Genomic DNA, 57,528 nt, shown 5'->3' with positions numbered 1-57,528 from the left:
GCGCCTGGTCTGCGACGACGACACGCTCTCGTACGACCTGACCTGGACCGCGGAGTTCCCGGCCCTGTCCCGGCGTCCAACGGCATGTCCAGCGAGACCCTGCTCTTCGACATCGAGCATCCCGAACCGCCCGTGCGCGCCCGCGCGTTGCGGCTCGCCGCGGACCCGGCGGCGTACACCGTTGATGCTGCGTGTCGCCCGTCGGCAGGTGCACTTCGGCGAGGTGTGCCTGCCGGCGGATCCGGACACACTGATCCTGCACCACGGCAGCCTGCGGGCCATGGTGCGGCGCAGCTACTGGGAAGCGGCGGGGTGACCGGCTCAGGCGGCCCGGCGCATCGCCGGCACGCGCATCGGGCGTGAACCCGGGCCGCCGACGTGCGAGAAGGGCTGCGTCCGCCAGTTCAGGCCCTGCGGCAGGGTCAGCAGGAGCGCGGTGTCCTGCTCCTGGGGCCGGAAGGACTCGTCCGCGGGGCGGGCGTCGGTGGCCAGGCGGCCCGTACCGGCACACACCGTGAGGCCGAACGGGTTCCACGGCGAGGCGCACAGCGCGTGCTCCGGCAGGACCTCCTCGTCCGCCAGCAGGGCGATGGGCTGCGCGCAGTCCGGGCAGATCACCCGGTACATCTCGAAGGTGTCGTAGGCGTCGAGTTCCTCGACGTCCGCGTCGTCGAAGGCGTCGGGTTCGACACCCTCCGGGGCGGGCTCGACGACCGGCTGCTGCCGCTTGGGCATGCTGCGACCAGGGCGCTTAAGACTCTGCATGGGATTCTCCCCCTAAGGCTGGGCCGTGAAGGCACTGCGGCCTCGACCACAGCAAGCACTTCCCGTCCGCTCTCGGCGGTAATCACGAGAACATCACGGAGCCCGTTCACCGGCTGTGGCGTTCGTCACATGCCGCACGCAGGTGCCCGGTGCGGTGCGTTTGTCCCTCAGTCGGCTCACAGCGGGCTCTCGGGGACATCACGAACCGGGTATGACCTGGGCTGCTCAGGTATCCGAGGAGATCAGGCGCACTGTAGGTTTTGGCGCCATGGAGGAGCTGGACCGTCAGATCGTGCAGCTGCTCGTCAAGGACGGGCGGATGAGCTACACAGACCTGGGCAAGGCCACGGGCCTGTCCACGTCGGCCGTGCATCAGCGGGTGCGCCGGCTGGAACAGCGTGGCGTCATCCGCGGCTATGCCGCGGTCGTCGACCCCGAGGCCGTCGGGCTGCCCATGACCGCGTTCATCTCGGTGAAACCGTTCGACCCCAGCGCCCCCGACGACATCGCGGACCGGCTCGCCGGCGTCCCGGAGATCGAGGCCTGCCACAGCGTCGCGGGCGACGAGAACTACATCCTCAAGGTCCGCGTGGCCACCCCCCACGAGCTGGAGGAACTGCTCGCCCGGCTGCGGTCCCTGGTCGGGGTGTCCACCCGCACGACGGTGGTGCTGTCGACACCGTACGAGGCCCGGCCGCCGAAGATCTGAGGCGGCGGCGGAGCGGGCGGCCCCGCCTGCGACGTGCCGGGTCCCGCGCGAGAGACTGTCGGTCATGAGTGAACGACCCGCCGCCGACCCCAAGACCGTCCTCCTGCGCCGCGGAGAGGTGCACAGCCCGGCCGACCCCTTCGCCACCGCGATGGTCGTGGAGCGCGGCCAGGTCGCCTGGGTCGGCTCGGAGGGCGCCGCCGACGCCTTCGCGGACGGGGTCGACGAAGTGATCGACCTCGACGGCGCCCTGGTCACCCCGGCGTTCACCGACGCGCATGTGCACACCACCGCCACCGGACTGGCGCTGACCGGCCTGGACCTGTCCGACGTGCCCTCGCTGGAGGCGGCCCTCGCCCGGGTGCGGGACTTCGCCGCCGCCCGCCCGGACGACCGCGTGCTGCTCGGCCACGGCTGGGACGCGGCCCGCTGGCCCGGGGGCCGCCCGCCGACGCGCGCGGAGCTCGACGCGGCCACCGGCGGGCGCCCGCTGTACCTCTCGCGCATCGACGTCCACTCTGCGGTCGTCACAAGTGCACTGCTCGACCTGGTCGCGGGGGAGGTGTCCCGCGCCGACGCCCCGCTCACCCGCGACGACCACCACGCCGTCCGCTCAGCCGCGTTCGCCGCCGTCACCCCGGCCCAGCGCGCCGAGGCCCAGCGGGCCGCCCTCGCGCACGCCGCCTCCCTCGGCATCGGGTCCGTGCACGAGTGCGGCGGGCCGCAGATCTCCTCCGAGGACGACTTCTCCGGCCTGCTGCGGCTCTCCGCCGAGCAGCCGGGCCCACGGGTCACCGGCTACTGGGCCGAGCGCGACGCCGAGGGCGTCACCAAGGCGCGTGAGCTGGGCGCGCTCGGCGCCGCGGGCGACCTGTTCGTCGACGGCGCGCTCGGCTCGCACACCGCCTGTCTGCACCAGCCGTACACCGACGCGGAGCACACCGGCACCGCCTACTTCGACGCGGCCGCCGTCGCCGAGCACGTCGCCGCCTGCACCGACGCCGGCCTCCAGGCGGGCTTCCACGCCATCGGGGACGCCGCCGTCACCACCGTGGTCGAGGGCGTCCGGGCCGCAGCCGAGAAGCTCGGCCTCGCCCGCGTCCGTGCCGCCCGGCACCGAGTCGAGCACGCCGAGATGCTCACCCCCGAGACCATCGCGGCCTTCGCCGAACTGGGCCTGACCGCGTCCGTCCAGCCCGCCTTCGACGCGCTGTGGGGCGGCGAGGACGGCATGTACGCCCGGCGCCTCGGCGCGCAGCGGGCCCGGACCCTGAACCCGTTCGCCGCCCTGCTTCGCGCGGGCGTTCCCCTCGCGTTCGGTTCTGACAGCCCGGTCACCCCCCTCGACCCCTGGGGCACCGTCCGCGCGGCCGCCTTCCACCGCACGCCCGAACACCGGATCTCCGTGCGCGCCGCGTTCACCGCGCACACCCGCGGCGGCTGGCGGGCGGTCGGCCGGGACGACGCCGGCGTGCTGGTGCCCGGGGCGCCCGCCGACTACGCCGTCTGGCGGACTGACGCGCTCGTCGTCCAGGCCCCCGACGACCGGGTGGCGCGCTGGTCGACCGACCCCCGCTCCGGCACCCCGGGGCTGCCCGACCTGACCCCGGGCCACGACCTGCCCGTCTGTCTCCGGACCGTCGTGGGCGGACGGACGGTGTTCGTACGGCCGGGCGAGTGATCTACCGGGGTGGCGAGCCGGCGATCGGCCGCCGCGGTCCCGTCGCGCGACCTGCGCATCCTCGCCTCTGACCAGGCGGTTGATCCTGATCCCGCAGGTCAGGCGACTGTTGACAGTCAGCGGCGGCGGGCCGGTAGGTTCGGCCGAGTCCACCACCGGACGCCCGACCGGGAAGCATTTCGCGCACGCGTCGCAGCGCCGCTGGGTCAGGGACGGTGTGCCGCACCGGGGCACCGTCGCTGGGAGCCAGGCTCAGCGCCCGCGCCGACGCGGGAACGCTTCCGACCGGGTCGGGAAGGTGTGACCCGGGTGGGGCCCGGACGCTCAGTAGACAACGGCTTTCGGTCGATCCGCAGCCAGCGGGTCCCAGGTCGGCCCGAAGGGCGCCGGGCCCCCATCCGCAGCCGCACGCGGAACGAAAAAAACATTCTTACCCCGTTCTTGGGGAATCGACACCGCCTTACGCACGAGCCGTCGCTTCGGCGCAAGCCGCGGCCACTATGGTGGACCCTGCGTACGACATGTGAAGGGGCAGCAGTGAACGACGGCGACGGGACCCTCGCGGCACAGGACCGGGGGAGGCAGTTCGGCCCGCTCGGCACGGCCTTGGTGATCATCCCGACCTACAACGAGGCGGAGAACGTCAAGTCCATCGTCGGCCGGGTGCGCAAGGCCGTCCCCGAGGCGCACGTGCTGGTGGCGGACGACAACAGTCCCGACGGCACGGGCAAGCTCGCCGACGAACTCGCCGTCGAGGACGACCACGTCCAGGTGCTGCACCGCAAGGGCAAGGAAGGCCTCGGCGCCGCCTACCTCGCCGGCTTTCGCTGGGGCCTGGACAACGGCTACGGCGTGCTGATCGAGATGGACGCCGACGGCTCCCACCAGCCCGAGGAACTGCCCCGCCTGCTGACCGCCCTCAAGGGTGCCGACCTCGTGCTCGGCTCCCGCTGGGTGCCCGGCGGCCGGGTGGTGAACTGGCCGAAGTCCCGTGAGTTCCTCTCGCGCGGCGGCTCCACCTACTCGCGGCTCATGCTCGACGTGCCGATCCGCGACGTGACCGGCGGCTTCCGCGCCTTCCGCCGCGAGACCCTGGAGGGCCTCGGTCTCGACGAGGTGGCCTCACAGGGCTACTGCTTCCAGGTCGACCTGGCCCGGCGCGCGGTCAAGGCCGGCTACCACGTGGTCGAGGTGCCCATCACGTTCGTGGAGCGGGAGCTCGGTGACTCCAAGATGAGCCGCGACATCGTGGTGGAGGCGCTGTGGCGGGTCACGGCGTGGGGCGTGGGGGACAGGCTGGGCAAGATCACGGGCAAGGGCGGGCAGGCTCGTTGACCGTGCGGTTCACCAGGGCTGATCAACCCCTTATCCCGCGCTGAGCCGGGTCCGGGCACACTGGTGGCATGACGACTGGCGTTCCGACCTCTCAGCAGCCCACCATGCGGCCCCGGCGTTCCCGGCTGCGCACCTTCCTGCCGCTGGGGATCGCCGTCTGGCTGGTGCTGGAGATCTGGCTGCTGACGGTGGTCGCGGGCGCGGCCAGCGGCTTCACGGTGTTCCTGTTGCTGGTGGCGGGCTTCGTCGCCGGTTCCGTGGTCATCAAGCGGGCCGGCCGCCGCGCCTTCCAGAACCTCAACGAGGCGTTGCAGCGGGGCGGCTCGCCCTCGAAGGGCTCCGGCAACGGCCTGATGATGCTCGGCGGCCTGCTGCTGATCATCCCTGGCCTGATCTCGGACGCGGTGGGCCTGCTGCTGCTGATCCCGCCGGTCCAGAAGGCCCTGAGCGGCTACGCCGAGCGCACCTTCGACCGCAAACTCCGCGCGGCCGTGCCCGGCAGCCTGGGCGACGCCTTCCAGCAGGCGCGGATCCACCGGCCCGACGGGAAGGTGGTGCAGGGCGAGGTGATCAGGGACGAGCCCGCGGAGACCTCCCGTGAGCAGCGACCTCCGCTGACTCGCTGAACGTGACTCGCTGAACGCCCGCGGGCGCGGCACGAAAACCGCGGGCGCCGTACGCACACTTCACGTACGGCGCCCGCGGTTGGTTCACGTGCGCTGAAATTCCGCGCGTCTCTGATCGGGACTACGCCGACTTGCGGCTGTCCCGGGGGTGAACCGCGATGTTCATCGCCCCGGAGCGCAGTACCGCCAGACGCTCCTCGAGGACCTCTTCGAGCTCCTCGCGGGTGCGTCGCTCCATCAGCATGTCCCAGTGCGTACGCGCGGGCTTGGCCTTCTTCTCCTCAGGGCCGTCGCCGTCCACCAGGAGCGCAGGGGCTCCGCAGACCTTGCACTCCCACTCCGGCGGGATCTCCGCCTCCACCGAGAAGGGCATCTCGAAGCGATGCCCCTTCTCGCATGCGTACTCCACGGCCTGGCGGGGCGCCAGGTCGATGCCGCGGTCCGTCTCGTAGCTGGTCACCACGAGGCGCGTACCGCGAAGAGCTCGCTCACTCATGAATCGTGCCTCCCGGGCTTGTCGCCCACAGGACAGGTGTCGCTGTCGTCGTCATCCGGTCAACGTCCGGTCGGCGGTAAAGATTCCCGTTCCGTGTCCCGTTCCGGGTCATGCATCGCCGTCGTAGCCGCCCCTTGTTGTACCCACCAGCGCCCGGTTTGTCACATCTGCAAGCAGATGTCACCTAGCGTTTCGGCTTCTTTGACGCGCAGTAACGGTACGCCTGGCAGGCCAAACGCGTACACTACCGCCCTTTCGTGTTGAGTGCTAAATCTTCTCCGGAACCGGATTGCCCGCCTCGTGGATCGCCCGCCGTACCGGGACCCGTGCGAGCAGCGCGAACCCGATGACGAAGAAGGCCACGAGCGAGATGATCGCCGAGCGGTAGCTGCCGGTCAGCTGGTAGGTGACACCGAACAGCAGCGGTCCGAGCCAGCTCATCCCGCGGTCGCTCATCTCGTACGCCGAGAAGTACTCGGCCTCCTTGCCGGGTGGGACCAGATGCGAGAACAGCGACCGGGAGAGCGCCTGGCTGCCGCCGAGGACCAGTCCGATGCCCGCGGCGAGCACGAAGAACCACATCGGCGCCCCGGCGGGCAGGAAGTACCCGGCACCCAGCGTGAGCGTCCAGGCGACGAGTGATCCGAGGATCGTCCGCTTCGCCCCGTACGTCCGGGCCAGCCGCCCCATCGCCAGGGCGCCGGCGACGGCCAGCACCTGCACCAGGAGCACGGCCCCGATGAGCGTCGACTGTCCGAGGCCCAGCTCCTCGGAGCCGTAGACCGAGGCCTGGGAGATCACCGTCTGGATGCCGTCGTTGTAGACGAGGTAGGCCAGCAGGAAGGCGAGCGTCAGCGGGTGGCGGCGCATGTCCCGGACGGTGGCCGCCAGCTGCCGCAGTCCGGGGGCGGTGGCCTCCCGTACCGCCCCGGCGCCGCGGTCGCGCAGCCGCCGCAGCGGTACGAGCGTGAAGGCGCCCCACCACAGACCGGCCGACGCCAGACAGACACGGACCGCCGCCGTCTCCGAGAGCCCGAAGGAGTCGTGCGCGGAGTACAGCACCAGGTCGCCGATCAGCACCAGGGAGCCCGCCGCGTACCCGAAGGCCCAGCCCCGGGAGGAGACCGCGTCGCGTTCCTCGGGCGGCGCGATCTGCGGCAGGTAGGAGTTGTAGAGCATCATCGCCACGGACTGCGCCGCGTTCGCGACGATCAGCAGGACGCCGCCCAGGAGATAGCGGTCGCCGTCGAGGAAGAACATCCCGGTCGTCGCCGTCGCGCCCACATACGCGGCCGCCCCCAGAAGCGGCTTCTTGCGGCCGGTGCGGTCGGCCGCGCTGCCCACCAGGGGCATCACCACGACCGCCAGGATCACCGACAGGGACACCGAGTAGGCGAAGAAGGACCCGGCCCGGACCGGCACGCCCAGCGGGTGGACGAAGCCGTCGGCATCCGCCGCCGACTCGGCGACCGACGTCAGGTAGGGGCCGAGGAAAACGGTCAGCACGCTGGCCGAGTAGACGGAGCACGCCCAGTCGTAGAAGTACCAGCCGCGCTGCTCGCGACGCCGCCCGGCGGCCTCGCCGGCCCCCTGGGCCTGCACGGTGTCGGTGCCCACCCGTGCCCTCGCTTCCCCGCTGAAGTGCCGTGCGAAGGGCCAGGACCCGGAACCGGGGGCCCAGGACCGCTCAGGCCCAGACGCCCCGGTCCTCCATGACCTTGCGCAACGTGTCGATGTGATCGGTCATGATGCCATCGACGCCGAGGTCGAGGAGCCGGTGCATCCGCTCCGGTTCGTTGATCGTCCACACGTGCACCTGGAGCCCGTGCGCGTGGGCGACGCGCACGAAGCGGTGGTCGACCACCAGGACACCCGACTGGGACTCCGGCACCTGCGCGGCGACCGCGGACCGGCGCACCGCCGCGGGCAGCCCCCACGAACGCAGCCGGAGGTTGAGCACCCCGCGCGTACCGAACGACGTGGCCAGGCGCGGCCCGGCCAGCCGCTGGGCGCGCAGCACCCGCGCCTCCGAGAAGGAGCCGACGCAGACGCGGTCCCAGGCGTCTCTCCGCTCGATCAGCGCCAGCAGCGGCCGCAGGGCGGGCTCCGCCTTGCAGTCGACGTTCCAGCGGACGTCCGGGAAGGTCTCCAGCAGTTCCTCGAAGAGCGGCACAGGCTCGCGGCCCGCCACGCGCGCGTGCCGGACGTCCTCCCAGGGCAGGTCGGCGATCCGCCCCGCGCCGTCCGTGACCCGGTCCAGGGTCGCGTCGTGGAAGGCGACCAGCTTCCCGTCCGCCGTGGCGTGCACATCGGTCTCGATGTACCGGTAGCCGAGGTCGACCGCGCGGTGGAACTGCGCCACGGTGTTCTCCAGGCCGTCGGCGGCCCCGCCCCGGTGGGCGAAGGCGATGGGGCCGGGGTGGTCCAGGTACGGGTGGCGGATGAGCGTCGTCACCTGCGCAGTATCACCCTCTCGGGTGACCCGGTGGCAACCACCGTGCTGCCACCGGATGCCGAAGGGACGGCGAAAAGCCGCAGGAACAGCTGGGCCAGCGGACCGATCGACAGCGCGTACAGAACGGTGCCCACCCCGACGGTGCCGCCCAGGGTGAACCCGGTGGCCACGACCGTGAGCTCCACGGCGGTGCGGATCAGCCGGATCGAGCGGCCCGTGCGCCGGTGCAGCCCGGTCATCAGACCGTCGCGCGGGCCGGGGCCGAAGTCCGCGGCGATGTAGAGGCCGGTCGCCGCGCCGTTGAGCACGATGCCGGCCACCAGGAGCGGGATCCGTACGGCCAGGGCGTGCGCGTCGGGCAGCGCGGAGAGCGTGGCGTCCATCGTGGCGCCGATCACCAGGACATTGGAGACGGTGCCGAGGCCGGGGCGCTGGCGCAGCGGGACCCAGAGCAGCAGCACGGCCGCGCCCACGATCGTGAGCACGACGCCCATGCTGAGACCCGTCAGCTCCGCGAGGCCCTGGTGCAGGACGTTCCACGGCTCGAGACCGAGACCGGCCTTCACCAGGAGCGCGGAACTCGCGCCGTACAGCGCGAGCCCCCCGTACAGCTGGATCAACCGCCTCGCCGTCTGGTGCTTCGCGGACAAAGGGTCCCCCCTGGGTGGTGATAGTGGCCTGACGCATGTCACTCTGTGGCTTGGAAAGACAAGCCATCCATGGCCAATCCGGAGAAGGTGGACTGATCGTCATGGCTCAGTGGACCTCAGCGGTGGGTGCCGCGCAGCTCGCCCGACTGCTCAACTCCCAGCAGGAGCGCCCGGCCGGCCCCGGTACGCGCCGTCCGCCCGCCTACCGCGCGCTCGCCGACGGCATCCGGTTGCTGGTCCTGGAGGGCAGGGTGCCGGTCGCCGCCCGCCTGCCCGCCGAGCGCGAACTGGCGCTCGCCCTCTCCGTCAGCCGCACCACGGTCGCCGCCGCCTATGAGGCGCTGCGCAACGAGGGCTTCCTGGACTCCCGGCGCGGCGCGGGCAGCTGGACGGCGGTCCCGGCCGGCAACCCCCTGCCCGCCCGCGGTCTCGAGCCCCTGCCGCCCGAGGCGCTCGGCTCGATCATCGACCTGGGCTGCGCGGCCCTGCCCGCCCCCGAGCCATGGCTCACCCGGGCCGTACAGGGCGCCCTCGAGGAACTGCCGCCGTACGCCCACACGCACGGCGACTATCCGGCGGGCCTGCCCGCGCTGCGCTCGGTGATCGCTGAGCGGTACACCGCGCGCGGGATCCCGACCATGCCCGAGCAGATCATGGTGACGACCGGCGCGATGGGTGCCATCGACGCGATCTGCCACCTCTTCGCGGGCCGCGGCGAGCGCATCGCCGTGGAGTCGCCGTCGTACGCCAACATCCTCCAGCTGATGCGGGAGGCGGGCGCCCGGCTCGTACCGGTCGCGATGGGCGAGGGGCTCAGCGGATGGGACATGGACCGCTGGCGCCAGGTCCTGCGGGACGCCGCGCCCCGGCTCGCGTACGTCGTCGCCGACTTCCACAACCCCACCGGGGCCCTCGCCGGCGAGGACCAGCGGCGCCGGCTGGTGGACGCGGCCCGCTCGGCGGGCACGGTGCTCGTCGCCGACGAGACGATGACCGACCTGTGGCTCGACGAGGACCTCGACAGCTCGGTGATGCCGCGCCCGGTGTGCGGCTTCGACCCGGCCGGCTCCACGGTGATCACGGTTGGCTCGGCGAGCAAGGCCTTCTGGGCCGGGATGCGCATCGGCTGGGTACGGGCTGCACCGGACGTGATCCGCAGCCTGGTCGCCGCGCGCGCCTATGCCGACCTGGGCACGCCCGTCCTGGAACAGCTTGCCGTCAACTGGCTCTTCACCACCGGCGGTTGGGAACAGGCGGTGGATCTCCGCCGCACCCAGGCCCGCGAGAACCGCGACGCCCTCGTCGCCGCGATCCGCCGCGAGCTGCCCACGTGGGAGTTCGCGGTCCCCAAGGGTGGCCTGACCCTGTGGGTGCGCGCGGGAGGCATGTCGGGCTCGCGGCTCGCGGAGGCGGGGGAGCGGGTCGGCGTACGGGTCCCGTCGGGCCCGCGCTTCGGGGTCGACGGCGCCTTCGAGGGCTATGTACGGCTCCCCTTCACGGTCGGCGGAGCGCTGGCGGAGGAGGCGGCGGCCCGACTGGCCGCGGCCGCGCGCCTGGTGGAGACGGGCGTGAGCAACGGAACGGAGTCACCGCGCACGTTCGTGGCCTAGGGGGGCCTAGGGGGTCTCTTTCTCAGGAACTCTCGGCCGCCACGGCCTCCGCGTGCACCGGCTCGGCCTCCACCGGCTCCGGCGCCCGCTCCACCGCCGCCGTGTCCGCCGGGGTGGTCCGCGGCGGCAGCAACGCGAGCACCGTCTGCCGGTCGGTCTCACCGGTGTCGTCGTCGTACGGGTCGGGTGTCGAGGGCACCTGTAGTCGATGCACCGGCCCATGGCCCAACCGTGCGTATCCCCGTCCCGGCGGCACCTCGGCCGGCGGTGTGGTGTGCGGCGGCACGCCGAGCACGTCGGCCAGTTGCTCCGTCGTCGCGGGGCCGAGCACGACACGCGCGCGCGTGTGCTGCCGTACCGCCTCGCTCAACGCGTCGGCGCTGTCGAACTGGTCGGCCACGGCCACGGTCACATTGGCCGCCCGGCCGTGCCGCAGCGGCACCTGGAGCAGCGCCTGCGGATCCTTGCGTCCGTCCGCCGCGGCCACATGAGAGAGGACGCTCGGCCGGTCCAGCAGGATCCACAGCGGCCGCTTGGTGTCGTCCGGCGGCGGATGACCCGTCTGCCGCGCCCGGTTGACGGCGATGAGCCGCCGCTCCGTCTCGTGCGCGGCCCACTCCAGGCTGGCCAGCGCCCCGGCCAGCCCGCACTCCACCGCGAGCACCCCGTCGCGCCCGGTCAGACAGGCGTACTCGCCCGTGCCGCCTCCGTCGACGATGAGCACGTCGCCGTGCTGGAGGGCCTGGAGCGCGACGGACCGGAGCAGGGTCGAGGTGCCGCTGCCCGGTCGGCCCATGGCCAGCAGGTGCGGCTCGGTCGAGCGCAGGCCGGTGCGCCACACGACGGGAGGAACGTCGCGCTGTTCCTCGCCGAAGGAGAGGGGCAGGGTGCGCTGTACCTCGGTGGGGTCGGTGAAACCGAGGACCGTCTCGCCGGGCGCGGTGACGAACCGCTGGGCGGCGATGTCGGTGGGCAGCGGGGCGAGGACGGTGACGGTGAGTTCGTTGCCCTCCTGGTCCCACAGGAAGTGGTACTCGCGGCCCCGCCCGGCCTTCGCGGCGAGCAGCGCCTCGACACGCGCGCGGGCCTCGCTCTCGCCGTCCGGGAAGTACGCCGGGTACCGGATCAGCAGGTGCCCGATGCGTCCCTCGTCGGCGAATTCGTGCACGGCGAAGGCCTTCTCCCAGTCCCCGCCGTGCGCGTACAGCGGAGCCGGGTCATCGGCGGTGGAGAAGTGGGGGACGAGAGCCTCGTACAGCGACTGGAGGCGCTGGGTCTGGGGCTCGTCGGGTCCCGCCGGCCCGGGCGGTGTGCGGTCCCGGCCGTGCCAGGCCGCCGCCGCCATCAGCGTGATGGCGGCCAGCAGCGGCCCGTACGGCACCAGGGCCACGACCATGACCGCCGAGGCCGCCAGGAACAGCAGTGGCCCGCGCCTGTCCTTGGGCGTGTCCGCCCATCTGCGCCGGCCGGCCGAGGCCAGCCGGCGCAACCCACGCGTGACGGTGATCAGCGGGTGGAGGACGTCGGTGGCGCTGTCGGCCGCCGTCCGGGCCAGTTCCCGGCTCCTGGCGAGCTGCGCGCCGCCGGTGCTCAGAATGCGGGGGAGGGGGCGCCGGGCCACTGCTGTCTCCTGAGGGTGCGTGCGTACGGGCGGGACGGTCGGCGTCGGGTCGCTCAGAACTTGATGCCGCCCAGTAGCCCCGCCAGACTTTCGCCGCCGGCCTTGATGCTCGGGGCGATGCCCGTGCTCGCCAGGTAGAAGCCGAACAGTGCCGAGGTGCATGCGTGCGAGCCCTTGAGTCCGTCCTTCCTGAAGAAGAGGAAGACGATGACGCCGAGCAGGAAGACGCCTGAGATGGAGAGGATCATTTGAGGTCTCCTGGTGTCGAGGGGGACAGTCACCCTGAGTTCTTCCAGGATCACAGCATGTATCCATACGATAAAAGGTGCAACTGGGTGAATTGCGGATGATTTCGCCCGAGTGGTCCAGTGGTGCGGGTCGGGTCGGGCGGGAGTCCTGTGCCTGACGGGGTGCCTGGTGTCGCCGGGGTGATCTTTACCTCGGGCAGATCGGGTCATGTTCCCCCGGAACCAGTACGCTGGCGATTCACTCGTACGGCGGCGGGTCGCACCGCTGCCGTAGGCTCCCCGGTCACCGGACGTTCCCGGAGTCCCCGGAGTCCCCGGAGTCCCCGTAGTTCCCGAGTTCCAAGGAGAGGCGGTCAGGCCGATGAGTGAAGCCCCCGACCCCGAGGTCGTGGAGCTGGCGACCAAGATCTTCGATCTGGCCCGCAACGGGCGGACCGAGGCGCTCGTGGCGTACGTCGACGCGGGAGTTCCGGCCGACCTCACCAACGACCGCGGTGACTCGCTGGTCATGCTCGCCGCCTACCACGGCCATGCGGAGGCGGTGCGGGCGCTGCTCGCCCGGGGCGCCACGTCCGACCAGGTGAACGACCGGGGCCAGACCCCGCTCGCGGGAGCCGTCTTCAAGGGTGAGACGGACGTGATCAAAGCACTTCTGGAAGGCGGCGCGGACCCCGGGGCGGGGACCCCGTCGGCCGTCGACACCGCCCGGATGTTCGGTAAGGCAGAACTCCTGGAATTGTTCGGCGCACATTGATCCGAACGTCCTGACCAGGCACGACACGAAAAACGGGGGAGGCGGTAAAGGGCCGCCGGAAATACGGTCGCGGCAGGAGAAACCCGCGGGTCATCATGACGTCGTGATTCACGGACGCGATGGCCGGGCAGGTGTTGCCGCGCCGCGCGGGCCGTGATGCGGTCCGCATGGGCCACAGACGAGAGGCAGAGAGAGATGGTCTACAGCAAGCAAGAGACGGCGGGCGCCCCGACGTTGTGTCACGCGGCCAGGTAATGCGTGTTCCCCGGTTGCGTCGACGCTTGATGTGAGGCTGTTTCCCATGTTCGATCCGGTCATAGCGCCCAGCGGTACGCTGCTCGGCCTGCTCCAGCGGGGCCGTGGCGACGGCACGCTGCACGCGCTCACCGCCCCGCGCGCCGAGGCGCTCGCGGCCCTGGACCACTGCGTGCTGCGCGATCCCCGCCACGACTGGCAGCTGGAGAACCGCTCCCTCTACTACGCCCGCCTGTACCTCGACCTGAACGGTGAACTCGACGCCATCGAGGCGCACCTGTTCGACCCCGAGGACGTCCTGGACACCGAGGAGTCCCGTACCGGACTGGCGCTCGCGGTCCTCGGCCACCTCGCCTCGTACGGCAGGCGGGACGCGCTCGAACTGCTGCGCAGGTACGCCGCTCACGGCTCCAACTGGGCCTGGGCCCTCGACGAGCTCGCGCTGCGCGACGACGACGCGGCCCTGCGCGCCCTCGCCGCGCCCGTCCTGGCGCGTTTCCCCACCGATCCCGACGGCGAGGCCGAGCTGGCCGCCGCCGTGCGCGACGCCTTCGAGCCCCGGCCGTGGCGGTTGTGGGCCGAGGATCCGCGCGAATCGATCGCCACGCGCGTGCGTGCCGCCCAGGAGGCGGGCTGCTTCGACCGCTGGCAGCGGCAGATGCGGCCCGGCGGGCCCCGCCCGGACTGGAGCGTGCGGGCCGTCCTGGAATGGGCCCAGCAGGGCGTCGAGCGCGGTGCGGCCCTGCACGTCCCGGCCGCCCGCTGCCTGGTCGCCGTCGCCGGCCCCGAGGACCGGCCGGAGATCGTGCAGGCCGCCAAGGACGGCACCGAGGGAGCCCGGTGCACCGCCCTGCGCTACCTCGCCGACAGCAACGACCCCGTCGCCCTCGACCTCGTCGAGGCCGCCGTCGCCGACGGCACCACGCCCGTCGTCGAGGCCGCCGTGGACGCCTTCGAACGGATGCGCAGCATCGCCGCCGTCGACCGCGCGCGCGGATGGGCCCACCGGCCCGACGCTCTCGGCGCCGCCGCCGGACGCATGCTCGCCTGCCGCGGCGGCGCCCAGGACAGCGACCTCGTGCTGGGTGCCCTCCGCGAGGCCGTACGGGGCGAGGGCCCCGACGCGCCGACCCTGTGGACCCTCGTCGACGGCACCGGACGCCTCGGCATCGCCTGCGCCGCACCCGTCCTGCGCCACATCTACCGCGAGACCGCCTCCTCCCACCTCCGCGGCCGCGCCGCCCGCGCGCTCGCCGCCACCGATCCCTCCTTCCCCACCGGATTCGCCGTCGAATGCCTCTGGGACTGCGAGGAGACCACCCGCGAACTCGCCGCCCGGCACGCCGAGACCGGCGACGCCCGCGTGGTCGAGCAACTGCGCCGGCTCGCCGCCGACCCGGCCGAGGAGGCCGAGGTCCAGACCGCCGTACGCAGCCGGATCGGACCGGAAGGGCTCACCGCGTGAACACCGGGTGACCCGCGGGTCAGGAGGGCATGGACACGGCCTGACCTGCTCGGGTGTGCAGTGCAACGCTCACAGGACGTTCCTCGTCCGGAAAGATCCACGTTGACGCGGCCACGTCCAGCGCGGCGACAACACCGTTATGCGTGTCGTCATCGTGACCGAATCCTTTCCCCCCGATGTGAACGGCGTGGCCCACTGCGCGCTCCAGACCGCCCGGCACCTCGTAGATCGCGGTCACCTTCCGCTCGTCGTCGCCCCGGCGCCCGCGCCCGGTGTCAAGGCCGACGCCCTCGCGGCGCCGTGCCCCGTCGTCCATGTCCCTTCTCTCCCGCTCCCCGGCTACCCCCAGGTCCGCGTCGCCCTCCCCAGCCGGCGCCTCGCCGCGGCCATCACCGAGCACCGCGCCGACCTGGTCCACCTCGCCAGCCCCTTCGTCCTCGGCGTCCGCGGCATGGCCGCCGCCGCCCGGCTGGGCGTCCCGGCCGTCGCCGTCTACCAGACCGACCTGGCCGGATACGCCCGCACCTACATGGGCGCCGGCGAGGCGGCCGCCTGGCGTCGCATCCGCTCCGTGCACTCCGCCGCCGACCGCACCCTCGCCCCCTCCAGCGCCGCCCTGCACGACCTGGAGGCGCACGGGGTGCCCCGGGTGCGGCTCTGGCCGCGCGGCGTGGACACCGTCCGTTTCCGCCCCGACCGGCGTGACGAGGCGCTGCGCCGTGAACTCGCCCCGAACGGCGAGGTGATCGTCGGCTACGTCGGGCGGCTCGCCCCCGAGAAGCAGGTCGAGCTCCTGGCCGGCGTCTGCGGCCTGGAGGGCGTACGGGTCGTCGTCGTGGGCGACGGGCCCAGCCTGCCGCCCCTGACCGAGGCCCTGCCGGGCGCGGTCTTCCTGGGCCGCCGCACCGGCGACGAACTCGCCCGGATCTTCGCCTCGCTGGATGTGTTCGCGCACACGGGCCCCTTCGAGACCTTCTGCCAGACCGTCCAGGAGGCCATGGCCGGCGGCGTGCCGGTCGTGGCGCCCGCCGTCGGCGGACCGCTCGACCTGGTGGCCCACGGCCGCACCGGGCTGCTGGTGCCGCCGCGCGACGCGGACGCCGTACGGGACGCGGTGGCGGCCCTGGCCGCCGACCCGGTGCTGCGGACCGCCTACGGCGCCGCGGGCCGGGCCATGGTCGAGGGACGGACCTGGGCGGCGGTCGGCGACCAGCTGATCGCGCACTACGAGGACGTGCTCGACGCGCGGAAGACGGTGGTGGCGGCATGACCGACGAAGGCACCCGGCCCCTGCGGATCGTGCGGCTCGCCAACTTCGTCGCCCCCGCCTCGGGTGGTCTGCGCACCGCCCTGCGCGAGCTCGGCAAGGGTTTCCGGGCGGCGGGCCACGAACCCGTCCTCGTCGTCCCCGGCGAGCGCCACACCGACCGCGAGACCGAGCAGGGCCGCGTGATCACCCTGCCCGGCCCGCTGCTGCCCGGCACCGGCGGCTACCGCGTGCTCACCGACAAACGGCGCGTCGCCGCCCTCCTGGAGGACCTCGCCCCGGACCGCCTGGAGGTGTCCGACCGTACGACGCTGCGGTGGACCGGCAGGTGGGCACGGCGGGCCCGGGTCCCCGCCGTGATGGTCTCCCACGAGACCGCCGACGGCGTGCTGCGCACCTGGGGCCTGCCGGAGAAACTCTCCCGGCGAGCCGCCGACGCCCTCAACCTCCGCACGGCGCACGTGTACTCGCGGGTCGTGTGCACCACCGAGTTCGCCGAGCGGGAGTTCGTCCGGATCGGCGCGCGCAACGTCGTACGCGCCCCGCTCGGTGTCGACCTGATGGAACGTCGCCCCTCCCTGCGGGACGAGGGGCTGCGTGCCCGCCACGCGCGCGTGGACGAGGCACTGCTGGTGATGTGCTCCCGGCTGTCCGTGGAGAAGCGGCCCGGAACGGCGCTCGACGCCCTGGACGCGCTGCTACGGCGCGGGCGGCGGGCGGTGCTCGTGGTGGCCGGGGACGGGCCGCTGCGGGGACGGCTGGAGCAGCGGGCGCGGGAGCGCGGGCTGCCGGTGACCTTCCTCGGGCACGTCGCGGACCGGTGTCTGCTGGGGGCGCTCCAGGCCTCCGCGGACGTGTGCCTGGCGCCCGGGCCCGCCGAGACCTTCGGGCTCGCCGCCCTGGAGGCCATGGCGTGCGGTACGCCCGTGGTGGCCAGCGCGTCCTCCGCGCTGCCCGAGGTGATCGGCTCCGCGGGGGCCACGGCGGCCGACCGCGGGGAGGCCTTCGCGGACGCGGTGGAGCTGCTCCTGGCGCGCTCCGAGCCGGAGCGGCGGGAGGCGGCACGCGCGCGTGCGGAGTGCTTCGGTTGGGGCGCGGCGGTGGAGGCGTTCCTGACGGCGCACGACGCCGCGGTGCTGTGCCGTCCCGCACCCTCCCGGCGCGGCGTCGCGGAGGGCGTCGCATGAGACCGGTCCGCTTCGTGGCCCTGGGGGACTCGCTCACCGAGGGCGTGGGCGACCCCGTCGGCGACGGCTGGCGCGGCTGGGCCGCGCTGCTGGCCGACGGGCTGGCCGAGGAGCAGGTGGAGTTCACCAACCTCGCCCTCAGCGGGGCGCAGACGCGTGACGTGCTGGAGCGGCAGACCCCGGCCGGACTGGAGCTGCGCCCGGATCTGGTGTCGGTCGTCATCGGCGTCAACGACACGTTGCGGTGCACCTTCGACATCCAGGCGGTGGCCGCCCGGCTGGACGAGGTATACGCGGCCTTCACCGGACAGGGTGCCGTTCTGCTCACGGCCTGCCTGCCCGACCCCGGCGCGATGCTGGGACTGCCGAGTGTGCTGGCCCGCCCGCTCGCCCGGCGGCAACGCGCGGTCAACGCGGTGGTGCACGCGCTCTCCGATCGGTACGGCGCCGTCCACCTGCACGCCTCGGAAGGCGCCTGGCTCACCGACCGCGCGCTGTGGAGCGCGGACCGGCTGCACCCCGGCGAGCGGGGCCACCGACAGCTCGCCGTGCGCTTCCACGCCCTCCTCACGGAGGCGGGCACGGCGAGCGGGCCCGCGCCCTCGGCGGAGCCGGGGTTCCCCGCGCCCACCCGGTCGGCGAGCCTGTGGTGGCTGGCCACGGCCGGGACGGGCTGGGTTGCCCGCCGGTGCACCGACCTGCTGCCGCAGCTGCTGGGGCTGGCCGCCGACGAGATGCGTCACCGCGCCCGCGGCACCAGCGCCCGCCTCGACCTGCGCACCGCGCACGCCGTGTCCGCCGCGCTCGCCTCGCTGTCGGTCGTGGAGCGCCCGGACGCCGCCTGAGGGCTCAACGGCGGCGGACGGCCACGAAGCGGACCGGCGTACCCGGCAGCGCCTGCCCGGCCGCCGGCAGGTCGGCGGCGCGCACCACCGCGATCACCGGGTAGCCCCCGGTGGTCGGGTGGTCGGCCAGGAAGACCACGGGCCGGCCGTTCGGGGGGACCTGGACCGCGCCCAGGACCATGCCCTCGCTGGGCAGTTCGCCGGGGCGGGCCCGCTCCAGGGCGGGTCCCTCCGTGCGCAGTCCGATGCGGTTGCTCGCCGACGACACGCGGAACGTCCGCGCGGTGAGATCGCGGACGGCCCCGGGCGTGAACCAGTCGTCGCGCGGGCCGAACGTCACCCGCAGCGCGAGCTCGGCGGGCGGGCCGGGCTGCGGGGCGACGTCCACGCGCGCGTGCGGAGCGGAGGGGCTCCCCAGGGGCAGCACCGCCCCGTCCGCGAGCGGCGCCGGTCCGAGACCGGACAGCAGGTCCGTGGAACGGCTGCCGAGGACCGGCTCGACGGTGATGCCGCCACCGACGCCCACGTAGGCGCGTACTCCCCGCTCGGCCGCCCCGACCTCCAGCACCTCACCGGCGGGCACCACGACCGGCGCGCCCCAGGCGACCGGCCGCCCGCCCACCCGCACGGGGCACGGTGCACCCGCGACCGCCACCGTGACCGTCGAACGCGGGCGCAGGGCGCAGCCGGTGAGCGTCGTCTCCAGGACGGCCGCGCCGGGCGCGTTGCCGACCAGCCGGTTGACGAGTGCCGCCGCGGGCGGGTCGAGCGCCCCGGATCGGGGGACGCCGAGGTGGGCGTACCCGGGCCGCCCCCGGTCCTGCACGGTGGTCAGCGCTCCGGCGCGTACCACCACGAGCGCCCGGTCGGTCATGCGTCCCCCACCGGTACGAAGCGGACGCGGGCGCCCGGTGACAGCAGCGCGGCCGGCACGCGCGCGTGGTCCCAAAGGACCGCGTCGGTCGTGCCGATCAGCTGCCAGCCGCCCGGCGACGACCGCGGGTACACGCCGGTGTACGGGCCGGCCAGCCCGACGGCGCCGGCCGGGACGGACGTGCGCGGGGTGGCCCGGCGCGGCACGTCGTAGTGCGGCGCGAGGCCGGTGAGGTAGGCGAAGCCGGGCGCGAACCCGCAGAAGGCGACGGTGAACTCGGTGGCCGCGTGGATACGGGCCACCTCCTGTGCCGGAACGTTCCAGTGGGCGGCGACGTCGGCGAGGTCGGGGCCGTCGTAGCGGACCGGGAGTTCGACGGCCTCACGCGCGGGTGGGGTCGCGGGCGGCACCTCGGCGGCGGTCAGCTCGGCGGCCAGGCGCTCCGGGGCGTCGAGGCCGTCGAGAAGGACCGTGCGGGCGGCGGGCACGATCTCGCGGACGGACAGCAGCCCTTCCGCACGGCGCCGCAGCAGTTCCGCGTGCAGTGCCTGGGCCTCCTCGCCCGAGGCCAGCTCGACCAGCAGCCCGCGGTCGCCGACGGGCAGCGCCCTCATGCGAAGGCCTCCACGGTCACACCCGACGCCACCAGCCGCTCGCGCACCCGACGGGCCAGCTCGACCGCGCCGGGCGTGTCCCCGTGCAGGCACAGAGAGCGGGCGCGTACCTCGATGCGCGCGCCGGAGTGTGCGGTGACCGTGCCGGAGCGCGCGAGCTCCACCGAGCGCTCCACGACCGCCTCCGGATCGCTGATCACCGCCCCGTCCCGGCCGCGCGGCAGGAGCGTGCCCTCCTCGGTGTACGCACGGTCCGCGAAAGCCTCCGTGACGGCCGGCAGCCCCGCCTTGCGGGCCAGGTCCAGCAGGCGCGAGCCGGGCAGGCCGAGGACCGGCAGCGAGCCGTCCGCCAGGAGCACGCCCTCGATCACCGCCCCGGCCTGTTCCTCGTCGTGCACCACCCGGTTGTAGAGGGCACCGTGCGGCTTCACGTACGCCACGCGCGCGCCCGCCGCGCGTGCGAACACCTCCAGGGCGCCGATCTGGTAGGCGACCTCGGCCGCCAGTTCGGCGGGCGGCACGTCCATCGCGCGCCGCCCGAACCCCGCCAGGTCCCGGTAGGAGACCTGCGCGCCGATCGTGACCCCGCGCTCGGCCGCCAGCTCGCACACCCGGCGCATGGTGGCAGCGTCCCCGGCGTGGAAGCCGCAGGCCACGTTGGCGCTGGTGACGACGGACAGCAGGCGTTCGTCGTCGGTGAGCCGCCAGCGGCCGAAGCCCTCGCCGAGGTCGGCGTTCAGATCGATCGAGGTCATGGATCTTCTTCTGTGTCTTTCCATGTGGTTCCGCGGGTTTCCGGGTCTCTTCGTGTCCGGTGCGGTCAGAGGACGCGGTACTGCTCGTCGCGGGCGTCCGTGAGGAACATCTGGCCCGGCGCGTGCGTGATGGCGAACGGCGGGCGCGAGGCCATCACCGCGGCCTGCGGGGTCACCCCACAGGCCCAGAACACCGGGATGTCGTCCGGTTCGGCGGCCACCGGGTCGCCGAAGTCGGGCCGGTCGAGGTCGTCGATGCCGAGCGCCGCCGGATCGCCGCAGTGCACGGGGCTGCCGTGCACCGCCGGGAGCAGACTGCTCTCCCGGATCGCGGCCGTCAGATGCTCCGGCGGCACCGGACGCATGGACACCACCATCGGCCCGCGCAGCCGCCCCGCCGGACGGCACTGACGGCTGGTGACGTACATCGGCACGTTGCGGCCCTGCTCGACGTGGCGGATCGGCACGCCGGCCCCGGTCAGCGCCCACTCGAAGGTGAAGCTGCACCCGAGCAGGAACGAGACCAGGTCGTCCCGCCAGTGGGCGCGCACGTCCGTCGGCTCGTCGGCCAGTTCGCCGTCCACCCACACCCGGTAGCGCGGCAGGTCGGTGCGCAGGTCCGCGCCCTCGGCGAGGACGCTGGTGCACGAACCGGCGTCCGTGACGTCGAGCACCGGACAGGGCTTGGGGTTGCGCTGGCAGAACAACAGCATCTCGTAGGCCCAGTCGGCGGGCACCGAGATCAGGTTGGCCTGCGTGTGACCGGCCGCGACACCGGCCGTGGGGCCCGCCAGGCCTTCCCGGAAGCGTTCCCGCGCGGCTCCCGGGCTCCACGCGTGCGCGTGCTCGTCGACCAGGGTCAGGGGGCGGTCCCCGGTGCGGTTCGCCGTGGTCACCGCAGCTCCGTTCCGCGCGTCTCCGGCAGCCCCAGCAGGGCCAGCGCCGCGATGCCGTACCCGATCGCGCCGAAGACCAGCGCGCCGCCCACGCCCCAGCTGTCGGCCAGGAAGCCCACCAGGGTCGGGAAGACCGCGCCCACCGCACGGCCGGTGTTGTACGTGAAGCCCTGTCCGGTGCCGCGCACCGCCGTCGGGTACAGCTCGCTCAGGTAGGAGCCGAAGCCGCTGAAGATGGCCGACATGCAGAAGCCGAGCGGGAAACCGAGCACCAGCAGCACGGTGTTGGCGCCGCTGGGGATGTTCGCGTATGCCAGGATGCAGACGGCCGACAGCAGGGCGAAGAGCCAGATGTTGCGGCGCCGGCCGAGTCGGTCGGTGAGATAGCCGCCGGTCAGGTAGCCGAGGAAGGCGCCGGAGATCAGGAACGTCAGATAGCCGCCGGTGCCGACGACCGAGAGGCCGCGCTCGCTCTTCAGGTACGTCGGCACCCAGGTCGCCAGCGTGTAGTAGCCGCCCTGCACGCCCGTGGACAGCAGACCCGCGAAGACCGTCGTGCGCAGCAGTCCCGGCGCCTCGGCCGTGCCCGGCCGGAAGATGGCCGCGAACGACCCGCGCTGCGGGCTCTGTTCGCGGGCGGCGCTCGCCTGCGGGGCGTCGTGCACGCTGCGGCGCAGCCACACCACGAGCAGCGCGGGCAGCGCGCCGGTCCAGAACATCACGCGCCAGGCCAGGTCGTCGCCCGCGAAGGAGAACACCAGCGTGTAGACGATCGCCGCCAGCGCCCAGCCGACGGCCCATGAGCTCTGGATCGCGCCCAGCGTGCGTCCCCGGTGCCGGGCGCTGGCGTACTCGGCGACCAGGATCGCGCCGACCGCCCATTCACCGCCGAAGCCGAGGCCCTGGAGGGCCCGGAAGACCAGCAGGGTCTCGTAGGTGGGCGCGAAACCGCAGGCCACGGTGAACACCGCGTAGGTGATTACCGTGATCATCAGGGCCCGGACGCGGCCGACCCGGTCCGCCACCACGCCCGCCACGGCACCGCCGATCGCGGAGACCACCAGCGTGACGGTGGTGAACAGGCCGGTCTGGCCGCTGTCGAGGCCGAAGTACGCCGCCAGCGCCACCATGCTCAGCGGCAGCGTGAAGTAGTCGTAGGAATCCAGGGCATATCCGCCGAAAGCACCGGCGAAGGCGCGGCGGCCGCGCGGTCCGAGAGCGTGCAGCCAGCCCAACGGGCCGTCCGCGGCGCTGCGTTCACCTTGCGCCGACTGGGCGCCAGGAGTCACGGACTGTGGCGGAGGGGTCGTGCTCATGGGCACCTCGCAGAGGGAGGACGGAGGGTGCAGAGAAGCGAGCCGTGCCGAGCACCGTAGAGGATCGTTCAACGATCCTTCAATACCTATGTTGTTTCGTCCTTGTATCTGCGGTTGAATTCCGGGCATGGCAGAGCAGCTGACGGGACTGGCCGACGACCGTGCGCTCCTGGGGCGCACCAGCACCGCCGAGCGGGTCTCGGACATCCTCAGAGGCCGCATCGCCGAGGGCTACTTCCCGCCCGGCACCCGGCTGTCGGAGGACAGCATCGGCGGGGCGCTCGGCGTCTCCCGCAACACCCTGCGCGAGGCGTTCCGCCTGCTCACCCACGAGCGCCTCCTCGTCCACGAGCTCAACCGGGGCGTGTTCGTCAGGGTCCTGACCGTCGAGGACGTCGAGGACATCTACCGCATCCGTGCCCTCGTCGAGTGCGCCGTCGTCCGGGGTCTGGGCGAGCCGCCGTACGCGCTGGACGGACTCGCCGGGGCGATCACGGAGGGGCAGCAGGCGGCCGTCGCGCATGACTGGAAAGGACTGGGGGCGGCCAACTTCCACTTCCACCGGGAACTGGTCGCCCTGGCCGGCAGCGAACGCACCGACGAGTTGATGCGCAGCGTCTTCGCCGAACTGCGCCTCGCCTTCCATGTCGTCGACGACCCGCAGGCGCTGCACGAGCCGTACCTCGCCCGCAACCGCCAGATCCTCCAGGCGTTGCAGGCCGGGGACCGCGAGGAGGCGGAAAAGCTGCTCCACACGTATTTCGCCGACTCGCTGGAGCGGATCGTGGAGGTCTACCGCCGCCGGGTCGGGCAGGACGGGCAAGACGGACGGGACGACGACTGACGCCGCCTCGCGCCTGTGTGACGGCCGTCGCTTCTGCGCCGTTTGGGTCGTTGTCAGACCGAGGACCTAGTCTGTGCACCGTGACTTCGCCTGCATCGACGGACAGCGTTCCGCCCCAGTTCACCGCGGGGCCGCGCCCGGCGCCGGGCCCGGCCGCCGACGAGGGGCTGGCGCGGCGGCTGCGGGCGCTCGCCTGCACCGCGCCGCTGCACGACCTCGACGCGCGCAAGGCCAACCTGGCGGGCGAGTACTCGGTGTACGGCATGGCCGAGGTGGCCCTCGCGGCCATCGATCTCGTCACGCTGAACATGGACTTCGACACGGGCGCCGACCACGAGCAGATCGTGGCCAGGCTCATCCCGCGCATCGCCGCCCAGGCCCCGCAGCGGCCCGTCGCCGAGCACGAGCGCGTGGCCCGCTGGGTTCTGGAGAACCTGATCAACGTCGGCAGCGTCGACCGCGGTTTCCGCGCGGTGTACGGCACGTTCGCGCCGGACGGCACATACGTGCGCCGTGACTACGACTTCAAGCTGATCGAGGAGGTCCCCGGCCCCGGCGGCACGGTCTACCTCCGGACGACCGACGAGGCCGTCAACGTCCTCGTCGGCGCCCTCGACACCGATGTCACCAGCGCCCAGATCGCCGCCGAGGTCAAGCTCGAGGTGCTCATCAACCGCGGCCGCCTCGCCGACGCCCAGCTCGCCGCCGAGCAGGCCCGGTACCGGACCGTGCAGTACTCGGAAACCCTGCGCCGCGCCCTGGACGCGACCCGGCGCAACGTCCGCGCGGTGGACTGGCTCAACGCCGTGCCCGACATGATCACCGAGGCCCTGGACCACGTGGCCGACCGGTACCGCCACGAGAACGCGATCCTCACCAACATCCGCAAGGCGCGCGACGAGACCGAGGACCCCGAGCACAAGCGGCGGGCCGCCGAACTGGTCGACATCGTCAAGGACTGCATCCGGCGGCACACACAGCTCCAGTCGCGCCTGCTGGAGGCCGGCCCCCTCTTCCGCGCCGAGCAGGACCGGCAGGCCTTCGCCACCCCCCTGACCACCTCGGGCACAGACCTGTACGGGCACCTCGTCGCGCCCCTCCTCCCGCTCCCCCTGGAGCAGGCGATCCGGGTCACGGACGCCTTCTTCGCGCGCGGGACGGGCTTGCGCACGCCGGTGTCGGTCCGGGTCGTCGATCTCGTCGACATACTGCTCACGCCGCCGATGGAGCGCGAGCACCTGGGCGCCGAGATGCCCGAGCCGGACCTGATCGCCACACCGGACGACAGCCGGTTCAGCGAGGAGCAGCTGGCCGCGGCGACAGAGCTGCTGGACCTTCCGGCGGACGCGCCCCGACGGCTGTCCGGGCTGCTGGCCGAAGCCCGACGGCGGGACCCCGACCTGCCCTATCTGGTGGCCCTGCTCGCGGTGCATGCGGCCAGCCCGCCGGTGGGGACCGCCTACCGGCAGGGTGAGGAGAAGCTGCTGTTCGCCGTGGACGACGGGACCGAGCTGGACGATCCCGAGTTCGGCGGGGCCGATCTCATCGTCGGCACCGCCCTGCTGGACGCGGCGGGGATGGCCGCGGACCGGACGGAAGCAGCATGAGTGACCGAGTGAGCGACAAGGAGCCGAAGCCGTGACCGAGCACGTCGACTGGAGTGAGCCCGAGCCTGCCGCCGCGCCGGCGGGCTCCGCCGTCACCCCCGCCGACGCCGCCGACGCGGCCCGGCTCGTCGCCTTCGGGTTGCAGCCCAAGCTCCAGCCCGCCCGTGACCAGGAGTACACCGAACTGCTGCGCCGCTACCGCGAGGACCCGCCCTTCGCGCGGCTCGCGGACGCCGTCGCCGCCGGACTCGGGCTCGTGGTGCTGGAGGTGTCCCCGCGCGCGGGGATGGCCGTGACGGCCGCCGAGGACTCGGTGTTCGCCGTCCGCATGGGTGACTACGCGCGTCGCACGTCCGCCGACTCCGGGGACCGGTTCCTGCACGGGCTGGCCCATCTCGCGGTCGCCGCGCTGGCGTTCCCGAGGCCGGAGGACCTGGCCGACGACGGCTACATCGGGCGCGTCAGCGTCAACGGCGTCGACGCCTTCGTCCGGCAGGCCTGCCGACGCCTGGAGGAGCGCGCCGACGAGCTCGGCGAGAACACCGACCCGGCCACCGACGCGCCCGGACTGGAGGCCGCCTGGCGGATCTGGGCCAGACGCAGCGCGACCGGGGCCACCAAGGACGCACGCCGGCCGGCCGCCTCGACCACGGGCATCGTGGCGAAGGCCGTCGGATTCCTCACCGACTCCGGGTTCCTTCAGCGCACGGGCGACGACAACGGCGGTACCTACCGCACGACCGCCCGCTACCAGCTCCAGGTACGCGACCTGGCGGGCGGCGCCGCCATGGCCGAACTCCTCGAACTGGGCGTCGTCCCCGTCACCGACGGAACGGCCAGCCTGCTTCCCGCCGAGGACACCGACGACCTGGACCTGGTGGCCGACGCCGGGCTGCCGTTCCACTCCTGAACCCCGTCCGCAACACGCCCGACCCCTCATCTGCAAGAACCTCATCTGCAAGAAGACTGACGAGAGTCCGCCATGTACGAGCTGTCCCGGGTCCGCCTCTACTCCATCGGGCCCGCCGGTGCGCGCTACGCCGACACCGTGCTTGACCTGCGAGGCGTGGGTGAGCCGGTGCCCGAACCCGCGCCCACCCAGGCGGAGTTCTTCGAGGAGGAGCCGGTCGGCCCGCCTCGACGGCCCGCGCCCGCCGGCGTGCTCTTCCTGGAGAACGGCGGCGGCAAGTCCGTCCTGCTCAAGCTGATCTTCTCCGTGATGCTGCCGGGTCACCGCAACACCCTCGGCGGCGCCAGCTCCGGCGTGCTGCGCAAGTTCCTGCTCGCCGACGACTGCGGGCACGTGGCCCTGGAGTGGCAGCACGTGCTGACCGGCGAGTGCGTCGTGGTCGGCAAGGTCAGCGAGTGGCGCGGCCGTCAAGTGTCCAACGACCCGCGCAAGTTCGCCGAGGCCTGGTACTCCTTCCGACCCGGCCCCGGGCTGAGCCTCGACAACCTGCCCGTCGCCGAGTCCACCGCCGTACGGCCGCCCGTGGAGGGCCAGTCGGGCGCGCAGGGCCGCCGCCGCACCATGAAGGGCTTCCGGGACGCCCTCACCGAGGCGGGCAAGGCGTACCCGCACCTGGAGGTGCACTGGGAGGACATCCACGACCGCTGGATCGAGCACCTCGGCGAGCTCGGTCTCGACCCCGAACTCTTCCGCTACCAGCGGGAGATGAACGCGGACGAGGGCGAGGCGGCCGGCCTCTTCGCGGTGAAGAAGGACTCCGACTTCACCGACCTGCTGCTGCGCGCCGTCACCGACACCCGCGACACCGACGGACTCGCCGACCTGGTCAGCGGCTTCGGCAACAAACTGGGCCGGCGCGCCGAACTGATCGCCGAACGGGACTTCACCGCCGGGTCCGTCGACCTGCTCGGCCGGATCGTCGAGGCCGCCGAGGCGCGCTCACACGCGCGTGACATCCACGCCGGCGCCGAGCGCCGCACCCGCACGCTGGCCCGGCGGCTCTCCGCGCGGGGCGTGCAGGAACGGGTGCGCGCCGCCGATCTCGCCCAACGGGTCACGGCCGCCGCGTACGCCGTCACACACTCCGAGGGCGCCAGGGAGCGCAGCGCGCTGATCGCCGCCGAACTCGCCTACCGCCACGCATCGTTGGCGCTCGCCGCCGCGGAGAAGTGCGCCGCGGCGCAGAAGCGCGAACTCGCCGACGCGCGCACCCTGCACTCCGCCTGGCAGGCCGCCGAGGCCGTGCTGCGCCACCGCGCCGCCGCCGACCGCGTGGCGCGCGTGGCCGCCGCCATCCAGGAAGCCGAACGGGACGCGGCTCCCGCGCTCGCCGCCCGCGCCAAGGCCGCCGTCGACCTCGTACGGGCCCTGCACTCCGCCGCCGGGAACGCCGAGAACCTCGCCAACGAGGAGGAGGAGCGCTCGGCCGCGCTCCAGCAGGTCAACGACTCCGCGTACCGCGACTCGACCTCCGCCGCCACCGAGGCACAGCGCGCCCGAAGCGAGGCCGGACACCTGCGCCAGCGGCTCGGCGAGGTCGAGCAGGAGACCGCCGAGGCGGTCCGCGCGGGCTGGCTCGACGACAGCGCGCCCGACGCCGACCCCGCCCGAGCGGCGCTCGCCGCCAGCGATGCCGAGAAGACCGCCGTCGCTGCCTGGGACGTGGCCCGCGAGGCTTCCCGCAAGGCCGCCGAGCACGCGCGTGAGTCGGCCTCCGCCGAGTCCCGCGCGGAGCTGACGGCGGCCCGCGCGGCGGACGCGGCGACGGCGGCCGAACGGTCGTACGAGGCCGAGCGCCGGCTCGCCGAGTCCCTGGCGGCGGAGCAGCGGCTCGCGGAGCTGCTCAGCCTCACCGGCGAGGACGTACGACCCGGCATTCCCCAGCCCCGGCACGACAGCGACACTCGCCCGGCACCCGCGGCCAGGCCGGGTGACGGTTCCCCCGGCTCCCTGAGCTCCCTCAGTGCTCTCACGCCGGAGGAACTCGACCGCTTCGCGGACGAGTTGCGTGAGCTCCTCGACGACGCAGTCGCCACCGCCGAACGCCACCTCTTCGAGCTGCGCACCGCCGCCGCCGACGACTCCCGGATCCTCGGCGCGCTGGGCGACGGCGGGCTGCTGCCGCCCGGCCCCGACGTCCTGGCCACCGTCGAGTACCTGGGCGAGCACGGCATCCCGGCACTGCCGGGCTGGCGCTACATCGCCCAGGCCGTCGACCCCGCCGACCACGCGCGCGTGCTCGCCGCCCGCCCGGAGCTGGTCGACGGTGTGATCATCACCGACCCGGACACGCACGCCCGGGCCCGCGAGGTACTTGGCGACGCCGCCCTGCTGCCCCGGTCCGCCGTGGCCGTCGGCACCGCCGCCGCGCTGCTCGCCCCGACCCCGGCCGAGGACGCCACCCCGGGGGGCGCCGTCCAGGTCTTCCTCGTACCGCCGAACCCGGCCATGCACGACGAGCACGCCGCGGACGAGGAGCGGCAGGCGCTGCGCGCGCGGGCCACCGAGCGGGACGAGGAGATCCGGGCGCTCGCCGCCCGGCTCGGCAAGGACCGGGAGCTGGCCGCGCGGCTCGCCTCCTGGCGCACCGGCTGCCCGGCCGGGCGCCTCACCGAGCTGGCGCGGACCGCACAGGAGGCGCGCGCGTTCGCCGAGGAGTCCGAGGCCGAGCTCGCCGAGGCCCGCACCGTGCGCGCGGAGGCCGACGAGGCCGCCGCCGAGGCCGCGCAGGTGCGCGACGAGCGGCAGGAGGCCGCGCAGAAGGCCCGGCGCGCCGCCGACGCACTCGCCGGGCTGGCCTTCCGGCTGCGCGAGCGCGCGGGCTGGCAGGTCAAGATGCGGGAACTCGCCGACGAGGCAGCCGAGTCGGAGGCCCGCGCCCAGGCCTGCCTGGAGCGTGCCCGAGCCGCCGACGAGGACCGCCGCGCCGCCCAGCGGGCCGCCGACGACGCCCGCCGCACCGCCCGCGCACTGCGCGCCGAACGCGCCGAGATCGCGGGTGCGCCCGACGACGTACCGGACACCGACGCGGATACGCCCAAGGCGTCGCTGCCCGCGCTGCGCGAGGCCTACCGGGCCGCCTCCCAGGTGTACGAGAAGGTCGGCGTCGGCGCCGACCTGCGCGCCGAGCAGGCCCGCGCGGAGAGCGACGAGAGTGCGGCCCGCGCCGATCTGGACCGCCTCAGCAACAAGGTCCGCACGCGCGCGGAACAGCTGCTCCAGTCGCCCGACGGCGCCGACGGCCCCTCTCGGCAGGCCGCCGCCGCGCGCGCGGAGGAGCTGGTGCAGCTCCTGGAGACCCGTATGTCCAACGCCAGCGAGCAGCTCGGCCGACTGCGCGGCGAGGCCGAGCGGCACGCCCCCGAGGACGGCGAGGCGCACACCGAACTGCCCGAGGAACTCATCCCGCGCGACGCCGAGCACGCCCAGGCGCTGCTGCGCACGGCGACCACCGAACTCGCCTCCCGCACCGAGGCGTTGACCCAAGCCCGCGAGGCGCACGCCGAGCTGCTCGAAGCCCACCGGGCCGCCGAGGACGCCGCGAGCGGCTTCGACGAGATCGCCGCCATGCTCCGCGACCTGCTCCGCGAACACGTGACCGACGAGGAGCAGGACGAGCCGGAGCCCTACCCCGGCGGCCTGGAGGACGCCCGGCAGACAGCCGCCGAGGCCCGCCGCTCGCTGCGCGGCTGCGCCGCCGACCTGTCAGCCGCCGAGGCCGCCGTGCGCGAGGCCAGCGACGTCCTGGTCCGGCACGCCAACTCCACCCGCTACGAGCAGGTCCGCACCCCCGCCCGGCAGCAGATCCGCGAGCTGCCTGCCTCCGCGCTGCCCGAGCACGCCCAGAAGTGGGCGGACGCCTTCGCACCCCGACTGCGCGTCCTCACCGACGAGTTGGAGCAGCTGGAGCGCAACCGCGACTCGATCGTGGACCGGCTCCGCGGACTCGTGGAGTCGGCCCTCGCCACCCTCCGGTCCGCCCAGCGGCTGTCCCGCCTGCCCGAGGGGCTCGGCGAGTGGTCCGGGCAGGAGTTCCTGCGCATCCGCTTCGAGGAACCCGACCAGGCGACGCTCACCGAGCGGCTCGGCGAGGTCATCGACGAGGCGACCCGGGCCGCCGTGAAGAAGAACTCCGACCTGCGCCGCGACGGCATGTCCCTGCTGCTGCGCGGAGTCGCCGCCGCGCTCCAGCCCAAGGGCGTGGCCGTCGAGATCCTCAAGCCCGACGCCGTGCTGCGCGCCGAACGCGTCCCCGTCGGGCAGATGGGCGATGTCTTCTCCGGCGGCCAGCTGCTCACCGCGGCCATCGCCCTGTACTGCACGATGGCCGCGCTGCGGTCGAACGACCGGGGGCGGGACAAGCACCGCCACGCGGGCACGCTGTTCCTGGACAACCCGATCGGCCGCGCCAACGCCACGTACCTGCTGGAACTCCAGCGCGCCGTGTCCGACGCGCTCGGCGTCCAGCTCCTCTACACCACCGGCCTGTTCGACACGACCGCGCTCGCCGAGTTCCCGCTGGTCATCCGGCTCCGCAACGACGCCGACCTCAGGGCGGGTCTGAAGTACATCAACGTGGAGGAACACCTCCGCCCGGGCCTTCCCCAGCAGCCCCGGGCGGGGGAGGCGGTGCACAGCGAGATCACGGCGACGCGGATGTTCAAGCGCCCAGCCTCTGCAACCCCCTGAATGGAAGCGCGTGACTGTGGTCGGCCACGAACGGGCCCAACCCCAAGGCCGACCGTCACATCCGGCAGGATCGTGTCACGGACCCCAACCGCCCGCTACCGCGTCCTCCGCGTCGGTGCGCTTCAGGACCTGTACTTGGCGGAGAGCACCATCCTGCAGATCCGCGCCTGCTCGGGTCCTTCAGGAGTGCGACAACTGCCCTGCTCCACTCCGCCGCCGTATCCGCTCCTGGGTCCGCTCGGCAGCCCGCTCCTCCCGCCGGGCGAGGCGCCGCTCACGCCGCAGCGAGCGGGCCGTGCTGCTCGGCTCCGACACCACGCCGTTGCGCTGGTTCCACACCTGGTGGGTCACCCATACGTCGACCGCGCCCCAGGTGGCCACGACCGTGCTCGCCACGCTGCTGATCACCATGGGGAACGCCAGCCAGGACCCGGCCATCGTGCACAGGAAGGCCACCATGGCCTGAATGAGCGTCACGGCGATAAGAAGCACCGCCCTGACAGCCGCCGTCCGCACCGGGTCGGGCAGCCGTCGCCGCCGCGCCGGTTCCTCGACCCACAACGGCTGGTAGCAGGGCTGCTCCTGCGCCCACGCCGACTCCGCGTCACCTGCGGCCGACTTCCCGTCACGCCCGCGCGGCCGAATGCCGCTGTCCGGCGCCTGAGGGCTGCTCAACTCCTCCGAGCGTACCGCCCCGCCGTCCTCGGGCGCCTTGCTCCGCTCCGCCGTGCCCATCACCGTGTCACTCCCCACCGCCGGCACACCGCTCTCGCTCCGGTGTGCGAAGACACCAACTCCCCAGCGACTGCCCGGCTTGCGCTGTTTTACGCCGCCCAGATGCGGGATGCGACTCCTGTGGTCGATTCCGCACTCATCTCCCGTATGAAGGACGAACGAAGCGTCACGAAGATTCCCAACCGCCGAAAAATTCCGGCCAACCGGTCCGCCGGACTGATCCCGCCCTTCTTCCTTTCATCACGTCAATCACGGTGGCAATCTCCCGCAATGCCCGGACAACTCGCCATGTCTGGACGTGGGTGCGGAAGTTCACCTTCCGGACGCGTCTTCGAGTTAACGGTGTGACGGTAGTAGGCTCGCGCCGTTTGTTGACGCACATGTGTACCCCCGACCGGCGGGGGTCGAGCTGGGGGAGGCCATGCGCTTTCGCGGGAAGTCCATCCGCCGGAAGATCGTGGCGCTGCTTCTCGTGCCGCTGTTGTCCCTGACCGCGATCTGGGGCTTCGCGACCGTGCTCACGGGTCGCGAAGTGGCACAGCTGTTCCACGTCACGGACGTCGTGGAGCACATCGGCTACCCCACCGAGGACACCGTCAGCGTCCTCCAGCAGGAACGCCGCCAGACCCTCGTCTACCTCGCCGACCCCCGTGCCTCCGACGCGCTCACCGCCCTGCGCCGTACCCGGGCCGCAACCGACGAGACCGTCCGCAAGCTCCGTAAGAACGCCAAGGACTCCGACACCGTCGACGGAATGGACGCGGACGACAGCGAGCGTCTCACCGCGGCCCTGGACGGCCTGGGCGGCATCGACTCCCTGCGCCGCAGCGTCGAGGAGGGCATGGTCGACCGCGCCCAGGCCCTCGACCGCTACAACCACCTCGTCGACCCCTGCTACGCCCTGCTGGCCGCCCTCGACGGCGTCGACGACGTCGAGATGGACAAGCAGGCCCGCGCGCTCGTCAACATCACCCGCGCCCGCGAACTGCTCTCCCGCGAGGACGCCCTGATCGGCTCCGCCCTGGTGGTCGGAAAGCTCTCCGCCGACGAGACCCGGGACGTCTCCGACCTCGTCGCCCAGCGAAGCCTCCTGTACGACATCAGCCTGCCGCTGCTGCCGTCGTCGGAACGCGAACGCTACGACCGCTTCTGGAAGAACGCCACCACGGCTTCGCTGCGCACCGCGGAACAGGACGTCATCGCCATCCGCTCCGGCACACCCCACGGCGTCACCGCCAAGACCTGGGACACCGCCGCGGGCGACGTGCTCGACGAACTCCGCACCCTGGACGACCAGGTCGGCGACCGCTATCAGGACCGTGTCCGCCCGGTGGCCGTGGGAGTGATCGTCCAGGCGGGCGTCGCCGGCGTCCTCGGACTCGTCGCCCTGCTGCTCTCCGTGGTCCTGTCCGTACGCGTCGGCCGCAGCCTCATCCGCGATCTGCGGCAACTGCGCCTCGAGGCGCACGAGGCGTCCGGCGTCCGGCTGCCCAGTGTGATGCGCCGGCTGTCCGCGGGCGAGCACGTCGACGTGGAGACCGAGGCCCCGCGCCTGGACTACGACAAGAACGAGATCGGCGAGGTCGGCCAGGCGCTCAACACCCTGCAGCGCGCCGCCGTGGAAGCCGCCGTCAAGCAGGCCGAACTGCGCGCAGGCGTCGCCGAGGTCTTCGTGAACCTCGCCCGCCGCAGCCAGGTGCTGCTGCACAAGCAGCTCACGCTCCTCGACACCATGGAGCGCAGGACCGAGGACACCGACGAACTCGCCGATCTCTTCCGTCTCGACCACCTCACCACCCGCATGCGCCGGCACGCCGAGGGCCTGGTGATCCTCTCCGGCGCCGCTCCCTCGCGGCAGTGGCGCAAGCCCGTGCAGCTCATGGACGTCGTCCGGGCCGCCGTGGCCGAGGTCGAGGACTACGAACGCATCGAGGTCCGCCGACTGCCACGCGTCGCGGTCACCGGCCCGGCCGTCGCCGACCTCACCCACCTGGTGGCCGAGCTGCTGGAGAACGCAACGGTCTTCTCTCCGCCGCACACCGCCGTGCAGGTCCTCGGCGAGCGGGTCGCCAACGGCTTCACGCTGGAGATTCACGACCGGGGCCTCGGCATGGCGGCCGAAGCACTGCTGGAAGCCAACCTGCGGCTCGCCGAGACACCCGAGTTCGAGCTCTCCGACACCGACCGGCTCGGCCTGTTCGTGGTCAGCCGGCTCGCTCAGCGCCAGAACGTCCGGGTCTCGTTGCAGCCGTCGCCCTACGGCGGCACCACCGCCGTCGTCTTCATCCCCGACGTCCTGCTCACGGACGACATCCCGGACACCAACGGCATCGGCTTCCGCCTCGACCGGGAGCGGCCCACGAAGGCGGTCACCGGCGAGGAGAGCCGCACGTCGGCCCTCAGCCAGGTGCCCGCGCAGCTGCCCGGCCTGCCTGCGGGTCTCCTGGACGGACCGGTCGAGCTCGAGGCACCCGTCGATCTGGACGCCCTCGACGGCTTCCCGGGAGCCCTCACCGACGAGGAAAACGAACGGGGCGGCCTGTTCCGCCCCCGCCGCTCTCTCGCCGACGCGGACGACGAGGCCCCGCCCCGGCTGGGTGAGCTCCATCAGCAGCCCTCCGGCGCCGGGAATCCGCCGAACGCCGACGACCGTCCGAACGGTCCCGTGCCGCTGCCCCGGCGTCGCACGCCCAAGCTGGTCACCTCGCACGGGCGGCCCGTCACCGAACAGCGGTTCCCGCACGACGAGGCGGACGACAGGTCGCGCTCGGACTCCGGCCGCCTCCGGCCGGAACCGGACGCGGGCCCGGCCCCGCTACCGACCCGCCGGCGCGGCGAGACGGCAACGCGCCGCGCCACCGGACTGGCCGACCGCGTCGACGCACGAGCCCAGTCCCCGGCCGCCGACCCGGGCGAGCCCACGGAAGCCCCGGCGCTGCCCCGGCGGATCCGCCGCCCCGCGATCAGTTCCGGCGGCGGCCCCGGCGAGTCCGGCCCGCCCGCCGAAGGCACACCCCAGGACGCCGGGGCCGGCACCGGACAGCTGCCGAGGCGCGTCCGGCAGGCCAGTCTCGCCCCACAACTGAGGCAGGACCCCGAACGGCGGGCCCAGCGCCAGGCGGAGCCCGTCGAGCGCGACGCCGACGAGGTACGCAGCCGTATGGCCTCGCTCCAGCGCGGCTGGCAGCGCGGCCGAGAGGAGAACGCCACGGGCGACGGGGCCCGGAACGGCACAGCACAAGGAACGACTAAGGGGGACGGTCGATGACCGCACCGAAGGCCACCGGCCACAGCGCGACGAACAACGGAGAGCTGAACTGGCTCCTCGACGAACTCGTCGACCGGGTTGCCAGCATCCGCAAGGCCGTCGTGCTCTCCGGCGACGGCCTTGCCACGGGCGTGTCCAAGGACCTCACCAGGGAGGACAGCGAGCACCTGGCCGCCGTCGCCTCCGGCTTCCACAGCCTCGCCAAGGGCGTCGGCCGCCACTTCGAGGCGGGCAACGTCCGGCAGACGGTCGTAGAGCTCGACGACGCCTTCCTGTTCGTGACGGCCGCGGGCGACGGCAGCTGCCTCGCCGTCCTCTCGGACGCCGACTCCGACGTCGGGCAGGTCGCGTACGAGATGACGCTCCTCGTCAAGCGGGTCGGTGTACATCTGGGCACCGCCCCGCGCACCGATCTGCCCGCCGGCGGGTAGTGGGATGACATGAGCGGAGACGGTCAGGGAAGAAGCCACTGGTTCGACGACGAAGCCGGACCGGTCGTCCGCCCCTACGCCATGACGCGCGGCCGCACCACGAGTGCGGCCCAGCACCGCCTCGACCTGATCGCGGTCGTCGTCACGGAACCACACGCGGACGACCCGGAAGCGGACCAGACGCTGTCCCCGGAGCACGTGGACATCGTCGAGCTCTGTCGCGAGGTCCCGCAGTCCGTCGCCGAGCTCGCCGCCGAGCTCGACCTGCCCGTCGGGGTGGTGCGCGTCCTCATCGGCGACCTCGTGCACGAGGAATTCGTCCACGTCAACCGTCCGGTACCCCCGGCGGAGCTGCCGGACGAGAGTATTCTGCGCGACGTGATCAACGGCCTCCGGGCGCTGTGAGCGGCGCGGAAGCGGGGTAGTGACGTGACTGGCTGGCAGTTCTGGGTCGACCGAGGCGGCACCTTCACCGACATTGTCGCGAGGCGCCCGGACGGCCGGCTGCTCACGCACAAACTGCTCTCCGACAATCCCGCCCGGTACGCCGACGCGGCCGTAGCCGGAGTGCGCGCACTCCTCGACGGCTCCCAGGAGCCCGTCGAGGCGGTCCGTATGGGCACGACCGTCGCCACCAACGCACTCCTGGAACGCAAGGGCGCGCGCACCCTCCTGCTCGTCACCCGGGGCTTCCGTGACGCCCTGCGCATCGCCTACCAGAACCGCCCCCACATCTTCGCCCGCCGCATCGAACTGCCGGAGCTGCTGTACGAACGGGTCGTCGAGGTCGACGAGCGCATCACGGCCGACGGCACCGTCCTGAGCGCACCCGACCCGGACGCGCTCGCGGGCCCGCTCCAGGAGGCGTACGACGACGGGATCCGCGCCGTCGCCGTCGTCTTCATGCACAGCCACCTCCACCCCGCCCACGAACGAGCCGTCGGCGATCTGGCCGCCGCCACCGGCTTCCCGCAGATCTCGCTGTCCAGCGAAGTCAGCCCGCTGATGAAACTCGTCCCGCGCGGGGACACCGCCGTCGTCGACGCCTACCTCTCGCCCGTGCTGCGCCGCTACGTCCAGCACGTCGCCGGAGAACTCGAGGGCGTGCCGCTGATGTTCATGCAGTCCAACGGCGGACTCGCAGAGGCCGGGCAGTTCCGCGGCAAGGACGCCATCCTGTCCGGACCGGCCGGCGGCATCGTCGGCATGGCCCGCATGTCCCAGCTGGCCGGTTTCGACCGCGTCATCGGATTCGACATGGGCGGCACCTCCACCGACGTCTCCCACTTCGCCGGCGCGTACGAACGCGTCTTCACCACACAGCTCGCGGGCGTCCGGCTGCGCGCCCCCATGCTGGACATCCACACCGTCGCCGCCGGCGGCGGCTCGGTCCTGCACTTCGACGGCTCCCGCTACCGCGTGGGACCGGACTCGGCGGGCGCGGATCCGGGACCCGCCTGCTACCGCGGCGGCGGCCCGCTCGCCGTCACCGACGCCAACGTCATGCTCGGCCGCATCCAGCCCGCGTACTTCCCCCAGGTCTTCGGCCCCGACGGGGACCAGCCCCTCGACGCGGAACTCGTCCGTGACCGCTTCACCGCCCTCGCGCACGAGATCCGCGAGCGGACCGGCGACGACCGCCCCCCGGAGCAGGTGGCCGAGGGCTACCTGCAGATCGCCGTCGCCAACATCGCCAACGCCGTGAAACGGATCTCCGTGCAGAAGGGCCACGACGTCACCCGCTACGCCCTCACTACCTTCGGCGGAGCCGGCGGCCAGCACGCGTGCATGGTCGCCGACTCGCTCGGCATCCGCACCGTGCTCGTGCCGCCCATGGCGGGCGTCCTCTCGGCGCTGGGCATCGGCCTGGCCGACACCACCGCGATGCGCGAGCAGTCCGTCGAGGCACCCCTGGAGGCCGCCTCCATGCCCGGTGTGCGCAAGACGGCCGCCGAGCTGGAGGCCGCGGCCCGCGCCGAACTCCTCGCCGAGGACATCCCTGCGGACCGCATCCGGGTCACCCGCCGCGCCCAGCTCCGCTACGACGGCACGGACACCACCCTCACCGTCGAGCTGACCGAGCCCGACACGATGCGGCACGCCTTCGAAGAACGTCATCGCGCCACGTACTCCTTCACCCTCGACCGCCCGGTCGTCGTCGAAGCCCTCTCCGTGGAAGCCACCGGCATCACCGAACCCCCCGATCTCTCCGCCCTCGCCCCCTACGAGGGCCACGCCACCGCCCCCGAGACCGTCCGCCTGCACACCGGCGGCGCCTGGCGCGACGTACCCCTGCACCGCCGCGAGGGACTGCCCCCCGGCGACACCGTCACCGGCCCCGCGATCATCACCGAGGCAGGAGCGACGACCGTCGTCGACGACGGCTGGCGGGCCACGGCGAGCGATGACGGGCATCTGGTCATGGAACGCGCGGCGGTCACGCAGAGTTCCGATCTCGACACGAAAGCCGACCCGGTTCTCCTCGAGGTCTTCAACAACCTCTTCGTGTCGATCGCCGAACAAATGGGCGCCCGGCTGGAATCGACGGCCCAGTCCGTCAACATCAAGGAACGCCTGGACTTCTCCTGCGCCCTGTTCGACCCCGACGGCAACCTGGTGGCCAACGCCCCCCACATCCCCGTCCACCTGGGCTCCATGGGCACCAGCGTCAAGGAGGTCATCCGGCGCCGCGGCGAGGCGATGCGGCCCGGCGACACATACGCCGTGAACGACCCCTACCACGGCGGCACCCACCTGCCCGACGTCACCGTGATCACCCCCGTCTTCGACACGAACGGCACGGTGGACACGGACGGTGACCGCAAGATCCTTTTCTACGTCGCCTCACGCGGCCACCACGCGGAGATCGGCGGCATCGCCCCGGGCTCCATGCCGGCCGACAGCCACACCATCGAGGAGGAAGGCGTCCTCTTCGACAACTGGCTGCTCGCCGAGAACGGCCGGCTCCGCGAGGAGGAGACCCTGCGCCTGCTCACCGAGGCGCCCCACCCCTCCCGCAACCCACGGACCAACCTCGCCGACCTGCGCGCCCAGATCGCCGCCAACCAGAAGGGCGTCGACGAGGTCGGCCGCATGATCGAGGACTTCGGCCTCGACGTCGTCCAGGCCTACATGCGGCACGTCCAGGACAACGCCGAGGAGGCCGTCCGCCGCGTCATTGACGCCCTGGACGACGGCGAGTACGCCTACGAGACCGACTCGGGCGCCGTCATCCGTGTCCGGGTCCGCGTGGACCGCGAAAACCGCCGCGCCACCATCGACTTCACCGGTACGTCCGCCCAGCTCGCCACCAACTTCAACGCCCCGTTCTCGGTGGTCAACGCGGCCGTGCTCTACGTCTTCCGCACCCTGGTGGCCGACGACATCCCGCTCAACGACGGCTGTCTGCGCCCCCTGGACATCATCGTGCCGCCCGGCTCGATGCTCGCCCCCGAACCGCCGGCCGCCGTCGTCGCGGGCAACGTCGAGACCTCCCAGGCCATCACCGGCGCCCTCTACGCGGCGCTGGGCGTGCAGGCCGAGGGGTCCGGGACCATGAACAACGTCACCTTCGGCAACGACCGCCACCAGTACTACGAAACCATCGCCTCCGGATCCGGCGCCGGCGACGGCTTCTCCGGGGCGAGTGTCGTCCAGACACACATGACCAACTCGCGCCTGACCGACCCGGAAGTCCTGGAGTGGCGACTGCCTGTGCTGCTCGAGGAGTTCGCGGTCCGGCGGGGGAGCGGCGGCGCCGGTCGCCGGCGCGGCGGCGACGGAGCGGTGCGCCGCATCCGGTTCTGCGAGGCCATGACGGTCTCCACGCTGTCCCAGCACCGCCGGGTCCCGCCGTACGGCATGGCGGGCGGGTGCCCGGGTGCCCTGGGCGCCAACCGTGTGGAACGGGCCGACGGCACGGTGACCGCTCTCGGCGGAAGCGACTCGGCGGACGTCGGTCCCGGCGACGTACTCGTCATCGAAACCCCTGGTGGCGGAGGCTACGGCCCGCCGTCACCCGACCACCATCAAGCAGGAGAAGAGATCGATGATCTTCGGGCGTTCTGAGCGCGGCAAGCCCCCGGTCGAGCCCGTCACGCTCAAGATCCTCGTGGCCGGCGGCTTCGGCGTGGGCAAGACGACCCTCGTCGGCGCGGTCAGCGAGATCAGGCCGCTGCGCACCGAGGAACTGCTCACCGAGGCCGGCCGCCCGGTCGACGACACCAGCGGCGTGGAGGGCAAGCGCACCACCACGGTGGCCATGGACTTCGGCCGCATCACGCTGCGCGAGGACCTGGTGCTGTACCTGTTCGGGACACCCGGGCAGGAGCGGTTCTGGTTCATGTGGGACGAGCTCTCCGAGGGCGCGCTAGGCGCCGTGGTCCTGGCGGACACCCGCCGCCTCGAGGACTGCTTCGCCGCGGTCGACTACTTCGAGCGACGCTCGATTCCCTTCCTCGTCGGCGTCAACTGCTTCGAAGGATCCACTCGTTATCCGGCCGAGGACGTACGCCAGGCCCTCGACCTCGACGGCGACGTACCGCTCGTGCTGTGCGACGCCCGCGACCGGGAGTCGGTCAAGGAGGTGCTCATCGGGGTCGTCCAGCACGCGATGGCGTACGCGGCCGGCCGCCGCCAGGCTGTCAGCATGTGAGGCTCTGTTCCGCCCACAGACACGGCTCGTACCCCCGCCGACCGGGGTACGAGCCGTGGTTCTGTGCGGGTGCCCGCGCATACGCCACGCGCGCGTGGGTCCCTTCTCCGTCCGGCCGTCGGTTCCGGACGTCCGTCGCAGGGCTAGTCGTCACCCTCGTCCAGCCAGCCGAAACTCTTCTCCACGGCCTTGCGCCAGTTGCGGTACTCGCGGTCCCGCACCGACGCCTCCATGGCCGGCGTCCACTCCGCGTCCTTCTGCCAGTGCGACTTGAGCTCGTCGAGGTCGTTCCACACGCCCGTGGCGAGGCCGGCCGCGTACGCGGCGCCCAGGCAGGTCGTCTCGGAGACCCTGGGCCGGATCACCGGCACCCCGAGGACATCGGCCTGGTGCTGCATCAGCAGGTTGTTCCTGGTCATGCCGCCGTCCACCTTCAGGGTCGTGATCTGCACCCCGGAGTCCTGGAACATGGCGTCCACGACCTCCCGCGTCTGCCAGCTCGTCGCCTCCAGCACCGCGCGCGCGAGATGCGCCTTCGTCACGTAACGGGTCAGGCCCGTGACGACCCCCCGTGCGTCGGCGCGCCAGTAGGGGGCGAACAGGCCCGAGAACGCGGGCACGATGTACGCGCCGCCGTTGTCGTCCACGCTCGCCGCCAGCGTCTCGATCTCGTCGGCGGTTCGGATGATGCCGAGTTGGTCGCGGAACCACTGCACCAGTGCGCCCGTGATCGCGATCGACCCCTCCAGGCAGTAGACCGGCGCCTCGTTCCCGATCTTGTAGCCCATGGTGGTCAACAGCCCGTTCTTGGAGGGGACCGGCCGGTCGCCGGTGTTGAGCAGCAGGAAACTGCCCGTGCCGTAGGTGTTCTTCGCCGTCCCGACGTCGTAGCACGCCTGTCCGAACACAGCTGCCTGCTGGTCGCCGAGCGCCGACGCGACGGGCACCCCGGCGAGTTGGCCGACGGCCGTGCCGTAGACCTCCGCGGAGGACCTGATCTCGGGGAGGACCGCTTCGGGAACGTTCATGGCGGACAGGATGGACGTGTCCCACTGGAGGGTCTCCAGGTTCATCAGCATGGTGCGCCCGGCGTTGGTCACGTCGGTGACGTGCCGTCCGCCGTCCGTGCCTCCGGTGAGGTTCCAGATCAGCCAGGAGTCGATGGTCCCGAAGGCGATCTCGCCGCGCTCGGCGCGGTCCCTGAGTCCCGGCACGGTGTCCAGCAGCCAGGCCGCCTTGGGGCCGGAGAAGTAGCTGGCCAGCGGCAATCCGGTCTGCTCACGGAATCGGTCCTGTCCGTCCGCGCCGCCCAGTTCGCCGCACAGGGCCGCGGTGCGGGTGTCCTGCCAGACGATCGCGTTGTGCACGGGTTTGCCGGTGGCGCGGTCCCACAGGACCGTGGTCTCGCGCTGGTTGGTGATGCCGAGGGCGCTGAGCTGGTCGGCGCGCAGCCCGGCCTTGGCGATGGCCCCGGCGACCACCGCCTGCACCTTGGACCAGATCTCGGTGGCGTCGTGTTCCACCCAGCCCGGCTTCGGGAAGATCTGCCGGTGTTCTCGCTGGTCGATCGCGACGATCGCACCGCTGTGGTCGAAGATGATGCAGCGGCTCGAGGTGGTGCCCTGGTCGATCGCGGCGACGTACTTCTCGGCGTTGTCCGTCATGGCTGCCCCTTGGTCGCTGGTCAGAAGGCTGCTTTGTAGATGAGGCCCGCGAGCACCCCTCCGATCAGCGGGCCGACGACCGGGACCCAGGCGTAACCCCAGTCGGAGGTGCCCTTGTTCGGGATCGGCAGGAAGGTGTGCACGATGCGCGGGCCCAGGTCGCGTGCGGGGTTGATCGCATAGCCGGTCGGCCCGCCCAGAGAGAGCCCGATGCCGACCACGAGCAGCGAGACGATCAGCACGGTGGTGCCGGACTCGCCGAGTCCCTTGGTCAGCCCGAAGGCGAGGATCGGCAGGACGAGAGCGATCGTCGCGATGATCTCCGTGATCAGGTTGGCGACCGGATTACGGATCTCCGGGATGGTCGAGAAGATGCCGAGGGTGGGCACCGGTTCGTCGGCGGTCCCCTCGGTGGTGCCTTCCGTACGGGTGTTGGCCTGGAACTGGGCGAGGTAGACCAGGTAGGCCAGGAGGGCGCCGAGCATCGCGCCCACCATCTGGCCCAGCAGGTAGAGCCAGACCTTGCCCCACTTGCCGGTGTCGACGGCGATCCCGATGGTGACCGCCGGGTTGAGCTGACCGCCGGAGAGCGGAGCGGCGGTGTACGCGCCCGCCAGCACACCGAATCCCCAGCCGAACGCGATCACCACCCATCCCGAAGCCCGTGCCTTGGAGTATCTGAGGGTGACGGCGGCGCAGACGCCGGCACCGAAGAGGATCAGGATCGCGGTGCCGATGACCTCGCCGACGAATATGTCTCCGTTGCTCATGGCGGCTCCTAGGCGCTGGTCCGGGGAGGGCAGGCCCTGTGGCCGCCCCGAGTGCAGGGACGTTTCCCTTGGCGACTTCGGCCGAAGGCAGGGAAGGTCCCGCGCCCCGCCCGGCGTCCGTGACGAGCGTGCCGTGACAGCCGAATCGCATGTGGAGGAACGGGCCGTGGCCCAGGGAGAACCCGCGCGGCGCAGTACCTGAATACGCCGAGAACGTGCGGCGATGCCGACCGACACGGGAAGTGTTCACCGGCGCTCCGGGAGCGTCAAGGTTGCTGACACCAACGGTGACAGCCCCTTGTATCGGAAGGGGGTGGGGACCTCAGCCCAGTGGCTCCGCGGCCGCGTACCCGGCCTGGGCGGGCGTCGCTCCGGAGCCGCGCCGGATCTCATGCTCCGGCAGCCCCGCGCGTCCCAGTACCCAACTCGCCCCGCTCAGCGACTTCGCCGCCATCTTCAGCGGTGCCAGACAAGCGGCTGCCTGCCGGTGGTCGGTCACGCTGCCCGGCGCGCACACGACTGTGGCCAGGGACAGGGTGACCGGACGGCCACCCGCGGACCAGGCCGCGTCGAGCACCGCGGCGACCAGCGGCTCCAGCCCTTCCTCCTCGGCGAGCACCAGGAAGTCGTCCCCGCCGATGTGTCCCACGCGCGCGTGCCCGGTCACCGCCTGCTGTAGCGCCCGCCCCACCGACCGGATCAGTTCGTCGCCCGCCGCGAATCCGGCTCCGTCGTTGACCTGTTTGAAGTGGTCGATGTCCAGCCAGCTCAGCGAGAACGCCCTCCCCTCCGCGATCCGCCGGTCCACCTCCCCGGTGATCGCGTCCGAACCGGGCAGCCGGGTCAGCGGATTGAGCCCGGCCGCCTCTTCGACCCTGGTCTCGGCCAGCGCCCGGACGAGGTCCGCGAGCCGTACGACGCCCACGCACCGCCCGTAGTGGTCCACGACCGCCACGTCGTCCGAGGTACGGTCCCGCTCGCCGACCGCCACCACGTCCAGGACCTCCCAGGCCGTGGCGTCGACGCCCACCATGCGTGGAGGGTCGCCGAGTTTTACGGCGGGCCGGTCGGCGTACAGGGCGTGCCCGTAGCGGCCCGACAACCTGAGCAGGAAGCGGGAGCGGTGCACCGACCGGACCGGTACCCCGGCCTGGTCGACGAGCAGCACCCCGGACACGTCCGGCGAGCAGGTCAGCAGTGCGCGCACCTGGCCCGCGGACGCCGTGACCGGCAGCAGTGCGGCGGGCCGCACGAACTCCCGCACCGAGGGGCCCGACCGGGGCACGGTCCCGTGGGCCGGGAAGCGGGGCGGAACGTATACGTCCGCCAGGGGAATCCGGGCCGGGGGCGCGAACAGCGCGCCCTGCGCCAGCTGCGCCCCGGCCGACAGCGCCGCCACGCACTGCAGTTCGGTCTCCACGCCCTCGACCGACAGCAGGGCGCCGAGGTGCTCGCACAGGGTCCGCATCGCCCGCACCGCGGCCGGCCGCGCCAGCAGCGCGGCGTCGAGCTTCACCAGGTCGGGAGCGAGGTCGGTGAGCAGCCGCAGCGGCACGTCGCCGTCTCCGACGCCGTCGGCGCTGATCCGGAAGCCCTGCCCGCGCAGGGCGGCCACCGCCTCCAGCAGCGCAGGCTGCGGGACGTGCGTGAAGGGCGGGACGACATCGAGCGTCACCTCCCACGGCATCCGGCCCGCCTGGCGCACCGCGTCGCGCAGAGGGGTCAGACCACCCAGGTCGGCGAGCGTGCCCGCGAACACGTTGACGTGCAGCGGCAGCATCGTCTCCGTGCGAACCGCCGCTCTGAGGGCCAAGACGGCCAGCCGACGGTCGAGTTCGGGGTCACGGCGAGCCTCGGCCAGGACATCGCCGGTCTCTGGGCGGGCCAGTATCTCCAGTGCGGCGACACCACCGGTCCGCAGGTTGACCACCGGCTGGAAGGCGAAGCGGAGAGTATCCGTCCAGGAGCGCACGGAATCATGATGTCGCCGCCCGTGCACACTCAAGCGCAGTTCATGAGACGTTCACGTAGCATTCCGGGGTGATCACAGAGCGTGGGAATCACCTTGTGGCATCCCTGTCACCCCGACCCCGACGCGTCGTCGATCACCCCATGGCATCGGCTCTCACCGCAGCGCGATGACCGACGAACCATGACCGAACAGCCCCTGGTTGGCCGTGATCCCCACGCGCGCCCCGGCGACCTGCCGGTCGCCGGCCGTGTCCCGCAACTGCCAGGCCAGTTCGCAGACCTGGGCGATCGCCTGGGCCGGCACGGCCTCCCCGAAGGAGGCGAGCCCGCCACTGGCGTTCACCGGTATTCGGCCGCCCAAGGCCGTCGCACCCTCCCGCAGCAGCTTTGCGCCCTCCCCCTCACCGCACAGCCCCAGATCCTCGTACCACTGCAACTCCAGGGCGGTGGACAGGTCGTACACCTCGGCCAGGGACAGATCCTCCGGGCTGACGCCCGCCTCCTCGTACGCCGCGCGGGCGATCGACGCCCGGAACGTCTCGTCCGGGGGCTCGACCGCGGCCGCGGAGTCCGTCGCGATGTCCGGCAGGTCCAGCACGGTGTTCGGGTAGCGCGGCGTCACCGTGGACACCGCCCGGATCCGCACCGGCGCGGTCACGCCGTGCCGGCGCGCGAAGTCCGTGCTGGACAGCACCAGCGCCGCGCCGCCGTCGGAGGTCGCGCAGATGTCGAGCAGCCGGAGCGGATCGGCGACCACCGTGGAGGCGGCCACCTCCTCGGCGGTGACCCGCTTGCGGTAACGCGCGTACGGGTTCAGCGCCCCCAGGGCCGCGTTCTTCACCTTGACCAGCGCGAAATCCTCCGGGGTGTCCCCGTGCACCGCCATCCGCCGTCGCGCGTACAGCCCGAAATACGCCGGGTTGGTCGCCCCGAGCAGGCGGAACCGCAGCCAGTCCGGATCGTCGGGCCGGTCTCCGCCTCCGGGCCGGAAGAAGCCCTTGGGGGCCGCGTCCGCGCCCACCACGAGCACCGGATCCGCGAGCCCCGCGAGAATCTGGGCCCGCGCCGTGGCGACCGCCTGCGCCCCGGAGGCGCACGCCGCGTACACGCTGGCGACCCGGGCACCCTGCCAGCCCAGTGCCCTGGCGAACGAAGCGCCCGCGACATACCCGGGATATCCCCCGCGCACGGTGTCGGCACCCACCACGGAGCGGATGTCGCGCCAGTCCAGGCCCGCGTCCGCGAGGGCCGCACGGGCCGCGGCCGCCCCGTACTCGACGAAGCCGCGGCCCCACTTGCCCCAGGGGTGCATGCCCACGCCGAGCACCGCCACGTCCGCCGTCACGCCGTCACCTCCGTCGGCCTCCAGTGCCACGTCGTCCAGGTCGTCTCCGTGTCCTCGAACAGCACTCCGGGGACGACCTCCACCTCCATGCCCACCGTCAGATCGGAGACGGTGATCCCGGGAATGGTCTGTCCCAGCACCACGATGCGCTCGTACTCCAGCTCCACCGCGATCAACGTGTACGGCTCCCACGGAAGTTCCGGATCGCTCACATAGGGTGACGGCGGCCGGTACCGGCCGTCGGTGTACGACCAGATCCGCCCCCGCCGCGACAGCGTGACCTCCTCGAGGTCGCCACCAGGACATCCGGGGTTGCGGCAGTGGGTGTCCTCGCGGGGGAAGAAGACCGACGCACAGCCGGAGCACCGCGTGCCGAGGAGCCGGAAGCCGTCCCCCTCACCGGTGAACCAGCCGTCGACCGCAGGCGTGCGTGTCCGCGACAAAGCCCCTCCCCGCATCAGATCTGACGGAACGTCAGGAGTGTGCCACGGGCAAGCGGAAATGGGCAGGCCGTACGCAGAACCGCACAGCCCCTTTCGGCGTCGTGGTATCGGGAAGGGTGGCCGGGGCCGACGGGGGTGGTTCCGGCCACCCTTCCGCTTTCTTGCGACGCGGAGTCCGCCTGCTTCCGGAAGACGCCCCTCCCGTGATCGGATACAGTCCGCGCGTGTCCGAAATTCAGCACCCAATCGTCAACTCCGTACCGAACTCGCACTGTTCGAGCTGCGGAGCGCCCTACGGAGAGGGAATCTCCGGCTGGCCCCGCACCTGCCCGTCCTGCGGGAGCGTCGCCTACCGCAATCCGCTGCCGGTCGCGGTCGCTCTCCAGCCCGTGTACGACACGCAGGGCACCGCCCTGGTCGTCATCACCCGAACCGTCGCACCCGCGCGCGGAGGCACGGCACTGCCGGGCGGCTACATCGACGACCGCGAGGACTGGCGGCACGCCGTCGTCCGCGAACTCAAGGAGGAGACGGGCATCGACGCCGCCGCACGCGACGTGCGCCTGATCGACGCCATGAGCTCGCCCGACGGACACCTGCTGCTCTTCGGGCTCCTGCCGGAACGCCCCGCCGACGGACTGCCACAGTCCGCCGCGACGGACGAGACAGAGGGCTGGCACCTGCTGCGCAGGCCGGAGGAGCTCGCCTTCCCACTGCACACCGTGGCCGCGCGGGCATGGTTCGAAGGCCGCTACATCTGAGCCCGCCTCACCCGAGCCCTCGTATGCGCACCGGGTAGGGCGGCTCGCCGGCGCCGTCCTGCCCCTCCCGCACGACCACCAGCCGCCGGCCCTCCCAGCGGGCGACATAGTGCTTGATCTCCGGTTCGTCCCACCCGTCGCCCGCATCCGGCACTACCAGCCCGGACCCGGTGCGTCCCCGGTCGGGCGCCCACACCTCGAGCTCCAGCCCGCCCTCGTCACCCCGCACGGGAAGGATCGCCCCCGCGCGCGCGAGCACCGGGATCCGCGACAGGGGCGCGTCGACCCGCACCTGCGCCGGCCCCTCGAACGCCTGCCCCGTCACGGTGTCGTACCAGCGCCCCCTCGGCAGCTGCACCGCACGCCGGTCCGCGCCGGCATCGAGCACCGGCGCCACCAGAAGACAGTCGCCCAGCAGGAAGGCATCCTCGCAGTCACGCAACGCACGGTCCTCCGGCGCACCCCACCACAAGGGCCGCACATACGGCGCGCCGGTACGCCGGGCCAGGTGCGCCAGCGTCATGAAGTACGGCAGCAGACGCCGGCGTTCCAGGAGCGCCCCGCGCGCGTGCTCCAGCACCTCGGCACCGAACTCCCACGGTTCCCTGCGCCCCGCGCGCAGACTCGCGTGCGTGCGGAACAGCGGAAGGTACGCACCGAGCTGGAACCACCTCAGATACAGCTCGGGCGAAGGACTCCCGTCGAACCCGCCCACATCCGGCCCCGAGTACGGCACCCCGCACAAGCCGAGTCCCAGGACCAGCGACAGGGAGGCACGCAACCCCGGCCAGCCCGTGGCGACGTCACCGGACCACGTACCGCCGTAGCGCTGCATCCCGGCCCAGCCGGAGCGGGAGAAGAAGAACGGCCGCTGCTGCGGTGCCAGTTCGCGTAGACCCTCGTAACCCGCCCTGGCCATGCACAGCGCGTACACGTTGTGCGCCTCCTGATGATCTCCACCGCGCCCCTCCAGGGAGTGCCGGGCCGAACGCGGCAGGGTGGACTCGCCGAAGGCGTTGAAGGACGTCGGTTCGTTCATGTCGTGCCAGAACCCGGCGAAGCCCTGCGCGAGCCGCTCCTCGTAGAGCCCGCCCCACCACTTCCGCACGCGCGCGTGCGTGAAGTCCGGGTAGACCGACTCCCCGGCCCACACCACACCCCGCACCGTCCGCCCCGAGGCATCCCGCACAAAGGCGTCCACGGCCGCCCCACCGTCGTGCACGGCATTGCCCGCGGCCGCCTTCACCGCCGGATCCACGATCGACACCAGCCGGATCCCGTCCCGGCGCAGCTCCTCCGCGAGGACCGGCAGCTTCGGGAAACGCTCCTGGTCGACGGTGAACACCTGATGCGCGTCGTAATGATCGATGTCCAGGTGGACGGCGTCCAGCGGCAGACCGCGTTCCTGATAACCCGCGACGATCCGGCGCACCTCCTGCTCACTGCCGAACCCCCAGCGGGCGTGATGGTGCCCCAGCGCCCACGCCGGCGGCAACGCGGGTGCGCCGGTGAGCGAGGCCCAGGTGTGCAGCACGCGCGCGGGCGCACCCACCATCACCCAGCAGCGCAACGGGCCACCGTCCATCCGCAGCTCGGACCTGCCCGCGCGATCGTGACCGGAGCCGGCCCCCTCCTCGCCCTCGCGCAGCGTCACCGTCCCGTCCCAGGACGTGTCGTGGAAGACCAGATGCGTCGCCGCGTCCGACACCACGAGCTGCACCGGCATGGTGATGTACAGCGGATCGTCACCGGGGGCGAAGGCACGACCGGGATCGGTGTTCCACAGCCGGTACGTCCCGTCGCGCAGCCGGGGCCCGGACGCCCGGCCCCCGAGCCCGAAGAAGCGCGCGTCGGCCGCCACCTCCGACCGCTGCATCCAGCGTGCCGTGCCCCCACGCACCGGCTCCCACCACCGCGGCGGCAGATCCCGGCGCAGCATCACGCCGCCGGGCGTGCACACCTCGATCGCGCCGTGCCGGGAGACGGAGACCGTCACGCGCTCCGCCACGACCCGCCAGCCCCCGTCCTTGTCCGGCTCCAGCACGGCCCGGGGATCCGGCTCCGGGCAGCGCCCCGCGAGCGCGTACGACGGCTCCGGCCCGGCTCCGTCCCAGCCCCAGAAGACAGCACCGTTCACCGCCACCGTGATCCGCAGCTCGGTCCGGCTGAAGCGGATCACACCACCCCCGGGCCCGGGCTCCGCACCCCGCACCTGACCGGGCACCCGCGCGCGCTCGGCCCCCCGTGGCGGCAGTCCGACGGCATCGGTACGCCTCCTGCGCCACGCCGCCCGCACGGCACGCAGCCCCTGCGCCGCCCCCGTCGAGCTCACCACCTGCACCGAACGCACCAGGTCACGACCGTCCATGCTGCTCAGCCTGCCATTGACCGCCCCACGCGCGTGTGTCGTTCAACTTCCGTTCACCCGTGCTGGGAGCACATCTTCACGACACGGACTATGTGGGGCGCACCCTGGTGTAGAAGTCGATCACATGGCATCGTCCGTGTCAGCCGCGTACGCGCACACCCAGCCCGTGCGCGACCGACGCCCACGAAGCGCACAGTCCGGGAGCCGCCCCATGTCGACCGCGAACCCCCAGCCGCTCTGGCAGCCGGATCCGGAACGGATCGCCCGAGCCCGGATCACCCAGTTCCAGGCCTGGGCGGCCGAGCAGCACGGCGCCCCGGCCGAGGGCGGCTACCCCGCGCTGCACCGCTGGTCCGTCGACCACCTGGACACCTTCTGGAAAGCCGTCACGGAGTGGTTCGACGTACGGTTCTCCACGCCCTACGCGCGCGTGCTCGGCGACCGCTCGATGCCCGGCGCGCAGTGGTTCCCCGGAGCGACGCTGAACTACGCCGAACACGCCCTGCGTGCCGCCGCGGACCGCCCGGACCAACCCGCGCTCCTGTACGTCGACGAAACCCACGAACCCCGCCCGGTGACCTGGTCCGAGCTGCGCCGCCAGGTCGGCTCCCTGACCACCGAACTGCGAGCCCTCGGCGTACGCCCCGGAGACCGCGTCAGCGGCTACCTCCCGAACATCACGCAGGCCGTCGTCGCCCTGCTCGCCACGGCCGCCGTCGGCGCGGTGTGGACCTCCTGCGCACCCGACTTCGGCGCCCGCAGCGTCCTCGACCGCTTCCAGCAGGTCGAACCCGTCGTCCTGTTCACCGTCGACGGCTACCGCTACGGCGGCAAGGAGCACGACCGGCGCGAGATCGTCGCCGAGCTGCGCCGCGAACTGCCCACTCTGCGCGCCGTCGTCCACATCCCCCTGCTCGGCACCGAGGCCCCCGAAGGAGCCCTGGACTGGTCGGCCCTGACGTCGGCCGACGCGGAACCCGTCTTCGAGCAGGTCCCCTTCGACCACCCCCTGTGGGTGCTCTACTCCTCCGGGACGACAGGCCTGCCCAAGGCCATCGTCCAGTCCCAGGGCGGCATCCTGGTCGAGCACCTCAAGCAGCTCGGCCTGCACTGCGACCTGGGTCCCGAGGACCGCTTCTTCTGGTACACCTCGACCGGCTGGATGATGTGGAACTTCCTTGTCTCCGGCCTCCTCACCGGCACGACCGTCGTCCTGTACGACGGCAGCCCCGGCTACCCGGACACGGGCGCCCAGTGGCGGGTCGCCGAACGCACCGGCGCGACCCTGTACGGCACGTCGGCGGCGTACGTCATGGCCTGCCGCAAGGCGGGCGTCCACCCGTCCCGCGACTTCGACCTCTCCCGGGTGCAGTGCGTGGCCACCACCGGCTCGCCCTTGCCCCCCGACGGCTTCCGCTGGCTGCACGACGAGGTCCGCGAGGACCTGTGGATCGCGTCGGTCAGCGGCGGCACGGACGTGTGCTCATGCTTCGCGGGTGCCGTACCGACGCTCCCCGTGTACACCGGCGAACTCCAGGCGCCAGGCCTCGGCACCGATCTTCAGTCCTGGGACCCGGCCGGAAAGCCCCTCGTCGACGAGGTGGGCGAACTCGTGGTCACCAACCCCATGCCGTCGATGCCGATCCACTTCTGGAACGACCCCGACGGCAGCCGCTACCACGACAGCTACTTCGACACCTACCCCGGCGTCTGGCGCCACGGCGACTGGATCACCCTCACCTCGCGGGGCTCCGTCGTCATCCACGGCCGCTCCGACTCCACCCTCAACCGGCAGGGCGTCCGCATGGGCTCGGCCGACATCTACGAGGTTGTCGAACGCCTTCCGGAGATCAAGGAATCCCTGGTCATCGGCATCGAGCAGCCCGACGGCGGCTACTGGATGCCCCTGTTCGTGCACCTGGCGCCCGGAGCCGTCCTCGACGAGACCCTCCTCAACCGCATCAAGCAGGCCATCCGCGAACAGCTCTCCCCGCGGCACGTGCCGGACGAGATCATCGAGGTCCCCGGCGTCCCGCACACCCTCACCGGAAAGCGCATCGAGGTCCCGGTCAAGCGCCTTCTCCAGGGCACCCCTCTGGAGAAGGCCGTCAACCCCGGCTCCATCGACAACCTCGATCTCCTGCGCCACTACGAAGAGCTGGCCCGCAAGCACGCCTGACCCCGTCCGGGATCACCCCCCGTAGGTGGCCTCGGACTCGCCGAGCACGGCGGCGAAGTCCGAGGCCAGCCGACCCGCGTCGGCAGGCTCCAGACCGGCCGCGGTGATCCGGACCCCGGGCCCGGACGTCAGCCGGAACCTGGCTCCGGCGGCCACCCACCACCCGTACGAGCGCAGTCCGTTCACCACCGCCGACTCGTCCCGCACGGGCACCCAGAGGTTCATCCCGCTCGCGCCGTGTGACGCGATGCCCCGCGCGGTCAGCTCGAGGCCGAGCGCGGTGCGGCGCCTCGTGTACGTTTCACGTGCGCGTGCCACCAACGCGCGCGTGCCGCTGTCCGTCATCAGCCCGTGGACGGTCTCCTGCAACAGGTGACTGACCCAGCCCGACGTCAGCAGCAACCGCCCGTCGTGCCGTCCCAGGGTCACCGGATCACACGCGGCGGCGGCCCAGCGCAGGTCGGTCCCGAGGAACTTGCTCACCGTCCGCACGTGCACCCAGCGCGCCGGCCCCGCCCCCGTCACCGTGCGCAGTGGAGCATCGGCCACGGCGGACGCGTGGTCGTTCTCGATCACCAGCGCGTCGGACGCGTCCCGCAGCACCTCGACGAGCGCCTGCCGGCGCTCTTCCGAGAAACAGCCGCCGTACGGGTTCTGCGCCCGCGGACTGAACACCACCGCGCGCACACCGGTGCGCAGCGCCGTACGGACGGCCTCGGGACGCACGCCCTCGTCGTCCACCGCGACCGGCACGATCCGCAGCCCCATCGCCGTGACCAGGTCCAGCAGATGGTGATACCCCGGATCCTCCATGGCCACGGCGTCCCCGGGACGCAACTCGACCGACAGCACCCGGGCGATCAGGTCCAGCGCTCCGTGCGCGAAGGTCACGTGTTCGGCCGGAACGTCCTCCGCACCGAGCCAGTCGCGCACGGCGTCCTCCAGCCGTTCCAGCCGGGGTGCGGAGCGGTGGGAGCGGGCGCCGGGGGACAACCGCGAAGGCGGCACCAGAGCGGGCAGCAGCCCGGGGTCGGGATGTCCGCCTGCCAAGTCGCGCAAGCCGTCGGGGACCTTGGGCGGGCGCCGTGACGCCACCGCCGGTGCCGACGCGATCACGGTGCCGCCACGCCCACGCGTGACCACGATGCCCCGCTGCCGCAGCTCCTTGTACGCCGTGGCGACCGTACCCGGGCTCACTCCCAGCCCGTCGGCGAGACGGCGCACGGGAGGCAGCGCCACCCCAGGCCCCAACGCGCCGTCGGCCACGCCTCGTTCGACGGACGCGGCAATTTCCTTGGCCGTCGCACCACTGATCTCATATTGTGTTGCCACGTTGAGAATTATGTATCAATACATAACTTCGCGCAAGGGGGCACCATGGAAGTGAAGGCTCGTGTTGCCGACAGGCGGCCCCGCATACCGGGAGGCCGCGACGGACGCAGAATGATCGGCATCACCTTCGTCGACCGCATCGGCAGCGGCCTGTGGGCATCCGTCTCCGTCCTGTACTTCACCTACGTCTCCGGCCTCTCCGTCGCCCAGGTCGGAACCCTCGTCGCCGTCGCCGGCGCCGTCGGCATCGCGGGCGCACCCCTGGGCGGCCGCATCGCCGACCGCTTCCCGATCACCCGCGTCCTCATCGCGCTCCAACTCCTGCGCGCCCTCGCCTCCTTCGCCCTGCTCACCACCGACCACTACACCCTGCTCCTGACCTACGCGGCCATCGGAAGCCTCGGCGACCGGGCCGCCAGCGTCCTCACCAAGCTCTACGCCACCCGCGTCGCCGGACCCGACCGCGTCCGCTACCAGGCGCTCAACCGCACCGCCTCCAACGCCGGCTGGGCCCTGGGCGGCCTCGCCGCCGCAGCCGCCCTCGCCCTCGGCACCACCACCGCCTACCGCTGGCTCCTCGCCGGCGACGCCGTCTCCTTCGTGGCGGTCGCCCTGCTCACCCTGACCTGCGCGGAACCTCCGTCGCCCAGCCGCATCGCCGCCATCGCCGGGGACACGCCCCACAGGCTTACGCCGGCCAACCCCTGGCGCGACCGCACCTACCTCGCCTACGTCACGACCGAGACCGTCCTCTCCCTCGACGACACCGTCTTCAAGGTCGGACTGCCCCTGTGGATCGCGCACAGCCACGGCGTACCCCACGGCCTCGCACCCCTGCTGCTCGTCCTCAACAACGTGATGGTCGTGGCCCTCCAGGTCCCACTGGCGCGCCTCGGGACCACCACGGCCGCCGCTCGCAACCTGCTGCTCCCACTCTCCGCTGCCTTCGCCCTCGGCGGCGTCACCATGGCCCTCTCCGCCACCGGCGGCACCCTCCGAGCCACCTGCCTGCTCACCGCGTCAGCCACCCTCTTCACCCTGGCCGAGATGCTCCACGCCACCGTCTCCTGGGAACTCTCCGTGGCCCTCGCCCCAGGCACCGCACAAGGCGCCTACCTCGGTGTCCATGGACTCGCTCAGTCCACCCAGCGCAGCATCGGCCCGCTCGCCGTCGCCGCCGCCATCGCCACCGGCCCCCTCGGCTGGACCGTTTTCGGCGCCACCATCGCCGTGACCTGCGCAATCCAGCACCGTCTGGTGCGCGACCGACTTCAGCCCACCCCGTTGTCAGTGCCGCCGGTTACCGTGAGTGAGCATTGATCGACGCGCATTGGGGGAAACATGGCGCACACCGACCACCAGACACTGCGACGCGTCCTGCGCCGCGAAATCGCCGGCACCATCGGGCTGCTCACCGACGAGCACGACTTCCGCGCCATGCGGCGCTACCGAAGCTTCACCTTCGACGACCACACCATCTACCTCCAACAGGTGGAAGCCCTCCTCAGGACCCGCGCCTCCCAGGGCAGTCACACCACGGTCGCCCTCTTCGACCCCGAGGAGTACGCCGAGTTCTGCGCGGCGAACGGCCTCGACCCGGACCACCCGTCGAGCCGCACCCGCTTCACAGCCGAACTCGCGGCAACGGGCGCCACGATCCCCTACGAAGGCCAGGCACTCACGGACCTCGTGCCCGCCCTCGTCGACGAGGCCGTCCGACAGGCCACCTGGCAATACGCCACCACCCTGCTGGCCCGCCTCGGACCCTGCCCCACCTGCGGCGAGGACATCGGCCGCGCCGCCTTCACCCGCGCCTCCGACCTGGTCGTCCGCATCCTCGACACCGCCCCACCCGGCGACCGGCACCTCGTCTGCAGCGTCTCGGGAACACCCGAAGCACTCGTCTCCGTCCTCCACGCCGACGAGGACACCGACGGCAGCCGCCACCTGGACGAGGCCGAGTTCCTCGAATTCACCACCGTCCTCGCCGTCGGCCTCGCCACACGCAGCCCCGGCGGACTCGTCATGCGCACCAGCGCCCAGGACAAGGCCGACCGTATCTACGGCTGGCGTCTGCGCGGAGACGGCCTGCAACCCCTGACCGCGGGGGAGGTCTTCGACGCCTACTGCACCGACATCGAAACCGGCGACCTCATCTCGCCGGAATCAGGCGTCGACTACTGCGTGGCCCCCGACCTCGGAGAAGAGGACACGGCAACGGAGCACCGCCACTGAACACACCAGGGGCGTTCCATCCGCGGATGGAACGCCCCTGAGAACAGCCGGCGACCTGCCGGGCCCGGCCTACTCGCCGGACAGCACCGCCTGGGCGGCGCTGCGGGCCTCCTCGGCGCTCTCCGTCGCCCGCGCGGCCGCCGCGGCACGCTCGCACTGCGCCAGCGTGTACTTCGCGAGCGTCGCCCGGACATAAGGAATCGACGCCGCGCCCATGGACAGGGAGGTGACACCCAGACCCGTCAGCACACAGGCCAGCAGTGGGTCCGACGCGGCCTCGCCGCACACGCCACAGCTCTTGCCCTCGGCCTTGGCCGCCTCCGCGGACAGCGCGACCAGGTCGAGCAGAGCGGGCTGCCAAGGATCCTGCAGTCGGGACACCGCACCCACCTGACGGTCCGCGGCGAAGGTGTACTGCGCGAGGTCATTGGTCCCCAAGGACAGGAACTCCACCTCCTGGAGAACCGAGCGTGCCCGCAGCGCGGCCGACGGGATCTCCACCATCGCGCCGAACTTCGCCCGGAGCCCGGCGTCCCGGCACGCATCCGCGAACGCCTTGGCATCAGCACGGTCGGCCACCATCGGGGCCATGACCTCGAGATAGACCGGCAGTCCCTCCGCGGCCTTCGCCAGCGCCGTCAGCTGAGTGCGCAGAATTTCCGGGTGGTCCAGCAGCGTCCGCAGGCCCCGCACGCCCAGCGCCGGGTTGGGCTCGTCCGCCGGCGTCAGGAAGTCCAGCGGCTTGTCGGCACCCGCGTCCAGGACACGGACCACGACACGGCCCTCGGGGAACGCCTCGAGGACCTGCCGATAGGCCTCGACCTGCTTCTGCTCGGAGGGGGCGTTCTTGCTGTCGTCGAGGAAGAGGAACTCGGTACGGAACAGACCGACACCCTCTGCCCCCGCCTCGACGGCGGCCGGAACGTCCGCCGGACCGCCGACATTGGCCAGCAGCGGAACCATGTGCCCGTCGGCGGTGGCGCCCGGCCCGGTAGAGGCGGCCAGCGCGGCCTTGCGCTCCGCGGCCGCGGCCTCGAGCTGCGCCTTCTTCTCCTCGCTCGGGTTCACGAAGATGTCGCCGGTGCTGCCGTCGACCGCGATCAGCGTGCCTTCGATGAGCTCACCGGCACCCGGCAGTGCCACCACGGCCGGCACACCGAGCGCCCGCGCCAGGATCGCGCTGTGACTGGTCGGACCGCCCTCCTCGGTGACGAAGCCGAGCACCAGCGTCGGGTCCAGCAGCGCGGTGTCGGCCGGCGCCAGGTCACGGGCGACCAGCACATACGGCTCGTCGCTGTCCGGGACGCCCGGCATGGGCACGCCCAGCAGCCGGGCGACGATACGATTCCGCACGTCATCGAGATCGGCCACGCGCCCGGCCAGGTACTCACCGGCGCCGGCCAGCAGCTCGCGGTAGGCGGCGAACGCGTCGTAGACGGCACGTTCGGCCGTGCTCCCGACTGCGATGCGCCGATCCACGTCCGCCATGAGCTCGGGATCCTGGGCCATCATGGCCTGTGCCTCGAGCACCGCCTGGGCCTCGCCGCCCGCCAGATTGCCGCGCGCCATCAAATCGGCGGCCACAGCATCCACGGCCTGTCGGGCACGCCCCTGTTCGCGCTCCGCTTCTTCCGCCGGGATCTGCTTGGCGGGCGGCTCCAGCACCGCCGTTCCCATGTGCCGAACCTCGCCGATCGCCACACCGTGGCTCACGCCGACGCCTCGCAGCGTTGTCTCCATCTCACCCGTCTCCGTTAGTGCGGCGGGTCCCGCCGCCGCAGTGGTTGTTCTGTTCACCGTCTCTACGACGGCATGGACGTCACTTCCAGAGGAAGAGACTGTCGCCGGCCTTCACATCGCCGTTGTCGCGGAGGTCGGAGAGGGACTCGGCCGTGGCCTCCAGTGCCACGACGGGGCACACCGCGGACTTGCCGGCGGCCTCGACGGCGGCCGGGTCCCAGCGCACGACGGCCTGCCCACGCGTCACCTTGTCGCCCTTGTTGACGAGCAGCTCGAATCCTTCGCCATTGAGCTGCACCGTGTCGATACCAAGGTGGGTGAGCACGCCGTGCCCCTGCTCGTCGACGACGACGAACGCATGCGGGTGCAGAGAGACGATGACGCCGTCGACGGGCGAGACGGCCTCGGAAGGCTCTCGCACAGGGTCGATGGCGGTGCCCGGGCCGACCATGGCCCCGGAGAAGACCGGGTCCGGCACAGCGGCCAGTCCGATGGCACGTCCGGCAAGAGGGGACGACACGGTGGTCATGGGAAGCCTCCCAGGGGTGGAGATCAAATGGGCCGTCACTGCCTGTCCCGGACGGCGCACTGGCAGCAGCGTATGTCATGGGAAGTGACGGTTCCGTATGGAAGTTACTGGCAAGAGGTCTAGACCACAAGCCCCAGCGATTTGCACCGCCTTCGAGGCCGCGTGTACAGTCGTAACCCTGCTCGACGCCGGATGACGCAACCAAGCGTCCTTGCTCAGCAGCATCCAACTTGTCAGATCCTATCTCGGGGTCATCTTCTGCATGCCCGCAGGAGAGTGGTCAGAGAGACGGAAAAACACTGATAGAGTTGGAAGCACCGAAGGGAAGCGCCCGGAGGAAAGCCGCGAGAGAGTCTCTCGGGTGAGTACAAAGGAAGCGACCGTTCCTTGAGAACTCAACAGCGTGCCAAAAATCAACGCCAGATATGTTGATACCCCGTCTCCGGTCGTCATGACTGGGACGAGGTTCCTTTGAAAAAACAGCGAGGACGCTGTGAACGGTCGGATTATTCCTCCGACTGTTCCGCTCCCGTGAAAAGCATTCACGGAGAGTTTGATCCTGGCTCAGG

Annotated in this window: 45 protein-coding genes and 2 pseudogenes (1 of these 47 only partly in view); 25 read left to right on the top strand and 22 right to left on the bottom strand. The window is 72.2% G+C overall.

Annotation, left to right across the window (positions count from 1 at the left end; translation table 11 throughout):
- Both ACWGJM_RS02880 and ACWGJM_RS02875 read left to right on the top strand, forming a co-directional pair.
- Nucleotides 1–67: pseudogene (locus tag ACWGJM_RS02880) on the top strand (hypothetical protein); its annotated part reaches 210 nt to the left of the window's first position; the annotation flags it as partial.
- Nucleotides 67–183, top strand: a pseudogene (locus tag ACWGJM_RS02875) (phosphotransferase family protein); the annotation flags it as partial. The pseudogenes ACWGJM_RS02880 and ACWGJM_RS02875, both read left to right, overlap by 1 nt.
- 138 nt (nt 184–321) lie before the next feature.
- On the opposite strand, the gene ACWGJM_RS02870 reads toward ACWGJM_RS02875, so the two are convergent.
- Nucleotides 322–765: a hypothetical protein gene (locus ACWGJM_RS02870; RefSeq protein WP_453409886.1), complete on the bottom strand. Its 444-nt coding sequence runs from the start codon at nt 763–765 to the stop codon at nt 322–324.
- Between the two features lie 268 nt (nt 766–1,033).
- Here ACWGJM_RS02870 and ACWGJM_RS02865 point away from each other — a divergent pair, with 268 nt between their 5' ends.
- The 4 genes from ACWGJM_RS02865 to fxsA all read left to right on the top strand — a co-directional run bounded on the left by ACWGJM_RS02865 (nt 1,034) and on the right by fxsA (nt 5,116).
- Nucleotides 1,034–1,474: an Lrp/AsnC family transcriptional regulator gene (locus ACWGJM_RS02865; protein ID WP_453409885.1), complete on the top strand. Its 441-nt coding sequence runs from the start codon at nt 1,034–1,036 to the stop codon at nt 1,472–1,474.
- Between the two features lie 64 nt (nt 1,475–1,538).
- A complete protein-coding gene (locus tag ACWGJM_RS02860; protein ID WP_453409884.1) occupies nt 1,539–3,155 on the top strand; it encodes an amidohydrolase in 1,617 nt (538 codons plus the stop codon).
- A gap of 537 nt (nt 3,156–3,692) precedes the next feature.
- Nucleotides 3,693–4,490 (top strand): polyprenol monophosphomannose synthase, encoded by a 798-nt coding sequence (locus ACWGJM_RS02855; RefSeq protein ID WP_453409883.1) that lies wholly within the window; start codon nt 3,693–3,695, stop codon nt 4,488–4,490.
- Nucleotides 4,491–4,558: 68 nt separating this feature from the next.
- Nucleotides 4,559–5,116, top strand: coding sequence for an FxsA family membrane protein (gene fxsA, locus ACWGJM_RS02850; protein WP_453409882.1), 558 nt, complete (start codon nt 4,559–4,561; stop codon nt 5,114–5,116).
- A 121-nt stretch (nt 5,117–5,237) separates the two neighbouring features.
- On the opposite strand, the gene ACWGJM_RS02845 is transcribed toward fxsA, so the two are convergent.
- The 4 genes from ACWGJM_RS02845 to yczE form a co-directional block, all read right to left on the bottom strand.
- Nucleotides 5,238–5,612: an RNA polymerase-binding protein RbpA gene (locus ACWGJM_RS02845; RefSeq protein WP_009187548.1), complete on the bottom strand. Its 375-nt coding sequence runs from the start codon at nt 5,610–5,612 to the stop codon at nt 5,238–5,240.
- A gap of 267 nt (nt 5,613–5,879) precedes the next feature.
- Nucleotides 5,880–7,229, bottom strand: coding sequence for an MFS transporter (locus tag ACWGJM_RS02840; protein WP_453409881.1), 1,350 nt, complete (start codon nt 7,227–7,229; stop codon nt 5,880–5,882).
- A gap of 70 nt (nt 7,230–7,299) precedes the next feature.
- Nucleotides 7,300–8,067 carry a glycerophosphodiester phosphodiesterase gene (locus tag ACWGJM_RS02835; RefSeq protein WP_453409880.1) on the bottom strand — a complete coding sequence of 256 codons (768 nt, stop codon included), beginning with the start codon at nt 8,065–8,067 and terminating at the stop codon, nt 7,300–7,302.
- Nucleotides 8,064–8,717 (bottom strand): membrane protein YczE, encoded by a 654-nt coding sequence (yczE, locus tag ACWGJM_RS02830; RefSeq protein ID WP_453409879.1) that lies wholly within the window; start codon nt 8,715–8,717, stop codon nt 8,064–8,066. The genes ACWGJM_RS02835 and yczE overlap by 4 nt, the downstream gene beginning before the upstream one ends.
- Nucleotides 8,718–8,818: 101 nt before the next feature.
- Between yczE and ACWGJM_RS02825 the strand changes: the two genes are divergently transcribed.
- The gene (locus tag ACWGJM_RS02825) at nt 8,819–10,327 is read left to right on the top strand and encodes an SCO1417 family MocR-like transcription factor (protein ID WP_453409878.1); all 1,509 of its coding nucleotides are present in this window, start codon (nt 8,819–8,821) and stop codon (nt 10,325–10,327) included.
- Between the two features lie 22 nt (nt 10,328–10,349).
- Here the strand turns inward: ACWGJM_RS02825 and ACWGJM_RS02820 are convergent, their stop codons facing one another.
- Together ACWGJM_RS02820 and ACWGJM_RS02815 are read right to left on the bottom strand one after the other, a co-directional pair.
- Nucleotides 10,350–11,948 (bottom strand): hypothetical protein, encoded by a 1,599-nt coding sequence (locus ACWGJM_RS02820; RefSeq protein ID WP_453409877.1) that lies wholly within the window; start codon nt 11,946–11,948, stop codon nt 10,350–10,352.
- A 53-nt stretch (nt 11,949–12,001) separates the two neighbouring features.
- Nucleotides 12,002–12,196, bottom strand: a complete 195-nt coding sequence (locus ACWGJM_RS02815) for a hypothetical protein (RefSeq protein ID WP_132853520.1) — start codon at nt 12,194–12,196, stop codon at nt 12,002–12,004.
- Nucleotides 12,197–12,557: 361 nt separating this feature from the next.
- Here ACWGJM_RS02815 and ACWGJM_RS02810 point away from each other — a divergent pair, with 361 nt between their 5' ends.
- From ACWGJM_RS02810 to ACWGJM_RS02790, 5 genes are all read left to right on the top strand, one after another.
- Nucleotides 12,558–12,950: an ankyrin repeat domain-containing protein gene (locus ACWGJM_RS02810; RefSeq protein WP_453409876.1), complete on the top strand. Its 393-nt coding sequence runs from the start codon at nt 12,558–12,560 to the stop codon at nt 12,948–12,950.
- A 301-nt stretch (nt 12,951–13,251) separates the two neighbouring features.
- Nucleotides 13,252–14,670, top strand: a complete 1,419-nt coding sequence (locus ACWGJM_RS02805) for a HEAT repeat domain-containing protein (protein WP_453409875.1) — start codon at nt 13,252–13,254, stop codon at nt 14,668–14,670.
- A 139-nt stretch (nt 14,671–14,809) separates the two neighbouring features.
- On the top strand, nt 14,810–15,940 hold the full coding sequence (locus ACWGJM_RS02800; protein WP_453409874.1) for a glycosyltransferase family 4 protein: 1,131 nt from the start codon (nt 14,810–14,812) through the stop codon (nt 15,938–15,940).
- Nucleotides 15,937–17,124, top strand: a complete 1,188-nt coding sequence (locus ACWGJM_RS02795) for a glycosyltransferase (RefSeq protein ID WP_453409873.1) — start codon at nt 15,937–15,939, stop codon at nt 17,122–17,124. Before ACWGJM_RS02800 ends, ACWGJM_RS02795 begins: the two co-directional genes overlap by 4 nt.
- The gene (locus ACWGJM_RS02790) at nt 17,121–17,969 is read left to right on the top strand and encodes an SGNH/GDSL hydrolase family protein (RefSeq protein ID WP_453409872.1); all 849 of its coding nucleotides are present in this window, start codon (nt 17,121–17,123) and stop codon (nt 17,967–17,969) included. The genes ACWGJM_RS02795 and ACWGJM_RS02790 overlap by 4 nt, the downstream gene beginning before the upstream one ends.
- A gap of 4 nt (nt 17,970–17,973) precedes the next feature.
- Here the strand turns inward: ACWGJM_RS02790 and ACWGJM_RS02785 are convergent, their stop codons facing one another.
- From ACWGJM_RS02785 to ACWGJM_RS02765, 5 genes are all read right to left on the bottom strand, one after another.
- A complete protein-coding gene (locus ACWGJM_RS02785) occupies nt 17,974–18,843 on the bottom strand; it encodes a 5-oxoprolinase subunit C family protein (protein WP_453409871.1) in 870 nt (289 codons plus the stop codon).
- A complete protein-coding gene (locus ACWGJM_RS02780) occupies nt 18,840–19,457 on the bottom strand; it encodes a 5-oxoprolinase subunit B family protein (protein WP_453409870.1) in 618 nt (205 codons plus the stop codon). The genes ACWGJM_RS02785 and ACWGJM_RS02780 overlap by 4 nt, the downstream gene beginning before the upstream one ends.
- Entirely contained in the window at nt 19,454–20,212 is a 759-nt protein-coding gene (locus ACWGJM_RS02775; protein ID WP_453409869.1) for a LamB/YcsF family protein, read from the bottom strand. Before ACWGJM_RS02775 ends, ACWGJM_RS02780 begins: the two co-directional genes overlap by 4 nt.
- A 65-nt stretch (nt 20,213–20,277) precedes the next feature.
- Nucleotides 20,278–21,108, bottom strand: coding sequence for a putative hydro-lyase (locus ACWGJM_RS02770; protein WP_453409868.1), 831 nt, complete (start codon nt 21,106–21,108; stop codon nt 20,278–20,280).
- Nucleotides 21,105–22,424, bottom strand: a complete 1,320-nt coding sequence (locus tag ACWGJM_RS02765) for an MFS transporter (RefSeq protein WP_453409867.1) — start codon at nt 22,422–22,424, stop codon at nt 21,105–21,107. Before ACWGJM_RS02765 ends, ACWGJM_RS02770 begins: the two co-directional genes overlap by 4 nt.
- A gap of 127 nt (nt 22,425–22,551) precedes the next feature.
- On the opposite strand from ACWGJM_RS02765, the gene ACWGJM_RS02760 reads away from it, so the two are divergent.
- The 4 genes from ACWGJM_RS02760 to ACWGJM_RS02745 all read left to right on the top strand — a co-directional run bounded on the left by ACWGJM_RS02760 (nt 22,552) and on the right by ACWGJM_RS02745 (nt 30,534).
- Nucleotides 22,552–23,268, top strand: coding sequence for a GntR family transcriptional regulator (locus ACWGJM_RS02760; protein ID WP_453409866.1), 717 nt, complete (start codon nt 22,552–22,554; stop codon nt 23,266–23,268).
- An 80-nt stretch (nt 23,269–23,348) separates the two neighbouring features.
- Entirely contained in the window at nt 23,349–24,875 is a 1,527-nt protein-coding gene (locus ACWGJM_RS02755; RefSeq protein WP_453409865.1) for a hypothetical protein, read from the top strand.
- A 31-nt stretch (nt 24,876–24,906) separates the two neighbouring features.
- Nucleotides 24,907–25,785, top strand: coding sequence for a hypothetical protein (locus ACWGJM_RS02750; RefSeq protein ID WP_453409864.1), 879 nt, complete (start codon nt 24,907–24,909; stop codon nt 25,783–25,785).
- Nucleotides 25,786–25,857: 72 nt separating this feature from the next.
- A complete protein-coding gene (locus tag ACWGJM_RS02745) occupies nt 25,858–30,534 on the top strand; it encodes a hypothetical protein (RefSeq protein WP_453409863.1) in 4,677 nt (1,558 codons plus the stop codon).
- Nucleotides 30,535–30,714: 180 nt separating this feature from the next.
- Here ACWGJM_RS02745 and ACWGJM_RS02740 read toward each other — a convergent pair whose 3' ends face one another.
- A complete protein-coding gene (locus ACWGJM_RS02740) occupies nt 30,715–31,269 on the bottom strand; it encodes a hypothetical protein (RefSeq protein WP_453410248.1) in 555 nt (184 codons plus the stop codon).
- A 421-nt stretch (nt 31,270–31,690) separates the two neighbouring features.
- Here ACWGJM_RS02740 and ACWGJM_RS02735 point away from each other — a divergent pair, with 421 nt between their 5' ends.
- From ACWGJM_RS02735 to ACWGJM_RS02715, 5 genes are read left to right on the top strand one after another with little or no spacing between them, the layout of a single operon-like run.
- The gene (locus ACWGJM_RS02735; RefSeq protein ID WP_453409862.1) at nt 31,691–34,537 is read left to right on the top strand and encodes a nitrate- and nitrite sensing domain-containing protein; all 2,847 of its coding nucleotides are present in this window, start codon (nt 31,691–31,693) and stop codon (nt 34,535–34,537) included.
- The gene (locus ACWGJM_RS02730; protein WP_361805049.1) at nt 34,534–34,968 is read left to right on the top strand and encodes a roadblock/LC7 domain-containing protein; all 435 of its coding nucleotides are present in this window, start codon (nt 34,534–34,536) and stop codon (nt 34,966–34,968) included. Before ACWGJM_RS02735 ends, ACWGJM_RS02730 begins: the two co-directional genes overlap by 4 nt.
- Before the next feature lie 9 nt (nt 34,969–34,977).
- The gene (locus ACWGJM_RS02725; RefSeq protein WP_453409861.1) at nt 34,978–35,373 is read left to right on the top strand and encodes a DUF742 domain-containing protein; all 396 of its coding nucleotides are present in this window, start codon (nt 34,978–34,980) and stop codon (nt 35,371–35,373) included.
- Nucleotides 35,374–35,397: 24 nt separating this feature from the next.
- A complete protein-coding gene (locus tag ACWGJM_RS02720; protein ID WP_453409860.1) occupies nt 35,398–39,036 on the top strand; it encodes a hydantoinase B/oxoprolinase family protein in 3,639 nt (1,212 codons plus the stop codon).
- On the top strand, nt 39,017–39,622 hold the full coding sequence (locus tag ACWGJM_RS02715; protein ID WP_453409859.1) for a GTP-binding protein: 606 nt from the start codon (nt 39,017–39,019) through the stop codon (nt 39,620–39,622). The genes ACWGJM_RS02720 and ACWGJM_RS02715 overlap by 20 nt, the downstream gene beginning before the upstream one ends.
- 143 nt (nt 39,623–39,765) lie before the next feature.
- Here ACWGJM_RS02715 and glpK read toward each other — a convergent pair whose 3' ends face one another.
- From glpK to ACWGJM_RS02690, 5 genes are all read right to left on the bottom strand, one after another.
- Nucleotides 39,766–41,286: a glycerol kinase GlpK gene (gene glpK, locus ACWGJM_RS02710; RefSeq protein ID WP_453409858.1), complete on the bottom strand. Its 1,521-nt coding sequence runs from the start codon at nt 41,284–41,286 to the stop codon at nt 39,766–39,768.
- Between the two features lie 20 nt (nt 41,287–41,306).
- A complete protein-coding gene (locus ACWGJM_RS02705; protein ID WP_453409857.1) occupies nt 41,307–42,056 on the bottom strand; it encodes an MIP/aquaporin family protein in 750 nt (249 codons plus the stop codon).
- 322 nt (nt 42,057–42,378) lie between these two features.
- Nucleotides 42,379–44,028 (bottom strand): EAL domain-containing protein, encoded by a 1,650-nt coding sequence (locus ACWGJM_RS02700; protein WP_453409856.1) that lies wholly within the window; start codon nt 44,026–44,028, stop codon nt 42,379–42,381.
- Nucleotides 44,029–44,181: 153 nt separating this feature from the next.
- Complete coding sequence (locus ACWGJM_RS02695; protein WP_453409855.1) at nt 44,182–45,372, bottom strand: lipid-transfer protein; 1,191 nt, start codon at nt 45,370–45,372, stop codon at nt 44,182–44,184.
- Complete coding sequence (locus ACWGJM_RS02690) at nt 45,369–45,830, bottom strand: Zn-ribbon domain-containing OB-fold protein (RefSeq protein ID WP_453409854.1); 462 nt, start codon at nt 45,828–45,830, stop codon at nt 45,369–45,371. The genes ACWGJM_RS02695 and ACWGJM_RS02690 overlap by 4 nt, the downstream gene beginning before the upstream one ends.
- A 209-nt stretch (nt 45,831–46,039) precedes the next feature.
- Between ACWGJM_RS02690 and ACWGJM_RS02685 the strand changes: the two genes are divergently transcribed.
- Entirely contained in the window at nt 46,040–46,576 is a 537-nt protein-coding gene (locus tag ACWGJM_RS02685; protein ID WP_453409853.1) for an NUDIX domain-containing protein, read from the top strand.
- A 7-nt stretch (nt 46,577–46,583) separates the two neighbouring features.
- On the opposite strand, the gene ACWGJM_RS02680 is transcribed toward ACWGJM_RS02685, so the two are convergent.
- Entirely contained in the window at nt 46,584–48,944 is a 2,361-nt protein-coding gene (locus ACWGJM_RS02680) for a glycoside hydrolase family 31 protein (protein WP_453409852.1), read from the bottom strand.
- 211 nt (nt 48,945–49,155) lie between these two features.
- Between ACWGJM_RS02680 and ACWGJM_RS02675 the strand changes: the two genes are divergently transcribed.
- Nucleotides 49,156–51,123: an acetoacetate--CoA ligase gene (locus tag ACWGJM_RS02675; RefSeq protein ID WP_453409851.1), complete on the top strand. Its 1,968-nt coding sequence runs from the start codon at nt 49,156–49,158 to the stop codon at nt 51,121–51,123.
- A 12-nt stretch (nt 51,124–51,135) separates the two neighbouring features.
- Here the strand turns inward: ACWGJM_RS02675 and ACWGJM_RS02670 are convergent, their stop codons facing one another.
- Nucleotides 51,136–52,455 (bottom strand): aminotransferase class I/II-fold pyridoxal phosphate-dependent enzyme, encoded by a 1,320-nt coding sequence (locus ACWGJM_RS02670; RefSeq protein WP_453409850.1) that lies wholly within the window; start codon nt 52,453–52,455, stop codon nt 51,136–51,138.
- Nucleotides 52,456–52,566: 111 nt separating this feature from the next.
- Between ACWGJM_RS02670 and ACWGJM_RS02665 the strand changes: the two genes are divergently transcribed.
- Nucleotides 52,567–53,775, top strand: coding sequence for an MFS transporter (locus tag ACWGJM_RS02665; protein ID WP_453409849.1), 1,209 nt, complete (start codon nt 52,567–52,569; stop codon nt 53,773–53,775).
- 21 nt (nt 53,776–53,796) lie between these two features.
- Nucleotides 53,797–54,690 carry a hypothetical protein gene (locus ACWGJM_RS02660; RefSeq protein ID WP_453409848.1) on the top strand — a complete coding sequence of 298 codons (894 nt, stop codon included), beginning with the start codon at nt 53,797–53,799 and terminating at the stop codon, nt 54,688–54,690.
- A gap of 69 nt (nt 54,691–54,759) precedes the next feature.
- Here ACWGJM_RS02660 and ptsP read toward each other — a convergent pair whose 3' ends face one another.
- Together ptsP and ACWGJM_RS02650 are read right to left on the bottom strand one after the other, a co-directional pair.
- Entirely contained in the window at nt 54,760–56,430 is a 1,671-nt protein-coding gene (gene ptsP, locus ACWGJM_RS02655) for a phosphoenolpyruvate--protein phosphotransferase (protein ID WP_453409847.1), read from the bottom strand.
- 79 nt (nt 56,431–56,509) lie between these two features.
- A complete protein-coding gene (locus tag ACWGJM_RS02650; protein WP_453409846.1) occupies nt 56,510–56,959 on the bottom strand; it encodes a PTS sugar transporter subunit IIA in 450 nt (149 codons plus the stop codon).
- Between the last annotated feature and the right edge of the window lie 569 nt (nt 56,960–57,528).

The sequence above is a fragment of the Streptomyces sp. NPDC054834 genome, from assembly GCF_053611185.1.
Note: the sequence above shows the minus strand (reverse complement) of the source record. Positions and strands in the feature narration are given on the sequence as shown.

What these genes read in the sequence shown, in the direction of transcription:
- ACWGJM_RS02650 (WP_453409846.1), bottom strand. Translation starts at nt 56,959, where the DNA reads ATGACCACCGTGTCGTCCCCTCTTGCCGGACGTGCCATCGGACTGGCC.
- ACWGJM_RS02660 (WP_453409848.1), top strand. Translation starts at nt 53,797, where the DNA reads ATGGCGCACACCGACCACCAGACACTGCGACGCGTCCTGCGCCGCGAA.
- ACWGJM_RS02780 (WP_453409870.1), bottom strand. Translation starts at nt 19,457, where the DNA reads ATGAGGGCGCTGCCCGTCGGCGACCGCGGGCTGCTGGTCGAGCTGGCC.
- ACWGJM_RS02790 (WP_453409872.1), top strand. Translation starts at nt 17,121, where the DNA reads ATGAGACCGGTCCGCTTCGTGGCCCTGGGGGACTCGCTCACCGAGGGC.
- ACWGJM_RS02795 (WP_453409873.1), top strand. Translation starts at nt 15,937, where the DNA reads ATGACCGACGAAGGCACCCGGCCCCTGCGGATCGTGCGGCTCGCCAAC.
- ACWGJM_RS02665 (WP_453409849.1), top strand. Translation starts at nt 52,567, where the DNA reads ATGATCGGCATCACCTTCGTCGACCGCATCGGCAGCGGCCTGTGGGCA.
- ACWGJM_RS02745 (WP_453409863.1), top strand. Translation starts at nt 25,858, where the DNA reads ATGTACGAGCTGTCCCGGGTCCGCCTCTACTCCATCGGGCCCGCCGGT.
- ACWGJM_RS02865 (WP_453409885.1), top strand. Translation starts at nt 1,034, where the DNA reads ATGGAGGAGCTGGACCGTCAGATCGTGCAGCTGCTCGTCAAGGACGGG.
- ACWGJM_RS02815 (WP_132853520.1), bottom strand. Translation starts at nt 12,196, where the DNA reads ATGATCCTCTCCATCTCAGGCGTCTTCCTGCTCGGCGTCATCGTCTTC.
- ACWGJM_RS02860 (WP_453409884.1), top strand. Translation starts at nt 1,539, where the DNA reads ATGAGTGAACGACCCGCCGCCGACCCCAAGACCGTCCTCCTGCGCCGC.
- ACWGJM_RS02680 (WP_453409852.1), bottom strand. Translation starts at nt 48,944, where the DNA reads ATGGACGGTCGTGACCTGGTGCGTTCGGTGCAGGTGGTGAGCTCGACG.
- ACWGJM_RS02690 (WP_453409854.1), bottom strand. Translation starts at nt 45,830, where the DNA reads ATGCGGGGAGGGGCTTTGTCGCGGACACGCACGCCTGCGGTCGACGGC.
- ACWGJM_RS02725 (WP_453409861.1), top strand. Translation starts at nt 34,978, where the DNA reads ATGAGCGGAGACGGTCAGGGAAGAAGCCACTGGTTCGACGACGAAGCC.
- ACWGJM_RS02810 (WP_453409876.1), top strand. Translation starts at nt 12,558, where the DNA reads ATGAGTGAAGCCCCCGACCCCGAGGTCGTGGAGCTGGCGACCAAGATC.
- ACWGJM_RS02715 (WP_453409859.1), top strand. Translation starts at nt 39,017, where the DNA reads ATGATCTTCGGGCGTTCTGAGCGCGGCAAGCCCCCGGTCGAGCCCGTC.
- ACWGJM_RS02675 (WP_453409851.1), top strand. Translation starts at nt 49,156, where the DNA reads ATGTCGACCGCGAACCCCCAGCCGCTCTGGCAGCCGGATCCGGAACGG.
- ACWGJM_RS02740 (WP_453410248.1), bottom strand. Translation starts at nt 31,269, where the DNA reads ATGGGCACGGCGGAGCGGAGCAAGGCGCCCGAGGACGGCGGGGCGGTA.
- ACWGJM_RS02760 (WP_453409866.1), top strand. Translation starts at nt 22,552, where the DNA reads ATGGCAGAGCAGCTGACGGGACTGGCCGACGACCGTGCGCTCCTGGGG.
- ACWGJM_RS02870 (WP_453409886.1), bottom strand. Translation starts at nt 765, where the DNA reads ATGCAGAGTCTTAAGCGCCCTGGTCGCAGCATGCCCAAGCGGCAGCAG.
- ACWGJM_RS02800 (WP_453409874.1), top strand. Translation starts at nt 14,810, where the DNA reads ATGCGTGTCGTCATCGTGACCGAATCCTTTCCCCCCGATGTGAACGGC.
- ACWGJM_RS02730 (WP_361805049.1), top strand. Translation starts at nt 34,534, where the DNA reads ATGACCGCACCGAAGGCCACCGGCCACAGCGCGACGAACAACGGAGAG.
- fxsA (WP_453409882.1), top strand. Translation starts at nt 4,559, where the DNA reads ATGACGACTGGCGTTCCGACCTCTCAGCAGCCCACCATGCGGCCCCGG.
- glpK (WP_453409858.1), bottom strand. Translation starts at nt 41,286, where the DNA reads ATGACGGACAACGCCGAGAAGTACGTCGCCGCGATCGACCAGGGCACC.
- ACWGJM_RS02785 (WP_453409871.1), bottom strand. Translation starts at nt 18,843, where the DNA reads ATGACCGACCGGGCGCTCGTGGTGGTACGCGCCGGAGCGCTGACCACC.
- ACWGJM_RS02805 (WP_453409875.1), top strand. Translation starts at nt 13,252, where the DNA reads ATGTTCGATCCGGTCATAGCGCCCAGCGGTACGCTGCTCGGCCTGCTC.
- ACWGJM_RS02735 (WP_453409862.1), top strand. Translation starts at nt 31,691, where the DNA reads ATGCGCTTTCGCGGGAAGTCCATCCGCCGGAAGATCGTGGCGCTGCTT.
- ACWGJM_RS02825 (WP_453409878.1), top strand. Translation starts at nt 8,819, where the DNA reads ATGGCTCAGTGGACCTCAGCGGTGGGTGCCGCGCAGCTCGCCCGACTG.
- ACWGJM_RS02765 (WP_453409867.1), bottom strand. Translation starts at nt 22,424, where the DNA reads ATGAGCACGACCCCTCCGCCACAGTCCGTGACTCCTGGCGCCCAGTCG.
- ACWGJM_RS02775 (WP_453409869.1), bottom strand. Translation starts at nt 20,212, where the DNA reads ATGACCTCGATCGATCTGAACGCCGACCTCGGCGAGGGCTTCGGCCGC.
- ptsP (WP_453409847.1), bottom strand. Translation starts at nt 56,430, where the DNA reads ATGGAGACAACGCTGCGAGGCGTCGGCGTGAGCCACGGTGTGGCGATC.
- ACWGJM_RS02705 (WP_453409857.1), bottom strand. Translation starts at nt 42,056, where the DNA reads ATGAGCAACGGAGACATATTCGTCGGCGAGGTCATCGGCACCGCGATC.
- ACWGJM_RS02845 (WP_009187548.1), bottom strand. Translation starts at nt 5,612, where the DNA reads ATGAGTGAGCGAGCTCTTCGCGGTACGCGCCTCGTGGTGACCAGCTAC.